Source organism: Acinetobacter sp. UBA6720, assembly GCF_002454215.1.
Lineage (GTDB): Bacteria > Pseudomonadota > Gammaproteobacteria > Pseudomonadales > Moraxellaceae > Acinetobacter.
In genome coordinates, this window is sequence record NZ_DKIK01000070.1 from 1 (window position 1) to 53,165 (window position 53,165).

General features: G+C 41.3%; 56 protein-coding genes and 2 tRNA genes. 31 read left to right on the forward strand and 27 right to left on the reverse strand.

All coding sequences use genetic code 11. The features are described from left to right. From hisB to hisA, 6 genes are all read left to right on the forward strand, one after another. The coding region (hisB, locus tag B4F08_RS05710) for an imidazoleglycerol-phosphate dehydratase HisB (protein ID WP_291373727.1) at positions 1-495 on the forward strand (495 nt) is incomplete at its 5' end. Beyond that, positions 495-1,112: an imidazole glycerol phosphate synthase subunit HisH gene (gene hisH / locus B4F08_RS05715; RefSeq protein ID WP_291373729.1), complete on the forward strand. Its 618-nt coding sequence runs from the start codon at positions 495-497 to the stop codon at positions 1,110-1,112. The genes hisB and hisH, both read left to right, overlap by 1 nt. 91 nt (positions 1,113-1,203) lie before the next feature. Continuing rightward, the gene (locus B4F08_RS05720) at positions 1,204-1,710 is read left to right on the forward strand and encodes a hypothetical protein (protein ID WP_119063251.1); all 507 of its coding nucleotides are present in this window, start codon (positions 1,204-1,206) and stop codon (positions 1,708-1,710) included. A gap of 157 nt (positions 1,711-1,867) precedes the next feature. Further along, positions 1,868-2,380, forward strand: coding sequence for a DUF805 domain-containing protein (locus tag B4F08_RS05725; protein WP_086209073.1), 513 nt, complete (start codon positions 1,868-1,870; stop codon positions 2,378-2,380). 112 nt (positions 2,381-2,492) lie between these two features. Continuing rightward, positions 2,493-3,161, forward strand: coding sequence for a 3'-5' exonuclease (locus tag B4F08_RS05730; protein ID WP_291373734.1), 669 nt, complete (start codon positions 2,493-2,495; stop codon positions 3,159-3,161). 79 nt (positions 3,162-3,240) lie between these two features. Continuing rightward, the gene (gene hisA, locus B4F08_RS05735) at positions 3,241-3,972 is read left to right on the forward strand and encodes a 1-(5-phosphoribosyl)-5-[(5-phosphoribosylamino)methylideneamino]imidazole-4-carboxamide isomerase (RefSeq protein WP_086209075.1); all 732 of its coding nucleotides are present in this window, start codon (positions 3,241-3,243) and stop codon (positions 3,970-3,972) included. A 71-nt stretch (positions 3,973-4,043) separates the two neighbouring features. Here hisA and B4F08_RS05740 read toward each other — a convergent pair whose 3' ends face one another. Continuing rightward, a complete protein-coding gene (locus tag B4F08_RS05740; protein ID WP_110974194.1) occupies positions 4,044-4,592 on the reverse strand; it encodes a helix-turn-helix domain-containing protein in 549 nt (182 codons plus the stop codon). Between the two features lie 92 nt (positions 4,593-4,684). Between B4F08_RS05740 and B4F08_RS05745 the strand changes: the two genes are divergently transcribed. Then, complete coding sequence (locus tag B4F08_RS05745) at positions 4,685-5,584, forward strand: DMT family transporter (protein ID WP_291373737.1); 900 nt, start codon at positions 4,685-4,687, stop codon at positions 5,582-5,584. A 71-nt stretch (positions 5,585-5,655) separates the two neighbouring features. On the opposite strand, the gene B4F08_RS05750 is transcribed toward B4F08_RS05745, so the two are convergent. Then, complete coding sequence (locus B4F08_RS05750; RefSeq protein ID WP_404814595.1) at positions 5,656-7,095, reverse strand: NAD(P)/FAD-dependent oxidoreductase; 1,440 nt, start codon at positions 7,093-7,095, stop codon at positions 5,656-5,658. 13 nt (positions 7,096-7,108) lie between these two features. Beyond that, positions 7,109-8,410: an APC family permease gene (locus B4F08_RS05755; RefSeq protein WP_414632452.1), complete on the reverse strand. Its 1,302-nt coding sequence runs from the start codon at positions 8,408-8,410 to the stop codon at positions 7,109-7,111. A 129-nt stretch (positions 8,411-8,539) separates the two neighbouring features. On the opposite strand from B4F08_RS05755, the gene B4F08_RS05760 reads away from it, so the two are divergent. Further along, positions 8,540-8,899 carry a hypothetical protein gene (locus tag B4F08_RS05760; protein ID WP_086209080.1) on the forward strand — a complete coding sequence of 120 codons (360 nt, stop codon included), beginning with the start codon at positions 8,540-8,542 and terminating at the stop codon, positions 8,897-8,899. 334 nt (positions 8,900-9,233) lie between these two features. On the opposite strand, the gene B4F08_RS05765 is transcribed toward B4F08_RS05760, so the two are convergent. Genes B4F08_RS05765 through B4F08_RS05775 form a run of 3 tightly spaced genes read right to left on the reverse strand, consistent with a single transcriptional unit; the run spans position 9,234 to position 11,249 of the window. Next, positions 9,234-9,626: a DUF4870 family protein gene (locus tag B4F08_RS05765; protein ID WP_086209081.1), complete on the reverse strand. Its 393-nt coding sequence runs from the start codon at positions 9,624-9,626 to the stop codon at positions 9,234-9,236. 29 nt (positions 9,627-9,655) lie between these two features. Beyond that, positions 9,656-10,285: a DUF1294 domain-containing protein gene (locus B4F08_RS05770; RefSeq protein WP_291373741.1), complete on the reverse strand. Its 630-nt coding sequence runs from the start codon at positions 10,283-10,285 to the stop codon at positions 9,656-9,658. Positions 10,286-10,298: 13 nt separating this feature from the next. After that, entirely contained in the window at positions 10,299-11,249 is a 951-nt protein-coding gene (locus B4F08_RS05775; protein ID WP_291373743.1) for a homoserine kinase, read from the reverse strand. Between the two features lie 110 nt (positions 11,250-11,359). On the opposite strand from B4F08_RS05775, the gene hisF reads away from it, so the two are divergent. Both hisF and B4F08_RS05785 read left to right on the forward strand, forming a co-directional pair. Then, positions 11,360-12,121: an imidazole glycerol phosphate synthase subunit HisF gene (hisF, locus tag B4F08_RS05780; protein WP_308463950.1), complete on the forward strand. Its 762-nt coding sequence runs from the start codon at positions 11,360-11,362 to the stop codon at positions 12,119-12,121. Positions 12,122-12,225: 104 nt separating this feature from the next. Beyond that, positions 12,226-12,687, forward strand: coding sequence for a hypothetical protein (locus B4F08_RS05785; protein ID WP_291373745.1), 462 nt, complete (start codon positions 12,226-12,228; stop codon positions 12,685-12,687). 325 nt (positions 12,688-13,012) lie between these two features. Here B4F08_RS05785 and B4F08_RS05790 read toward each other — a convergent pair whose 3' ends face one another. Further along, positions 13,013-13,651: a hypothetical protein gene (locus B4F08_RS05790; RefSeq protein ID WP_110974199.1), complete on the reverse strand. Its 639-nt coding sequence runs from the start codon at positions 13,649-13,651 to the stop codon at positions 13,013-13,015. A 110-nt stretch (positions 13,652-13,761) separates the two neighbouring features. Between B4F08_RS05790 and B4F08_RS05795 the strand changes: the two genes are divergently transcribed. Both B4F08_RS05795 and aqpZ read left to right on the forward strand, forming a co-directional pair. After that, the gene (locus B4F08_RS05795; protein WP_291373748.1) at positions 13,762-14,763 is read left to right on the forward strand and encodes an AraC family transcriptional regulator; all 1,002 of its coding nucleotides are present in this window, start codon (positions 13,762-13,764) and stop codon (positions 14,761-14,763) included. Between the two features lie 129 nt (positions 14,764-14,892). After that, positions 14,893-15,579: an aquaporin Z gene (aqpZ, locus tag B4F08_RS05800; protein WP_291373750.1), complete on the forward strand. Its 687-nt coding sequence runs from the start codon at positions 14,893-14,895 to the stop codon at positions 15,577-15,579. Between the two features lie 79 nt (positions 15,580-15,658). Here the strand turns inward: aqpZ and B4F08_RS05805 are convergent, their stop codons facing one another. Beyond that, a complete protein-coding gene (locus B4F08_RS05805; RefSeq protein WP_086209089.1) occupies positions 15,659-15,904 on the reverse strand; it encodes a hypothetical protein in 246 nt (81 codons plus the stop codon). 76 nt (positions 15,905-15,980) lie between these two features. Continuing rightward, positions 15,981-17,072 (reverse strand): DNA/RNA non-specific endonuclease, encoded by a 1,092-nt coding sequence (locus B4F08_RS05810; RefSeq protein WP_086209090.1) that lies wholly within the window; start codon positions 17,070-17,072, stop codon positions 15,981-15,983. Between the two features lie 255 nt (positions 17,073-17,327). On the opposite strand from B4F08_RS05810, the gene B4F08_RS05815 reads away from it, so the two are divergent. After that, positions 17,328-17,948 (forward strand): hypothetical protein, encoded by a 621-nt coding sequence (locus B4F08_RS05815; RefSeq protein ID WP_291373752.1) that lies wholly within the window; start codon positions 17,328-17,330, stop codon positions 17,946-17,948. A 57-nt stretch (positions 17,949-18,005) separates the two neighbouring features. Here the strand turns inward: B4F08_RS05815 and B4F08_RS05820 are convergent, their stop codons facing one another. Beyond that, positions 18,006-19,883 (reverse strand): potassium transporter Kup, encoded by a 1,878-nt coding sequence (locus B4F08_RS05820; RefSeq protein ID WP_086209092.1) that lies wholly within the window; start codon positions 19,881-19,883, stop codon positions 18,006-18,008. A 121-nt stretch (positions 19,884-20,004) separates the two neighbouring features. On the opposite strand from B4F08_RS05820, the gene B4F08_RS05825 reads away from it, so the two are divergent. After that, positions 20,005-20,095: transfer RNA gene (locus tag B4F08_RS05825), tRNA-Ser, on the forward strand. A gap of 410 nt (positions 20,096-20,505) precedes the next feature. On the opposite strand, the gene B4F08_RS05830 is transcribed toward B4F08_RS05825, so the two are convergent. Together B4F08_RS05830 and B4F08_RS05835 are read right to left on the reverse strand one after the other, a co-directional pair. Next, positions 20,506-21,282 carry a class II aldolase/adducin family protein gene (locus tag B4F08_RS05830; protein WP_291373754.1) on the reverse strand — a complete coding sequence of 259 codons (777 nt, stop codon included), beginning with the start codon at positions 21,280-21,282 and terminating at the stop codon, positions 20,506-20,508. Between the two features lie 155 nt (positions 21,283-21,437). After that, positions 21,438-22,289, reverse strand: coding sequence for a helix-turn-helix transcriptional regulator (locus B4F08_RS05835; protein WP_291373756.1), 852 nt, complete (start codon positions 22,287-22,289; stop codon positions 21,438-21,440). A gap of 67 nt (positions 22,290-22,356) precedes the next feature. Between B4F08_RS05835 and B4F08_RS05840 the strand changes: the two genes are divergently transcribed. Further along, entirely contained in the window at positions 22,357-22,770 is a 414-nt protein-coding gene (locus tag B4F08_RS05840) for a DUF962 domain-containing protein (protein ID WP_291373758.1), read from the forward strand. A 47-nt stretch (positions 22,771-22,817) separates the two neighbouring features. On the opposite strand, the gene B4F08_RS05845 is transcribed toward B4F08_RS05840, so the two are convergent. The 6 genes from B4F08_RS05845 to B4F08_RS05870 form a co-directional block, all read right to left on the reverse strand. Continuing rightward, positions 22,818-23,435: an ATP-binding cassette domain-containing protein gene (locus B4F08_RS05845; RefSeq protein ID WP_291373760.1), complete on the reverse strand. Its 618-nt coding sequence runs from the start codon at positions 23,433-23,435 to the stop codon at positions 22,818-22,820. A gap of 4 nt (positions 23,436-23,439) precedes the next feature. Next, on the reverse strand, positions 23,440-24,132 hold the full coding sequence (gene modB, locus B4F08_RS05850; RefSeq protein ID WP_119063279.1) for a molybdate ABC transporter permease subunit: 693 nt from the start codon (positions 24,130-24,132) through the stop codon (positions 23,440-23,442). Continuing rightward, positions 24,132-24,875: a molybdate ABC transporter substrate-binding protein gene (gene modA / locus B4F08_RS05855; protein WP_414632453.1), complete on the reverse strand. Its 744-nt coding sequence runs from the start codon at positions 24,873-24,875 to the stop codon at positions 24,132-24,134. The genes modB and modA overlap by 1 nt, the downstream gene beginning before the upstream one ends. Before the next feature lie 288 nt (positions 24,876-25,163). Next, entirely contained in the window at positions 25,164-25,514 is a 351-nt protein-coding gene (locus B4F08_RS05860; protein WP_291373763.1) for a winged helix-turn-helix domain-containing protein, read from the reverse strand. A 410-nt stretch (positions 25,515-25,924) separates the two neighbouring features. Further along, positions 25,925-26,725, reverse strand: a complete 801-nt coding sequence (gene fdhD / locus B4F08_RS05865; RefSeq protein ID WP_110974219.1) for a formate dehydrogenase accessory sulfurtransferase FdhD — start codon at positions 26,723-26,725, stop codon at positions 25,925-25,927. A gap of 90 nt (positions 26,726-26,815) precedes the next feature. Next, on the reverse strand, positions 26,816-29,227 hold the full coding sequence (locus tag B4F08_RS05870; protein WP_291373765.1) for an FdhF/YdeP family oxidoreductase: 2,412 nt from the start codon (positions 29,225-29,227) through the stop codon (positions 26,816-26,818). Positions 29,228-29,589: 362 nt separating this feature from the next. On the opposite strand from B4F08_RS05870, the gene moaA reads away from it, so the two are divergent. The 8 genes from moaA to B4F08_RS05910 all read left to right on the forward strand — a co-directional run bounded on the left by moaA (position 29,590) and on the right by B4F08_RS05910 (position 35,570). Beyond that, the gene (gene moaA, locus B4F08_RS05875) at positions 29,590-30,612 is read left to right on the forward strand and encodes a GTP 3',8-cyclase MoaA (RefSeq protein WP_291373767.1); all 1,023 of its coding nucleotides are present in this window, start codon (positions 29,590-29,592) and stop codon (positions 30,610-30,612) included. 139 nt (positions 30,613-30,751) lie between these two features. Next, a complete protein-coding gene (gene moaCB / locus B4F08_RS05880) occupies positions 30,752-31,675 on the forward strand; it encodes a bifunctional molybdenum cofactor biosynthesis protein MoaC/MoaB (protein ID WP_151707185.1) in 924 nt (307 codons plus the stop codon). Continuing rightward, a complete protein-coding gene (locus B4F08_RS05885) occupies positions 31,672-32,889 on the forward strand; it encodes a molybdopterin molybdotransferase MoeA (protein ID WP_291373770.1) in 1,218 nt (405 codons plus the stop codon). The genes moaCB and B4F08_RS05885 overlap by 4 nt, the downstream gene beginning before the upstream one ends. A 151-nt stretch (positions 32,890-33,040) precedes the next feature. Then, positions 33,041-33,646, forward strand: coding sequence for a molybdenum cofactor guanylyltransferase (gene mobA / locus B4F08_RS05890; RefSeq protein WP_291373772.1), 606 nt, complete (start codon positions 33,041-33,043; stop codon positions 33,644-33,646). A gap of 190 nt (positions 33,647-33,836) precedes the next feature. After that, entirely contained in the window at positions 33,837-34,088 is a 252-nt protein-coding gene (locus B4F08_RS05895) for a MoaD/ThiS family protein (protein ID WP_151707188.1), read from the forward strand. Between the two features lies 1 nt (position 34,089). Beyond that, on the forward strand, positions 34,090-34,569 hold the full coding sequence (locus B4F08_RS05900; RefSeq protein ID WP_291373774.1) for a molybdenum cofactor biosynthesis protein MoaE: 480 nt from the start codon (positions 34,090-34,092) through the stop codon (positions 34,567-34,569). Between the two features lie 519 nt (positions 34,570-35,088). Continuing rightward, entirely contained in the window at positions 35,089-35,316 is a 228-nt protein-coding gene (locus B4F08_RS05905) for a hypothetical protein (RefSeq protein ID WP_004691623.1), read from the forward strand. Positions 35,317-35,494: 178 nt separating this feature from the next. Then, positions 35,495-35,570: transfer RNA gene (locus tag B4F08_RS05910), tRNA-Thr, on the forward strand. A 66-nt stretch (positions 35,571-35,636) separates the two neighbouring features. Here B4F08_RS05910 and B4F08_RS05915 read toward each other — a convergent pair. From B4F08_RS05915 to B4F08_RS05925, 3 genes are all read right to left on the reverse strand, one after another. Beyond that, positions 35,637-36,467 (reverse strand): SAM-dependent methyltransferase, encoded by an 831-nt coding sequence (locus B4F08_RS05915; RefSeq protein WP_291373778.1) that lies wholly within the window; start codon positions 36,465-36,467, stop codon positions 35,637-35,639. Positions 36,468-36,470: 3 nt separating this feature from the next. After that, positions 36,471-37,769, reverse strand: a complete 1,299-nt coding sequence (locus B4F08_RS05920; RefSeq protein WP_213033324.1) for an FAD-dependent oxidoreductase — start codon at positions 37,767-37,769, stop codon at positions 36,471-36,473. A 425-nt stretch (positions 37,770-38,194) separates the two neighbouring features. Next, positions 38,195-39,076 carry a pirin family protein gene (locus B4F08_RS05925; protein ID WP_151707190.1) on the reverse strand — a complete coding sequence of 294 codons (882 nt, stop codon included), beginning with the start codon at positions 39,074-39,076 and terminating at the stop codon, positions 38,195-38,197. A 331-nt stretch (positions 39,077-39,407) separates the two neighbouring features. On the opposite strand from B4F08_RS05925, the gene ycaC reads away from it, so the two are divergent. Further along, a complete protein-coding gene (ycaC, locus tag B4F08_RS05930; protein WP_086209128.1) occupies positions 39,408-40,034 on the forward strand; it encodes an isochorismate family cysteine hydrolase YcaC in 627 nt (208 codons plus the stop codon). A gap of 386 nt (positions 40,035-40,420) precedes the next feature. Continuing rightward, complete coding sequence (locus tag B4F08_RS05935; RefSeq protein ID WP_291373782.1) at positions 40,421-41,344, forward strand: LysR substrate-binding domain-containing protein; 924 nt, start codon at positions 40,421-40,423, stop codon at positions 41,342-41,344. A gap of 105 nt (positions 41,345-41,449) precedes the next feature. Here B4F08_RS05935 and ahpC read toward each other — a convergent pair whose 3' ends face one another. Both ahpC and B4F08_RS05945 read right to left on the reverse strand, forming a co-directional pair. Beyond that, a complete protein-coding gene (ahpC, locus tag B4F08_RS05940; RefSeq protein WP_086209130.1) occupies positions 41,450-42,013 on the reverse strand; it encodes an alkyl hydroperoxide reductase subunit C in 564 nt (187 codons plus the stop codon). A gap of 162 nt (positions 42,014-42,175) precedes the next feature. Next, positions 42,176-42,799, reverse strand: coding sequence for a TetR/AcrR family transcriptional regulator (locus tag B4F08_RS05945; RefSeq protein ID WP_291373784.1), 624 nt, complete (start codon positions 42,797-42,799; stop codon positions 42,176-42,178). Positions 42,800-42,936: 137 nt separating this feature from the next. Here B4F08_RS05945 and B4F08_RS05950 point away from each other — a divergent pair, with 137 nt between their 5' ends. Continuing rightward, a complete protein-coding gene (locus B4F08_RS05950; RefSeq protein ID WP_086209131.1) occupies positions 42,937-43,401 on the forward strand; it encodes a hotdog fold domain-containing protein in 465 nt (154 codons plus the stop codon). A 162-nt stretch (positions 43,402-43,563) separates the two neighbouring features. Then, a complete protein-coding gene (locus tag B4F08_RS05955; protein ID WP_086209132.1) occupies positions 43,564-43,953 on the forward strand; it encodes a tautomerase family protein in 390 nt (129 codons plus the stop codon). A gap of 153 nt (positions 43,954-44,106) precedes the next feature. Here B4F08_RS05955 and B4F08_RS05960 read toward each other — a convergent pair whose 3' ends face one another. The 4 genes from B4F08_RS05960 to B4F08_RS05975 all read right to left on the reverse strand — a co-directional run bounded on the left by B4F08_RS05960 (position 44,107) and on the right by B4F08_RS05975 (position 47,788). After that, entirely contained in the window at positions 44,107-44,430 is a 324-nt protein-coding gene (locus tag B4F08_RS05960) for a hypothetical protein (RefSeq protein WP_291373787.1), read from the reverse strand. 130 nt (positions 44,431-44,560) lie between these two features. Further along, positions 44,561-45,133, reverse strand: coding sequence for a single-stranded DNA-binding protein (gene ssb / locus B4F08_RS05965; RefSeq protein ID WP_086209134.1), 573 nt, complete (start codon positions 45,131-45,133; stop codon positions 44,561-44,563). Between the two features lie 51 nt (positions 45,134-45,184). Next, on the reverse strand, positions 45,185-46,549 hold the full coding sequence (locus B4F08_RS05970; protein ID WP_086209135.1) for an MFS transporter: 1,365 nt from the start codon (positions 46,547-46,549) through the stop codon (positions 45,185-45,187). Positions 46,550-46,708: 159 nt separating this feature from the next. Continuing rightward, a complete protein-coding gene (locus B4F08_RS05975) occupies positions 46,709-47,788 on the reverse strand; it encodes a DUF475 domain-containing protein (RefSeq protein WP_086209136.1) in 1,080 nt (359 codons plus the stop codon). A gap of 211 nt (positions 47,789-47,999) precedes the next feature. Here B4F08_RS05975 and tenA point away from each other — a divergent pair, with 211 nt between their 5' ends. The 4 genes from tenA to B4F08_RS05995 all read left to right on the forward strand — a co-directional run bounded on the left by tenA (position 48,000) and on the right by B4F08_RS05995 (position 53,048). After that, positions 48,000-48,674, forward strand: a complete 675-nt coding sequence (tenA, locus tag B4F08_RS05980; protein WP_086209137.1) for a thiaminase II — start codon at positions 48,000-48,002, stop codon at positions 48,672-48,674. A 163-nt stretch (positions 48,675-48,837) separates the two neighbouring features. Continuing rightward, the gene (locus B4F08_RS05985) at positions 48,838-49,212 is read left to right on the forward strand and encodes a hypothetical protein (RefSeq protein WP_086209138.1); all 375 of its coding nucleotides are present in this window, start codon (positions 48,838-48,840) and stop codon (positions 49,210-49,212) included. 327 nt (positions 49,213-49,539) lie between these two features. After that, on the forward strand, positions 49,540-52,371 hold the full coding sequence (gene uvrA, locus B4F08_RS05990) for an excinuclease ABC subunit UvrA (RefSeq protein WP_291373790.1): 2,832 nt from the start codon (positions 49,540-49,542) through the stop codon (positions 52,369-52,371). Positions 52,372-52,556: 185 nt separating this feature from the next. Further along, positions 52,557-53,048, forward strand: coding sequence for a pyridoxamine 5'-phosphate oxidase family protein (locus tag B4F08_RS05995; protein WP_291373792.1), 492 nt, complete (start codon positions 52,557-52,559; stop codon positions 53,046-53,048). The last annotated feature ends 117 nt before the right edge of the window (positions 53,049-53,165 follow it).

Below are 53,165 nucleotides of genomic sequence, written 5' to 3' on the forward strand. Positions count from 1 at the left end.
GGTATTCCCTTTTTAGATCATATGATTGATCAAATCAAGCGACATGGCTTATTTGATATTGATATTGAATGTGATGGCGACTTGGAAATTGATGATCACCACACGGTTGAAGATTGTGGTATCACGCTTGGACAGGCTTTTGCCAAAGCTTTAGGTGACAAAAAAGGTTTACGCCGTTATGGTCATTTTTATGCACCGTTGGATGAGTCCTTGAGCCGTGCTGTGGTGGACTTATCGGGCCGTCCAGGTTTGTTTATGGATATTCCATTTACTCGCGCCATGATTGGTCGTTTTGATGTGGATTTATTCTCTGAGTTTTTCCAAGGCTTTGTGAACCATGCTTTAATGACAGTGCACATTGATAATCTCAAAGGGAAAAATAGCCACCACCAAATTGAAAGTGTGTTCAAGGCTTTTGCCCGTGCGCTTCGTATGGCATGTGAAATTGACCCACGTGCAACCAACACCATTGCTTCAACCAAAGGTAGCTTGTAATGACCCGTATTGCCCTTCTTGACTATGGTATGGGTAACCTACACTCAGCAGCAAAAGCGCTTGAACATGTCGGTGCAACAGTCGATGTGACCAATGATCCTAAACTGATTGCTCAGGCCGATAAAATTGTCTTCCCTGGCGTAGGCGCCATGCGTGACTGTATGCAAGGCATGCATGAAGCAGGGATTGATGAAGTCATTCGTCATGCGGCATTTAATAAACCAGTCTTGGCGATCTGTGTCGGCATGCAAGCACTGATGCAACGCTCTGAAGAAAACGGCGGTGTCGATGCTCTCGGTATTTTTGAAGGAACGGTAAGACGTTTTCCAGATGTAGATGGCTTAAAAGTGCCACACATGGGCTGGAACCAAGTTCATCAAGCTGACCCAAGCCACCCAATGTGGAAAGACATTGAACAAGATGCACGTTTTTACTTTGTTCACAGCTTCTATGTTGAACCGAAGAATAGCGACATTGTGGCTGCAACTTGTGACTATGGTTTAGAGTTCTGTACCGTGATTCATCAAGAAAATTTATTTGCAACACAGTTCCACCCTGAAAAAAGTCATACCGCAGGTTTGCAACTGCTAAAAAACTTTGTGGAATGGAAAATTTAATTCATTCCAGCCTCTGTTTGATTTTAAAAAGCTCAACTTCAGTTGAGCTTTTCTCTTATTATCTACAAATAACAGTTTAGAAATATACAAAATGCTCCAATTCCAATTCTTTCCTCGCTCTTGCCCCACACCACCAAAACTTTTAGAGGTTACTGAAGTCTTCAAGCAGCACATTACTGGTATAAGTTCACAAACACATCAACTTTCCAGCAATGAAGTTCTTCTTACTATTGCAACTGGGCTTGAAAAAATCGGGTTCAAAGTTGAAAAAAGTAAATCTTCCGAAGATAAAATCCTTGTTCCAGTCCTATTCGGTTATAACAACCAAGCTTCTAAAAGTTTCTTAGCCGATGCCATTCATTTCGAGCAAAAAATCGTTATTGAAGTCGAAGCTGGACGCGCAGTCGCCAATAACCAGTTTTTAAAAGATGTATTTCAAGCCAGTATGATGGTTAATATCGACTATCTAGTTTTAGCTGTGCGAAATACTTACCGCCAATCAGATGATTTTCAAAAGGTATATCAATTTTTAGATACGCTTTACACGTCACAGCGTATTATTCTTCCATTAAAAGGAATTCTAGTAATCGGGTACTAATTTAATATTGATAGAAAGTTTTTGTTTTACAGCACACTACTACACACCAAATAATTACAATGCCTTTCCATTGTCACCAAATTTGATTATGATTTGCCTGCTTTTTAGACATTTTTATTTATAAAAAATTTAATTTACAACGATAAGGTAAGTCACTATGACTCAATATGTACAAGAATCTGCGCTGAACGCCGCAGGTCGCTTCGGACGTTTTTCATATCTCGCATGGAACTGCCTCCTTGCCATCGTCGCTGTGATTATCATTGGTATTTTTGCCGTGATTTTTCCAACGACTTTCATCAACATGGAAACAGGCAACTTTGGTGGTGGCATGATTTTTCTTGCTGTGATTTATATAGCAATTTTCTATTTCACCTTCGTATTTACCATTCGTCGCCTACATGACCGCAACCATACGGGCTGGTTATCGCTGTTAATGCTGGTACCTCTTGCTAACGTGATCTTAATGCTTTACCTGATTTTTGCACCAGGTGATGATCGTAGCAATAGCTATGGTTCGCCACGCCCAACCGCAGGTTGGGAAACAATTCTAGCGTGGATTTATATCCTGCTATTTGTCGTTGGTATTTTAGCAGCAATTGCTTTGCCTTCTTATCAAAGCTATATACTGCGTGCCAATCAATCACAGATCGAAATGCAACAGCAATAAAAATGCATTCTGTTATCTTGGATTGTACTTAAAACCTGCTTCTTGCAGGTTTTATTTTGCCTTTAAAATCAAAAACCACTAGTCTGAGATAAAAGCATGCCTCAGATATAACATGAATAATTCCCTACCCAGTCTCCCTATCCCCAACAAAGAACACATTCAAATTTTGCCTCGTTTTCAAAATTTGCCAATGCAAGCGATTCATGTCATTCAGAACATAGAACAGTGTGAAGCCATTCGCACTGAACTGGAACAGATTGCCATCTTCGGTTTTGATAGCGAGTCCAAACCGACCTTTCAAGTGGGAGAAGTCTCTACTGGGCCACATCTCATTCAACTGGCCAGCGTCGAGCGTGCTTATTTGTTTCAAATGAGCCCTCCCATTTGGAGCTTCCTTGCGCCATTTTTGGCGAATCCAGACCAGCTCAAAGTGGGTTTTGGTTTAAAAAATGATGCTCATCTGTTCCGTAAAAAAGGCTTTGAGTTAAATGGTATCGTTGAGCTGTCAAAATGCTTTGCAAGCTTTGGGTTGAGCAACCCTGTTGGCATTAAAAATGCCATCGCCCTGCTGTTTCAACTCAACTTCCCGAAAAGCAAAAAAGTCAGCACGTCAAATTGGGCAAGGAAAGTCCTTACGCCTGAACAAATTAACTATGCTGCCGCCGATGCCTACGCCGCCCTGTTGGTTTTTGAAGAATTGCGGCATTTGGAACAACTACCGAAAGAGATTTTGCAAAAACTGGAAAATATCATAAAACCTCCTCGTCATGAAAAGCTGTAACAGGTGCTTAGAAAATTGCCAATACTTTGCTAAGATGACTGACATTGATTTTATTTAAGATTTGGCTAGGAGCGAAAGCATGCTGATCATCCCTGCAATTGACCTGAAAGATGGCAAATGTGTTCGTTTAAAACAAGGTCGTATGGAAGACGATACGGTTTTTTCTGATGATCCTGTTGCAACTGCACAGCACTGGGTAAATGAAGGCGCGCGTCGCTTACATTTGGTCGATTTAAATGGTGCTTTCGCGGGTACGCCAATTCATAAACCTGTGGTTGAAGCGATTGCTCGCGCACAACCTGAACTGCCCATTCAAATCGGCGGCGGTATTCGCTCACTAGAAACCATCGAACACTACCTAGAAGCGGGTGTATCTTTTGTCATTATTGGCACCAAAGCAGTTCAAGAACCTGAGTTTGTTGAAGAAGCTTGTAAGAAATTTGCAGGTCATATCATTGTCGGGATTGATGCCATGAATGGCATGGTGGCCACCGATGGTTGGGCCAATGTGACCGATGTGAAGGCAACTGATTTGGCCAAACGTTTTGCCGATGCAGGCGTATCAAGCATTGTCTATACCGACATTGCACGTGACGGCATGATGCAAGGGGTCAATGTTGAACAAACTGTTCAACTGGCACAATACTCTGGCCTACCTGTGATTGCATCAGGTGGTGTGACCAACCTTGATGACGTACGTAACCTCAAAGGTCAACCTGGTATTTTAGGTGCAATTACTGGTCGTGCGATTTACGAAGGCAGTTTAAACCTACGTGAAGCACAATTGCTATTAGATGAACAATCGCTCTAACTGTAGAATTTAAAAAAGAGGTCTATTGACCTCTTTTTTATGCATTAAATATCAGTTTGAAGATCTGCTTCTTAATAAATTGCATTACGAATAAACTTTAACGATACATTGCCACGGTTGATATATTGGTATTCAATGGCACTCGAAAAAACGATCGACTCTCCTACACCCAAGACTTTCATGTCGCCTGCCAAATCCAAAGTTAGTTCACCCTCCATCACATAGAGCATCTCACGCCAGCCTTCTGGGTCAGGTTCAGCACTATAGTGTTCATTCGGTGCCAGTACCCATGTCCATAGCTCTACTTTTTGTGTCGCTGCCGCTGAAGCCATTAATTTTGCTTCACTGTGTGCTTGTGTGCCCTGCCAAGCCAAAACGTTCACCACCGCTTGCCCTTGCTGTTCAGGCGCAGCAATAATTTGTACAAAATCGACCTCAAGCACATCGGCTATCAAGCTGAGCTTTGCCAGACTAATATTGTCCTGCCCAGATTCAACCCCAGCTACCATACGACGGCTTAACCCAGCTAAATCAGCGAGTTGCTGCTGACTCAGGCCTTTTAAACTTCGATAATGACGCACATTTTGGCTGACGTGTTGTAGCACCGCAGGAGAGTTCATACAGATAAATCAAAAAAAATATTGAGCAATATATTGCACACAAAAACAAAGCATGACAAGCTATGTGCAATATATTGCACACCAGTCTTTTTATGTTGAATACTCAGCTCGGTTCTAAAGCGCCTGTGATTGCGCTGATTCTCATTACTTTTATTTGGGGCGGCACCTTCTTGGCCGTGAAATATGCCTTAAATTTTAGCTCCCCCATGTTCTTTGTCGGTTGTCGTTTCGCCTGTGCCGCGACCATTATTGGCTTATTTTCCTATCAACATTTAAAACACATCACCCGGCAGGACCTGTGGGCAGGTGCACTCATTGGCTGTATGGTCACGATTGGCTATGGCACACAAACGGTCGGACTACAAACAGTCAGTAGCAGTGAATCTGCCTTTTTAACGGCACTGTATGTCCCCCTAGTCCCCCTACTATTGTGGTTGATCTTTCGTAAAGTGCCCCATTTTATGATTTGGATTGGTGCACTCTGTGCGTTTATAGGCTTAGTCCTGCTCACAGGCAATAGTCTGAACTCAATCTCATTGAATTTTGGCCAGACCTTAACCCTGTTCGGTGCAATTGCTATAGCAATGGAAATTATTCTGATTGGTTATTTTGCCCCAAAAGTTGATATTGGTCGGGTGACGGTCATTCAACTGGCGGTTGCCTCTGTGCTCGCTTTTGCATCCATGCCACTGGCTGGTGAGCAACAACTACCTGCTTTTTCATGGCCATTATTAGGCATTGCATTTGGATTGGGGCTTGCCAGTGCTGTGATTCAATATGTCATGAATTGGGCACAGCGCTCAGTCAACCCATCACAAGCAGCGATTATTTACGCAGGAGAGCCTGTGTGGGCAGCGCTATTTGGGCGCCTTGCAGGAGAACGTTTAGCACCACTGGCTTTGTTGGGCGGTCTCTTGGTGGTGTTTGGCATTATGATGAGTGAATGGAAACCCAAACTGTTGAAATCAAAAAAAGAAGCTGAACAGCACTAATTTAACGTTCAAATGCGGTGTCTGCTGAGTCTAAACATAAATTGTATAGATTCAGCAGCACAAGTTCATGTTTAGAACGATACCATCTTACCCGGATTAATCATTGCTCCTAAACCATACATACTTTTGGCAATTGGAATCACTAACGGTGCCAATGCCCGACCAAAAGGAATGTTCTGATGTTGAATTCGGGTCAACATATTAAAATCATCACATTGACCACAGAAATCATCGGCAATGGCTTTACCAATACGCACCGTTTGCGCAACACCATGCCCACTCCAGCCCTGTACGGCATAAATGGGATATTGATGACCAAATTTCCGACTGTCCGCCGCACCATTAACGGTTAAATCTGTCGTTCCACTCCACACAAAGTCAAGTGCCACCTGCTCTAGCTGAGGAAATACATGCTGAATACGTCCCAGCAAATAGTCATGGGTTTGTTCAGGACTCCAACACGAGCCAGTGCCTTCGCCCCCAAATAACAATCGGTTTTTTGAAACGCCACGGTAGTAATCAATTTGAAATTGCGTATCGTATACAGGCAGATCCGTCGGCAATAGCTCTTTCAAATCTAATGCTAAAGGTGCTGTGGTACAGACGTAAGTATAAAAAGGAATCGTAGTTTGATTACGTTCTTCTAATAGTTTAAATGAAGCATGATGTACAGCCATCACCACGCTTTTACGCGCTTTAATCACCCCTTGCGCTGTGGTCACATAAATACCATCGGCACGTTCCTGAATCGACTGAACTTCTGTTTGCTCATAGATGCTACCGCCCTTTTGGCAAAAGCCATACGCCAGACCACGTGTCAACGCTAAAGGATGAATATGTCCACCTAAATGATCCAATAAACCACCAAAATAGTTATCCGATTGCACATGCTCTCGTAATTCCTCTTGGGTCAGCATTGAGGTATTTTTTTCATCTAAGTACTGACGTGCTTGCATGCCTTCACGCAAGGCATCTAAATGCCCTGGGTGTACTGCGGCCGTTAGATGTCCACGTTTACGTTGTAAATCTAAATCATATTTTTCAGTAATGTCATCAATCAAAGTCATGGCTTCAGTTGAGGTAAAGTGCCATAACTTTTTTGCCTCTTCAAAGCTGAAGTGCTCGATCATGGTTTCGGCTTCCCAACGTGCCAATCCCGGTGTGAGTTGCCCACCATTGCGCCCTGAGGCAGCACTGCCCACTCGGTTCTTTTCAACCAAGACCGTATCTACACCCTGCTCCGACAAATGCAGTGCTGCCGAGGTTCCCAATAAGCCACCACCTATCACTACGACATCACATTCGATATCTGCATTTAAAGCATCAAACTCATGCCATACATGCATTGAACTTTCATAATAATTGGCAGGATGATCAAACGCACCATGTTGCGGGTTTAACCAATTCCACTCTTTGCCGCTTTGTACAGCAAAACTGGCTTTGTATTCAACGTCATCTACAAATGTCGGTTTATTCATATTCATTTCATTTACACTCAATATTACTTTCATTTTCATGCAGGGCTTAGTATGCATTTCCAATTACAATGTTTTGCTTTTTCAATTTCTTATAAATAAATAGCCCAATACCAATTGCTAGCCAAGAGCACCCAAAAATCAGGGCATTTCGTTCTAAGTTGACCCACAGGCAAAGCATCACCAATACGGATAACAGAGGCAGGATCAAATTGAGACATTTGTTTTTGACGCCTTGAGTTTGTTTTTCCAACAGATAAAACTTCACAAAAACCGAGAAGTTCACCGCCGTAAAGGCAATCAATGCACCAAAGCTAATCATACTGACCACAGTCGCAAGATCTAAGAAAATGGCAGACAATGAGATCAAGCCAATGCTCAATACCGCGTACAAGGGGGTACCCAGTCTTGCATGTAATTGCCCAAAGGTTGCTTTGGGGAAAATGCCATCTTTCGCCATAATATGAATTAGGCGTGAAGCACTCGCATGGGTCGCCAGACCTGAAGCAAAGGTATTCATGATTTGAGCACACAGAAATACAGCTTGGAACAATGCCCCTCCGACATAGAGAACAATCTCAGGTAAAGCTTCATCAGGTTTGTTAAAACGAACATTCGTTGGGAAGTACAACTGAATAAACCATGATGCTGTGATAAAGATGGCCCCCCCAGCCAATGTGGTAAGTAAAACCGCGCGCGGAATGTTCTTTTGCGGATCTTTGGTCTCATGCGACATGGTCGTAACTGCATCAAAACCCAAAAATGAAAAACATAAAATGGAGGCGCCCGCAATCAAAGGTAAAACAGAGCTGTCCCCATTAAACAATGGCGCTAAAGTCAGTACATGATCATAACCTTGCTCTGACCCCACCCCTTGAATGACCAAATAAATAAACAGAACCATCAACAGTAAGGGCAAAAGCACAAACACCAAACTCAAGTTCGCTAAAATATTGATTCTGAAGCAGTTGATTAGGGTGACTAAACCTGTAAATAAAACCACCCAGACCCAATAGGGCACGCTCGGAATGACCGCTTCCAAATAAATACCCGCCAGTAAAGCATTAACTAAAGGCAGTAAAATATAATCGAGCAGTGAACACCAACCAACAAAAAAGCCCGCTTTAGCTCCACAGGACTGTGCGGTGTAGTTATAAGCAGAGCCTGAGTCACCGCTGACCCGACTAAAACGTGCATAACTAAATGCCGTTAATAGCATTGCAAACAACGCCAGAATATACGCCAATGGCACACGACCATCGGTGATCCCAGACACGATACCAAAAGTATCGAACACCACCATTGGGGTCATGTAGGCCACACCAATAATGACCACTTGCCATAGTGACATTTTCTTTAAAGAAAAATCTGCATTTTTCACCGAAATCACCATCTTTCATTTTTCAATCTAGTGATTTTGGTTTTTGCAACAACTATGCCATATAATAGCATCTTCTGTATTTTAAGAATATTGAATAAAATGCCTAAATACGATTTAGAAACTCGAAAAGCAGCAATTCAACGCTATAAACTCACTGATTATAAGGTTGCTGTTTGCAAAGAATTCAACATCTCACGTGTGACCCTCGATGCATGGATTAAGCTAGAGGAAGAAACTGGAGATTTATCTCCAAAAGCAGCTAGTAATCGTGGAGCACCTAGCCACATTAAAGACTGGAATGAATTCCAAGTATTTGTTAAAAATACAAAATTTCAAAATATTAGCGATTTAGTTCCACTTTTTGAACAGCACTTTGGCTATTCGGTTTCTTATGCCGTACTGGTTCGTGCCATTCATGTTTTAGGCTTGCGTCGTCGTCGTGGAAGATTCTATGCCTAGCCAGAATCATGCTATTTTTTATAATCAATATCGAACATATTTTTATATAAATAACTGTACATTAATGTATAGTTATTTTATTAAAAAAGTAAATTTAAATTATTAAATATGTAAAATATATTAAATAAAAATGTAAATTATAAATATTAAAAATGTAAGATTTATTGAACAAAAATGTAAAACATAAAATTTAATTTGGTACAGTGCTTTTTTAAAGCCTGCGCAAAAATAGTGAAACTGCTGCATTATATGGTTTCATCTCAGTGCATAAATCCCATCTCAAAAGATACAGACCTAAAAAAAGGGCAAACTGCCCTTTTAAAGTCATCTGGTCTTATTGATACATCGGCTCATTATCATTTAAACGAATGATGCCTTTAATCGCACGATATACAATCCACACCCATGACAGTACAATCACGGCGACGCAGAAGGTTGAAGCGCCTAGTGCTACACCTGCAAATGCCGTGGCATTTTCACCTGTAAAGAATAAGAAAAGAAACGGCACAAAGGCAATCACGTTCCAAATTAAATACCACCAAAACGTGCGAATCTGCCATGTAAAATGGCTCTCAAAAATAGAACCACGGACTGCATCGCGCTTGATGTAATTAATGACTAAAGCGATCACTGCTAAAATTCCTGCAGAAAAAATCGCAACAATATACAAAATATAAAGAATAAAGGTCAGGCTACGATTCGGATCTTGATCGACTGAATAATTCATATTGTCCCTCATAAAGTGGGCTTTTGACTTTAAATAGGCAAACTATTGAAAGGAGAAATAAGCCATAAAATTAAAAGAATATTGAAAAAGATTGTACAAAAGTAAATCTTTCTAAAGGGTTGTTTTTGTGTTTTATGACGTAGCTTTTGTTGTGCCAGCCATGCGGCAGGCCATCCGCCTAAAAATGAAAGCAGATGCAACGTATTTTCAGGTACGCGGCGCTGCCCATTTTGCGCCGCTTCTTTGTCTTGTGCATAGAACCAATAACTGGCTGCATTCATTAAACTAATAAAGAGCAACACCAACCCACTTAAACGCCCCAGCAGCACCAACAACGCTAAAACAACAATGTACGCCACCGAAGCGATTTGCATTGGACGCAAATTTTGGCCTTGTACGGTCTTTTTCAGGGGCTTCTTTTGAGTCCGATTATTTTGGGTTTGTGATGCTTTTAAATAGCTGACTTGCTGTGCACGATAACGCCCTTGCGCATCTAAAATCGCATTATATTCCAATGCACATCCTACTATGGGGCGAGGACCTTGCCGCGCAAAGTCCTTGATATGTAAAAACACGCGATCTTTGCTGTCATCGTTAGGCTGAATAAAGCCGTAGCCCTTATCATCAAACCATTCAATGAGTCGTCCTTGGTCACGCATTTTTCTTTCCTATTTAAGTAGTTACAAACTTTAAGCGGTCAATCACCATATTACGCATTTCGACAGGATTTTTCTGCAAAATATCCTCCCCAGTACGGCCTTGTTCTGCATTTTTTTGTGCCACTTGTAAACGCATCATCCAAAAACGTGCAGCAGCCATTGCGAGATACAACTCTAGGCAAGATTTTTCATCAGCAGTTAAAGGACGAATGCTTTCATAGGCGTTTAAAAATGCGATGGCCTTGGCTTCATTTAAATGTACACTTGGGTATTCGGTGCAGAAGTCATTCAGCGTAATCGCAATATCGAACAAGAACTCATCTTTATTCAGTTCATAAAAGTCTAAAATGCCCTTGAGCTGATTGCCCTCAAACAAAGTATTGTCTCGAAATAAGTCCGAATGAATAAAACCTTTTGGACGATTCGGATAAACTGCCGACAATGCATCGTATAGACCCAATAATTTGCTCAATAATACTTGATCCGCTTCAGTTAAAGTCGGTTTCATGTCTAATGCCACCGCCAGCCAGTAATCATGGTCACGGTATTCTGCACGTTCCAGTGGAAAATCTTGCAGTGCTACATGCATTTTCGCTTGTGCAACGGCAATTGCCTCAGTTTGCTCAAGGGTCGCAGGCATAGGGTGTTTGCCCATCATCCGTGGGGCAATTTGTGCGGGCTTCTCTTTTAAGCTATGAATGGCTTTACCTGAATGACTTAATGGCACGGGTACCGTTAAACCTGCTTGGCCCAAATGCTCAAGTACAGGAACCAACTCGCCTGCGCCTTGTTCATCCATCTCTTCAAATACAGTTAACACGTACTGCACAGCATTTTCACACACAATAAAATAGTTCGTATTTTGAATACCGCCTTGAATCGGGATCAGATCCATCACCTCTAGTCCATAAGGTGCTGCAAACGCCTGAACTTCCTGTAAAGTCAAAGTGGTATAAACCGACATATAAAACCTGCGAAAAAACTTACATAAGTTTGATAGAATACCTGCTCCGACTATTAAGGTGTAGCATCTAAGTCGCGAAGTTTCATAATCGGCTGTTATTTTTGGAAAAAATTATGCTAGCTAAACGTATTATTCCTTGCCTCGACGTAGACAACGGTCGTGTAGTGAAAGGTGTTCAATTCCTTGATATTCGTGATGCAGGTGACCCAGTAGAAGTAGCACGCCGATATAACGAGCAAGGTGCTGATGAAATTACCTTCTTAGATATTACAGCAACCTCAAATGGCCGCGACACAACCTACCGTACCGTTGAACGTATGGCTGAAACGGTTTTTGTTCCCTTAACTGTCGGTGGTGGGGTACGTAAAGTTGAAGACATTCGTCTCTTACTCAATGCTGGTGCAGACAAAGTGAGCATTAACTCAGCAGCTGTGTTTAATCCTGAATTTGTCCAAGAAGCATCGCAACGCTTTGGCGCACAGTGTATTGTGGTTGCTATTGATGCAAAAAAAACGGGTGAAAATAAATGGGAAATTTTCACTCATGGTGGCCGTAAACCAACAGGCATTGATGCCATTGAGTGGTCAGTGAAAATGGCTAACTTTGGCGCAGGTGAACTATTGATTACCTCGATGGATGCCGATGGCACCAAAGCAGGATATGACCTCGAGCTGATGCGCCAAATCAATGACCGTGTCACTATTCCAACCATTGCTTCGGGTGGTGTTGGCAACTTACAACACTTGGCCGATGGTATTTTAAAAGGTGGAGCCGACGCCGTACTGGCTGCTTCAATTTTCCACTTTGGGCAACACACCATTCCTGAAGCGAAGAAATACCTTGCGGAACAAGGCATTGAAATGCGTTTATAATTGACAGCATCATTCTGAAATGATTAAAAGAGTATCGAAAGATGCTCTTTTTTTATGACTTCAGTTTTTTATAACTATTTAGAACAACAATTAGAGATCAAACAGTGCAAGACTTACAGGTTATTTTTCTTATCTTTGGCATCGCTTTCTTATTTCTATTACTGTACCTATTAAGAAAATACACAGATCATCCTTTTACCATGTTCGCCATTATTCCCTTCTTAGGCTTGTGCATGTTTAGTTATGTAATGTTCTCAGAATACCAACTCACACAGTATTATAAAAAAGCCTTTGCCGCCCCTGAGCAAATTCGTTATTGCGGAACTTTTCATCAATGGGTAGAAATCAGACAGCAAAACCGACACAACGTCAGCATTGAAAAAGCCTTTTATTTTCAAAATGATCGACAAGGGTTCATATTTACCAACAGTCTACAAGCCAGACAACGCTTTTCAGTGCTGAACACATTAAAAGTGAATGACCCCATTTGCTTCCAGTTTTCTCCACAGTATAAGGACGAAATGGATCGCTATATTTTAACGGGCTTTAAAAAACAGATGAATTAAAAAGCTCAATTCCACTGTACTCATTCACAGCTAGTGCCATTGCCTCAATTATGCAACAGATGTTAAAGCTTAGAATGCTCTCTAGATCTTGTTCGAACCTACACTCTCAATTTTTGAGATAAAAAAAGGGAGTCTTGCGACTCCCTATAAACCTAGAATAACGACTATATTGCTCTGTTAAACTGGAAAATGAAAAATGACGTACTAAGCTCATGAAGTGAAATCACCTCATCAACAGCTTTACTATAAGATGTTCAAATGATGAAATATTGACAATACATACCAATTTTATTGACAAATCACGACAACTCTCACATTAACCCTATTATCCAGCGATAGTTTCTGTCATCTGCCTAGGCTTACTCTCAACAGCTTCTGGTGCCTTAACCCATTTTGCAGGAAAGACCTGATTTACCCATTGAGTTAAACGCTCAGACACGCTTTGAGGCAAGGTAATGCCCAATGGATTTTGTTCTTGCAAGTCCAATGATGAAATCACGCGAGTCCCTAAAATATAGTCAAACCACGGCTTAGTCACACACCAGTTGGCATCCTGATTAGAGTTCATGTGGTGGTCATAGTGCCACGGAATTTTACGCATTGCCCAGTCAGGTTCTAAGTGCGCACGGCGGTGAATATAATAATAGTTTCCAGCAGAATACAGCACAGATAAAGTCATCCCTTTGGACACTGGATAAAATAATGTTCCAAATACACCCGCGACTACAGCCAGTGAAATGATCTCATTTTTAGTACGCCAGTTACTCCAGCCTTCAACATACCCGTGGTCGTGAAACGCCGTTTTACGTACTTCTCGGTGATGCTCCCAATGTGACTTCATGCTGTCAGGCACAGGGCTGTAGCGTGGCTTACCCGCACGGTGTGTACCATGCAAAATATATTTATGTGCCACCCACTCAAAGGCATTGGCCACCACCAATCCCGCGACAAAACCCTTCCACATGTCAAATCCCTCCTGTTTTCAGATTGAATATAATGTGGAAACTATGCTAAATATTGACCCTAGCATTCCAATTCATTGACAAATCACGACAAGAACAATAGAGCGAATAAATGCAACATTTCAAAGACTACACAGGTTCAGTCTACGGCGGGCTAGGTCATTTACTTTATGCCTATTGCCAAGCGGTGGGCTATCCAATTTCTGAAAAACTTGAGAAAGTTCAGAATTTAGAACGTTTTGATTATGCTCTGTGGTTAGCGTTGTTGAATGATCTCGACAGCCATCTACAAACGCCGGCTCTCGGACTCGACATTGCTCAATATGTACAACCTAAGCATTTAGGTATCTTGGCCTATATTGCGCTATCCTGTGAGACGCTTGGTGAAGCACTGACCCGTTACCATGACTTTCATCGGCTGATTTATGATGGTAGCTCATTATATGTTGCCGTTGAAGGTGAAAACCTATGTTTTGGTTGGGTGGAAATGCCGATTGAACTCACCACACAACTGAGTAATGAAGTGGCAATGGCACTGATGATTCAATTTATGAAACACTTTGTCGCCCATGAAGATATTCAGCTTTATGAAGTGCACTTCACGCATCCTACCCCTAAAAATACCCTACAGTATGAACAGTATTTTAATTGTCGCGTTCGCTTTTCCCAAAGTCGACCGATGATGATGATTCCACTGCGTGAATTATCTATGCCTTTTCAACAAGGCGATCAAACCTTACAAAAACTACTGTTACAGCAAGCCGAAGCCCTACTTGAAAAATTGCCCAATTCCACTCACATTGACCAACGGCTACAACATGCTATTTTGACAGGACTCCAAAAAAACCAATATCAAATTGAGCATATTGCGAAGCAATTGAGCTTTTCAGTACGACAACTACAGCGCCACTTACAACAACAAGGCACGACTTATCAACACAGAATGCAACAAGTAAGACGTGTCTTGGCAGAACAATATTTAAAAGATCCACACTTGAGCTTACAGGAAATTGCCCTCTTGCTCAGTTATTCTGAACAAAGTGCTTTTCAGCGTGCCTTTAAACAATGGACTGAGCTCACCCCGCAACAATGGCGACTACAACACGTTGACTAACAATCCTCAAATTTTCTAAGGTCATCAAGATGTCACGCTTTTTTGTTAAAATTGATTGAAAAACGATCGTTTTCTCGTTAAATATACGTTGTAAACAAATAAAACATCAATAACTACAAAAGGCGCATTATGAATAAATATCTTGCTGAATTCATCGGAACATTTTGGTTGGTCTTCGGAGGTTGTGGCAGTGCTATTTTTGCTGTAGCTTTCCCTGAATTGGGCATCGGCTTTCTAGGCGTTGCTCTTGCCTTTGGTTTAACCGTTTTAACGGGTGCTTTTGCACTCGGACACATCTCGGGTGGACACTTTAACCCTGCCGTCAGTATCGGTTTATGGGTCGGTGGTCGCTTTGAGAGCAAAGATCTGATTCCCTATATTATTTCTCAAGTTATTGGTGCAATTTTAGCAGCTTGGGTTTTGTATTTGATTGTACAAGGGCAAGCCGGGTTTGTTGGCACAGGAGGATTTGCCAGCAATGGTTATGCCGAGCTCTCTCCTGGTCAGTATTCTTTAATCTCAGCTTTAATTATTGAAATTGTCCTAACAGCAATGTTTTTAATTATCATTATGGGTGCGACCGATAAACTTGCACCTTCTGGTTTTGCCCCAATCGCGATTGGTCTGGCTCTCACACTTATTCACTTGATTAGTATTCCTGTCACCAACACTTCGGTCAATCCAGCCCGTAGTACAGGTGTTGCCCTCTTTGCCGAAACCGCTGCGTTAAGCCAACTTTGGTTATTTTGGGTGGCACCTATTATTGGCGCAATTATCGGTGCCATCATTTATAAAATTTTGGAAAGAAAGGCTTAGACGCTGTTCCCATTCCCTACCAGCATAACGCCCACGAATGTGGGTTTTTTAAATGTTCCACATGGAACATGCTTAGAACTTATAAAAAAGGGTTATCAATTTCCCCTGTCTCTGAACGCTGAATTTTTTCAGGAAGTTGAACCTCGCTTTCTAGCTGTTGCACGATGGCATTGATATAGCTCTGTAATGCTTTGGCTGCGGCTAAACCCACTTGGTCTTTGGTGAGTTGTAAATTGCCATAAATACTGACACAGTCCACGTCATTATCAAGAGTCAAGTCATGAATGGCATGTGACTCCGCTCCCTGTATAAAAGGTTTAAACATATTATTTTTACTCTTATTTATGCTTCAGTCATCGAATAAAGCAGCTGAACCTATACACATCCAGCTGCTTAGAACGTTAACGTAACAGCTGCAAAATATATTGCAACAATACGTCAATCAATTGCTTCACAATAGCATCCTGTGTAGCCGAATCAATGCCTGTACTGTTGGTCTGATCTGTGCTTTTTGCACTCGACTGACTCGACCCCGACTTAAAGTCTTTTTGTAACGCTTTGAGCTGCTCTGATGAAACATCTTCCGCACACTGGCTTTCTGCATCCCAATGCGAATATTGAATGGCATGTTGAGCTTTGACAGCATTTGCTGTCAGCGGGAGTTTGTAGGTATTGCGCTTTTGTTCTTCTGTCAGTTGCGGAAACAGATTCATTCCCAACTGCTCTTCCAAATAGCAAACACTAACAACTTTTACCTGCTGTGAATTATCATTCGGTGCATAATACGCCCCAATCGCCCCTGTTTTTGGCATATACACAGCCTTATAAACCGCACTCGGAACAATCACTCCCTGTCCAATGGTTTTAAGCTTCTTGCCCTGAAATACAGGTCCTGTCACTACAAAAACATCAAGCTTTTGTTTGGTCACAATTGCACGCGTCGCCTCTTCTAGTTCACGCCAGACCTGCTGATTATTTTTAGGGGCTTGCGGTACCATATTGGCCAAAGAAAAACTGTCAAATTGTGCATCTTTATTCGGCATATCGGCATTAGGCGCCATGTGTCCACGGTCATAGCCTGAGCCTCGATAGTCGGATAATGTCGCGCGATGGGTTACCGCAACATTTGATTCCTCATGGAAATTATCCTCGCGCGGGATTTTCTGACTCAGACGTTGTGGCGTCAACGCTTCTGCTACCCACAGTGGTGTTTTTGAAACACCCGAATACATGACATTAAAACCATTAAAGCACAGTGCATAACTGTGTTTGCTCAAACTATCTTTCAACAAATAGGGCGGAGTTTCTCGATAAAACTGCTCTAAACAGGCTGCATTGGAACTTGGACTTAAAGAAACGTATTGCTGAATTTTTTCCTGACCAAAGGCAATTGCAAAACTTCCTGTTGCCACTAATCCCAAGATGAATTTCAGCCCATTTTGATTAAACATTTTAGATACAGACTGACCTGAACCGCTTTTCTTCTTCGCCATCACAACTACATAAACATCTATTTTTCACGAGCTTAACAATCAGCGTATACGAAGTATATCGCTCTAAAGCTATTCGCATAACAATTAAACAAAACTGCAAATTTAGATGATTTTGCATGTAACAAAATGTCTTTTTTGTAGAGTTTTTCTACGGCAACGTGATGCGATTGCGTATCTTTCATTGCTGTCACTTCAAATTATATGCCAAGGTAAAAAGGAATCGAACAAATAATACATGCCTTTTACGGAGTTCTTATGCATTCTAAAACTTTAATGTCAATTGGTTTAATCGGTACAGTGGTCAGTGCTTCTGCTTTTGCTGAACCACCTATTCAACCCGGCGATACGTTGGAAAGCCTATCTCAAGCCAAAATAACCACAACAGTGAACGGTCAACCAGGCTCAATTCAAGAACTCGTAAATTCAGGGCAAATTAAATTACTTGAACCGAATGTTGCAAATGTTCCCGCTCCTGTGAATCAAGCTACTCAGGGTACGCCAAATGACCAAGCTATGATGCCAACCACAACTCAGACTGAGGCGCCCGTGCAACAAGTGATGCCTGATGCATCAGCTCCACAAGAAATCGCCGCCACGCCTACTGAACAACACCCTCTAGCACCGAATGCCGAACTCTCAGCACAACAAGCTGAAGTAGCACTTAATGATGCTGTCGCACCAGTGGCAAATGTAGATATGAACACTGCACCAGTGGCTACACCTCAGCTCGATTCTTCGGCTGAAACACCTGTAAATGCAGTTGAATCTGACTCATTGCCATCACCTGATGCACCCGCTCAAGCTTTGCCAGATGCTTCAATGGAACAACCCATGCAAGCGATGCCTGAAGCACCAGTCAATGATCCAATGAACTAAGATCACAATTCATTTATCCTCCAAAAAAACCAGCGTAAACGCTGGTTTTTTTAAAGTTTAAATCTCGATTTGACTACCTAACTCAACCACACGGTTCGGCGGGATTTGGTAGAAGTCACTCACCGGACTGGTATTTCTTTGCATCGAAATAAATAATTTCTCACGCCACGGCATCATGCCCTCACCCACCGTACTGATGATCCGCTCACGTGAAACGAAGAAACTGATTTGCATCAGGTTATATTCAAGCTCAATCGCTTGATAAACGGCTTCAAGTGCATAAGGAATGTTCATTTCGTCTTTAAAACCATAATACAATTCAACGCGATAGAAATGTGGATTCATGGTTTCAACATGGAAACGATTTTGTTCCTCTACATACGGCACATCCTGAATTTTGACTGTCAAAATGATGTTCTTTTGATGTAACACTTTATTGTGCTTCATATTGTGTAGCATCGCATGCGGTACAACAGTCGGTGTTCCAGTTAGGAAAACAGCCTCACCTTCAACCCAGTTGGCCTGTTCGCCAATACTTTGTACAAATAAATCCAGCGGTAGAGTATCTTGCTGAAGCTTAGCAAAAGTTAATTCTCGACCTTGCTTCCACGTCATTAATAATAAGAAAGCAATACCACCAATCAGCAAAGGAACCCAACCACCTGAAAGCACTTTAAGTGAAGTTGCACTGACCAAGACCAAATCTAAAGTTAAGAATGGAATAATCAGCAGTACCAATTTTGGCATGCTCCATTTCCATGTATAACGAATAAATACAGCAATCAGCAAAGTGTCACACAACATAGTCATCGTCACAGCTAAGCCATAGGCATGAGAAAGCTGCGAGCTGGTTTGGAAAATCAGAATCAGAATAATAATTGACGCTAACAAGACCCAATTCAGCAAAGGAACATAAATCTGCCCCTGCTCTAAATCTGACGTATGTTTAATATTCAAACGTGGCAAATAACCCAATTGAATCGCTTGACGAGCCAAAGAGAATACCCCTGAAATCACCGCCTGAGAAGCAATGACCGCAGCCATAGTAGCCAAGAAAATCATTGGGTACAAAGCCCACTCTGGCACTAAAAGATAGAACGGGTTTTCAATGGCTGTTGGATCGCGAAGTAATAAAGCCCCTTGCCCTGCATAATTGAGCAATAAACAAGGTAAAACCACAATAAACCATGCCAAGCGAATCGGTACTGGTCCAAAATGACCCATATCCGCATACAGTGCTTCACCACCCGTCACTGTCAGTACCACGGCTCCCATAATAAAAAACGTCATTAAAGGATGGGTCACAATAAATTGAATGGCCCAATGCGGACTGAGCATGCCTAAAACCAAAGGCGTTTGAATAATGCTCGAAATTCCAAGTATGCCGAGGGAAAAAAACCATAATAAAGTGATAGGTCCAAAGAATTTACCGACAAAAGCGGTTCCATATTTTTGCATCACAAACAAAGCTGTGACCACACTAATTGCAATCGGCACAATATAAGGATCTAGAGCATCTGTTGCGATGGATAAGCCTTCTACAGCAGATAAGACTGAAATAGCTGGGGTGATAATACCATCCCCAAAGAATAGTGAAGCCCCAATAAAACCAATCGAAATTAAAAGCAATTTTCTACGATCACTAAAATTCGTATTGCGTAAATTGAGTGCAAGCAATGCCATGATGCCACCCTCACCATTGTTGTCTGCTCGCATCACAATCGCAGCATATTTAATGGTAATGACCATCGTCATAGTCCAAAAAATAATCGACAGAATACCCAAAACATTCTCTGGGTTAATTCCTAGACCATGTGCAGCATGAAATGATTCTTTCAATGCATAGAGTGGGCTGGTTCCAATATCCCCAAACACAACCCCTAAAGCTGCCAAGGTAATCGCAGGCAGTGCGGCTTTTTTTGCAGTACTTTGCATAATCTTGTCTTCAATTATCGACACTATTTTTGCGAATCATATCATTGAGCTAAAACTTTTGCTCGAATTCAATTGTTTCACCTTGTCGATAGCCCTGTTTTTCGATATTATCCTCCGCCATGGTGAAGTGTCCGAGTGGCTGAAGGAGCACGCCTGGAAAGTGTGTAAACGTTTATAGCGTTTCGAGGGTTCGAATCCCTCTTTCACCGCCAAATTAGCTTCCCGTAGCATCCGACGGGGTACTGAAAGGCTTAAACTGTAAAGGTTTAAGCCTTTTTTATGTCTAATCATATCTACCAAGATCTATTGAAATCCTGTAGCTATTGAGGAATATGAATAAGAAAACCCAATTTAAACTAAAATACAAAATATCTTTTTATGACAAGAAATAGCGAATAAGACAATAACTCAATGAAGTATAAGAACAACTATTTTCAAATACAGACTGTTAGAATAAAAACAGCTTTAAGCCGTATATCACCCATCGCTAAAAATAGCTGATCAATTGAACAAAAACATCCTAAAGCAATGAATTTATGATAATTATCTCATCACATCCAAAGTACAAATAAATCAAATCAAATCAAATCAAATCAAATCATGCATTAGAGTCAAAACCGACTTATACGCAATACTCATCTCGCTGATGTTCAATCAGCGACAGAGCTGCATTCCATGCTTTCAGCATCACCATTTCAATCATTTCACTTTCAAACTGTTGGGCCGTGTGCTGACACACGGTTTCAGAAGGAAGATGCAGTTCCACACCACCCACCATCGCCTTAATCTGAGCTTGGCAAGCACGTTCAAGAAAGTAAATTTCATGGAAAGCACGTTGAACCGAATCACCAGTCGATAACAAACCATGATTTCTTAAAATCATGACTCGATTTTGCCCTAAGTCTTTAACCAGACGTTCACGCTCTTCGGTTAATAACGCCACACCTTCATATTCGTGATAGCTTACTTTTTTATAAAACTTTAACGCATGCTGTGATAGAGGCAATAAACCCTGCTTTTGTGCAGACACAGCTATACCATCTGCAGTATGAGTATGAATCACACAGTGCACATCTTGTCGCGCATCATGAATAGCAGAGTGAATTACAAAGCCTGCCGTATTGACTAATTTTCCCTGATCATAATCAGCAACAGTATGGCCTGCATAATCAATTTTCACCAAATGTGAAGCTGTCATTTTCTCAAAAGGAATACCATATTGATTAATCAGAAAATGCCCGTCTGCATCGGGTACGCGTAAACTAATATGAGTATCAATTAAATCGGTCATACGAAAATGTGCAATTAAGCGGTACAGCGCTGCAAGCTGACAACGCGCATCCCACTCTTTTTCAGATACAACATCTTTTATACTTTTTATCGCATTTAAATTTGTCATTTTTATATCTCTATGTTGATCTATCTATGATGTTGGTATGACGCTCTCAAAGAAAAGTTTAGCCGTAACAAACTGTTAATCCCTCCAGACCATCAACGCCAAACAAAAGCATTGTTTCTAATACACACTTATAAGTCTTGAATGATTCTGCTATTTCAAGGGGTGATAAAATGCTTGCTCAAGTTTGTTTTTCCCTCATTTGAAATTGTATCACTCACAAGAATGGTCTTTGCTTTTAGCATAGACGGGGCAAAATCGACCATGCTACGCAGGGTTCGCGTATAATGCGCCTGATCGGAAAAACCCGCTCCCAATGCAATCTCAATTAAGCTCTTTCCTGCCGCCCAAAGCTTTATGGCATAGCGAATACGTAGCCATAGAATGTAGCGTCGCATCGAAATTCCCAACTGCTGGCTAAATAAATGCATCAACCTCGATTCAGATAACCCTACATGAGCAGCGACTTCAGCCACTGTGGGGTGCTGCTGTGGAACACATTGTTGAATATAGCGGCAGCTCTGTAACACTCGAATATCCCAAGGCAAACTCGGTAACGTGTTTGGATTTAAGCAAGACAATATATCCAAAACCAACTGTTTGGCCTGATCGAAACTGAACTGACCTGCGATGAGTTGCTGAAACTGAGGATGGAAAGACGCAAGACTTGATGCAGGCAAAGAGCGAAAAGATTCCCCATTTAACAAGGGATGTAAGTAACGATACAACGCATGATCTGGGTCAATCAGAAGAGCAAGATAAGGCTGGTTTTCTGAGTCGGTGCTGTGATTTACATTCGGCGCCATAACGACAATATCGTGATAACTTCTAACGTGTTGACCCAAAGTAATCGCAAACGGTGTGCCTAGACCAATTTGCAATAACGCAGGAAAATGGGCATGGGCATTATTTAAGTGTTCGCGGGTCACATACAAAATACACCCGTCCCAGGCATAAACTTGGCTTTGGTTTTGCGACACTACACTCGACTCCTTCCTTGGAAATAGCATATTCGTTCAAGACCATGCGCACTATGCTATTTAAAAATACATCTTGTAAATACTAAAGGAAGAGCAAATGTTACAGAATACCCAAACCCAAGTTAAAAATAATACACAAGATCTCGTGAACAGCGCCGAGCTTTCTGCAACTCGGGTTCAGAACCCTACTGTACAAATGATTGGAAGTGATGGGCGTTATAAAACCCTCAAAGAATTCTATCCTTTCTACCTTTCACAGCATGCAGATTCCACTTGCCGACGTTTACACTTTGTTGGAACAACGTGCGTGATTGGAGTTGCTGCCATCGCAACGATGACTAAAAATCCAAAAGTCCTGTGGGCTCTGCCTGTTGTCGGCTATGGTTTTGCGTGGATCGGTCATTTCTTTTTTGAACATAATAAACCAGCCACGTTTAAACAACCATTCTTTAGCTTAGTCTGTGACTTTAAAATGTATAAAGACATATTACTCAAACGCGTAGATTGGTAAGTCAAATCGCAACGGTCCCCTATCTTAATCAGGCCGTTGCATCAATGCTACAACAGCCAAACTTGTTGGGTAAGTTGTTTAATTTCGCCCATGTCATGGCTAACATACAGCATTGGAATTGCAGTTTCCTGCTGAGCTTTCTGAAAAAAAGGAATAATTTCTTGTTTATGGGCTGCATCCAGTGCAGATAAAGGCTCATCTAATAACAATAAATTAGGTGAATATAATAGTGCTCGACCTAAGGCTACCCGTTGCTTTTCGCCCCCCGATAACTTGGTTGGCATACGACTCAGCAAATGATTGAGTTTAAGTAATTCAACAATATAATCTGGGTCAAAGCGTCGACTGTCAGGCTGTATACGTTTATAACCAAACAATAAATTCTGCATGACGTTCATATGCGGAAATAATTGCGCATCCTGAAACACCAAACCGACACGGCGTTGCTGTGGCTTCAAGTTGATCTTACGTTCTGCATCAAACCATGTCTGATTTTTGATTTTAATCCAACCACTTACTGGTGTATTTAAACCTGCAATTGCATGCAAAATACTGGTTTTGCCTGAACCCGAAGCTCCAAATAAACCCACTACATTCTGTTCGGACTTAAAGCTTTGCTCGAGTTCAAATTTGCCTAAATTGAGCCGAATATGACAATCAATCATGGCCTTAATGCCCTCGCTTATTTTTCTGATAACGATGAAACCATTGGGCAAACCACAAAGCAAAAAAAGCCACCGTTAATGACAATATAATCAGCCGCCACACCGCAGGTTCGGTATCAGGTTGTTGCATTAAACTATACATGGCTAAAGGTAAAGTTCGCGTTTCTCCAGCAATATTGCCCACAAAGGTAATGGTTGCACCAAACTCGCCCAGACTGCGACAAAAACACAAAATAGCCCCCACCAATATCCCACTACTGGCCAGAGGCAACGTAACATAAAAGAATGTGCCGAAGGATGAAGCGCCTAACGTTTTGGCCGCCATTTCCAAACGTTGATCCACCAGTTCAATGGCCAAACGAATCGACTGAACCAAGAGTGGAAAGCCCATCACGGCTGAAGCCAAAACTGCGCCTTTCCAGTTAAATGCAAAATTCAATCCAAACGGTTCCAGATACCTCCCCAAAATACCATTACTTCCAAAGACTTGTAGAAGTAAATAGCCTGGAACAACAGGTGGTAAAACCAGTGGCAAAAAAATCAAGGTTTCAAATAAAGATTTACCAAAAAAGTCTTTACGTGCCAACACCCAACCCACCGCTAATGCAGGGATCAGGCTAAAGGCCAGACAGGTGGCAGCAACCTGACAGGAAAGTTTGAGTACTTCAATTTCTTCAGTGGATAAGGCAAGCATCATCACTTCGCTGGCGATAAAACAGTAAAGCCATACTTTTTAAACACTACATTTGCCTGCTTCGTTTGTAAGAATTGATAAAAAGCTACAGCGTTTGGGTTGTTTTTGACTAAGCCTAAAGGATAGATAATTGGAGTATGGGTATTGATCGGAAATACGCCAACGACCGTCACATCTTTACTGATCGCGGCATCTGTCGCATAAACAATCCCAAGCTGACATTCACCCCGTGCCACAAAGTTAAGTGCGGCTCTGACATCTTCAGTTTCAACCAAACGAGGTTCCAGTTTCGACCACCAGCCCAGCGATGTCAGTGCTTGTTTGCCATATTTTCCCACAGGGACGCTTTTGGTATCGCCTGTACAGAGTTTGCCTTGAAATGCGGTAGATGGATCAAAACTTTTATCCATTTTAATTTTTACAGGTTTCGATTTAGGTGAAATCAAAACCAGTCGATTACCCAGTAAATTCACTCGTTTATTTGGCTCAATGAGCTTTTTATTTTGTAAATAATTCATCCATTGTTCATCAGCAGAAACAAATACATCTGCTGGTGCACCCGCCTCAATTTGTTTTGCTAAAGTCGACGATCCTGCATAAGAAGTTTTGACTTGGATGTTCTTCTGTTTTTCAAATAATGCATCTAAATCTGTCATTGCATTGGTTAAGCTGGCTGCAGCATAAACAGTAATGGCTTGCTCTGCGTGTGCTTGCACACCAACAATAAGCCCACAACATAATAGCATTTGAATACTTTTCTTCTTAAAGTTTAGCAGCACCATCTTCCCCTTTTACATTACAAAATGACCGATATGTTTTTAAAAATATATGGATATATATGCAACGTCAATTCCAGACAACGATTATTTATCATTCAAACGAGATGGTTAGGGTTCTAATCACGTGATAAGTATTGCGCTTATAAGCTGACAGATCAGACAAAGGTCTTGTATTCAATCTGACCCTCATAATCTTTAGACGGCTGCATGTTAAAAACATTCAGCTGTCTCAAGATTATTGTTGGATGTTATCCACTATTGTTTAAGAAATTGGGCAATCGCTTGAAAGTCATGCTCAATAACATGACGTGCGTTTTGTTCCATCTGTCGGTATTGGCTTAAAATAGCTTCACCAAAATTGGTAACATGAGCTCCACCACCATGTGTTCCTCCTTTTTGAGTTTCCACTAAGGCTTGTTGAAAACTATGATTCATGGTTTCAACCAACTGCCATGCACGGCGATAGCTCATATTCATACTTTTTGCGGCTTGTGAAATTGAACCTGTACGTTGAATTGCTTCTAAAAGTTGAGCCTTGCCTGGGCCTATGGCAATTTCTTCATCCCATAAAATTCTAAGCTGTAATTTTAATTTGGCATCATGCATCACTGTCACTCAAATAAAAATAAGTCATTGAAACAAATAGCTATGATTTAAAAAATAAATCTAACTTAAAGACAAACCATTTTATTTTCTATAAAAGTTAACTTTACAACATAAAGTTAAGGTCTGTTCGAAATAAATCTTGATATAAGGCTAACTTACGTCATCTTGCCCTGGGTTTGAAATAGATTTCAATCACGTTTCAATTCGACCTGTGTGATTTTTAGCACACGAGGCTTTCGGGATAAGTTAGAGATCATCCAAGCGCAAAAATACTGAGCAACCACCAACTCGACAAATACCAATAAGCCTTTAATATTATTTAAAAAAATATATACAATATGATTCAACCTCAAACAGTGTAGCGAATGCCTCCGCATAGCCTCTGTAAGGTATTTTCTCTCAGATTCAGCTTAAGTATATAAAACAAAACCATCCCCACGACAAAAACTTGCCAACTGCAACCCAGATCTTTTAGCCATTTCTATGGCCATTGAGGTCGGTGCTGAAATACACGCCAATAAACCAATATTGAGTTGAGCACATTTACGAATGAGTTCATAACTTGCCCGACTGGTCATGACCACAAAACCCTGACGCACGTCATGATGATTTTGCGCCATATATCCCAGTAACTTATCTAAAGCATTGTGCCGTCCGACATCCTCAAATAGCGCCACAATTTCCCCCGCCTCAACCCATGCCGCCGCATGTGCCCCACCCGTCATTTGGGTAATTTTTTGGCGAATATTCAGTTGTGAAATTGCATAAGGGATTTGCGTCAGCCATACATCTGAAACGACAGTGGTAATTTTTGGCAGATTCAAATGTAGCTGTTGCAAACTTTCAATACCGCAGAGTCCACAGCCTGTTCGCCCCACCATCATGCGTCGATGTTGTTTCAGCATCATAAAGGCGCGAGTAGAAATATCCATCTCGACCTGAATCCCAAACTGGGTATCTTGAACATCCAGTGTATATAATTCTTTTAAACTACTCAAAATACCTTCTGACAAACTAAATCCTTTCGCAAACACTTCAACATCTGCTGGTGTTGCCATCATCACCGCATGAGAAATACCGTTATAAACCAATGCAATAGGATACTCTTGCACCACAAAATCCGACTGTTCTACTGCTTTATTTTCATTTAAACGCTGGATCTCAACGGTTTCATACCCTTGTGAATTCAACATTTTTGTCTCAATATCCATGCTGTTTTTTATCTTCCATATTACAAAGCACTTCATTTAAAAGATTGAAATGACAGCATATAAAATAAGTGCCATTCCATTGGCTATGGTCTAACCCACTCGATTCATAATTTCATTAGCGTGCTCAGGATCAACCTCTTGTGCCAAATTAAAATGCTCAGGTGCATAGCCAGCATGTAAAATCACAGGCACACTTTTCGAGGCAGGAATCTTGGCGTACTTATCATGGCTACTGAGTGCCACCAGTGGGTTTGTTTCTGGGTAATAGGCCGCCAAACTGCCTCGTGGAATGTTATATGGCACGATGCGAAAGCTCTGTACCACACGTTTAATCCCATCGGAGTAGATACTTTCAATATCTACCCATTGGTCGGCCATAAAACCTGCTTCTGCAATATCATCAGTATTCATAAACAATACACGACGCTGACCAAATACCCCACGATAACGGTCATCGAGTCCATACAAGGTGGTGTTGTATTGGTCATGAGAACGCGTGGTCATCAAGGTATAGACTTTAGCTCCTGTATATTGTTCAGCGTATTTATTCTCTTTATCGGCATACACTTCAGCCAGTGGCGTAATTAAAAACTGTGCCTTACCAACAGGCGTATTCCACACATGCTGATTGGCAGGATGCTCTAAGTGAAAACCACCCGGCTGATAGACCCGAGCATTAAAATCGTGGAATTCATCAAAGACATCTTCAATCGAATCTCGAATACGGTCATAACTTTCTACATACCATTGCCACTTGATATCACTCTCTGGCAAGACGGCTGCTGCCATACGCGCCACAATGTCAGGCTCTGAAAGAAGATTCTCGGACGCAGGTTCATTACGCCCTGCAGATAGATGCACATTACTCATTGAATCTTCCACACTCACGGCCTGCGCGCCATGCAGTTGCATATCAATTTCGGTACGACCCAGACAAGGTAGAAGTAATGCCTCTTTACCACAGACCAAATGACTACGATTGAGCTTGGTAGCAATCTGTACCGTTAAATTACAACGGCGCAAACCTGCTTCGGTATAGGGTGTATCTGGTGTTGCAACAGCAAAATTTCCCCCTAAACCAATAAAGACTTTGACCGCCCCTTCATACATGGCCTTAATCGTATCCACCACACCAAAACCATGATGACGAGGCGATTTAATCCCAAAAACACGATCAATATTGTCGAGTAATTTTGTGCTGGGTAATTCATTAATCCCCATAGTTCGGTCACCTTGCACATTACTGTGACCACGAATCGGTGCTAGACCTGCGCCAGATCGACCAATATGCCCTCTTGCTAACATTAGGTTTGCAAGCATGTGAACATTCGCAGTCCCGTGTCGATGTTGGGTAATCCCCATACCCCAACAGAAAATGGCCGTTTTCGCATCCAAATACATTTTAGCTAAAGATTCTAAGTGCTCAGGGCTAAGTCCCGTATGAGCATGAATATCAGACCATGGCGTTCGATCTACTTCTGCCATCATGGCATCAAAACCAACCGTATTCATTTCGATAAAAGAACGATCAAAAACGCTCTTTTTCCCAGCTGCCAGTGCTTGAATGTCCCACTCACGTAAATGTTTCAACATGCCGAACATGAGCGCATAATCACCTCCCACTTTAGGTTGGAAATAATAACGACTAATGGGTGTACTGCCATTGGTCATCATTTCAACAGGCGCTTGAGGGTCTTGGAAACGTTCTAAACCGCGTTCTTTTAAGGGGTTAATGGCCACAATATTGCCACCACGTCGCGACACTTCACGTAAAGTCCCGAGCATACGCGGATGGTTGGTGCCCGGATTATGTCCAAAGCTAAAAATCGCATCGGCGATATCAAAGTCTTCCAATGTGACAGTGCCCTTACCGAGTCCGATCGAGTGCAATAAGCCAACACTGGTGGTTTCATGGCACATGTTCGAACAGTCAGGGAAATTATTGGTGCCATAAGCACGAACAAAGAGCTGATACAGGAACGCGGCTTCATTACTGGCACGACCCGAAGTATAAAACGCTGCTTGATCTGGGTTGTCTAAAGCATGTAGATGTTTTGCAATCAAGGCAAAAGCTTCATCCCAAGAAATTGGAATATATTTGTCAGAAACAGGGTCATAACGCATTGGGTCAGTTAGACGACCTGAATCTTCAAGGAAAAAATCACTTTGTTCTGAAAGCCAACTGACCGTATGTGTGGCAAAAAAATCAGGCGTAACACGCTTGGATGTGGCTTCAAAAGCAACCGCCTTCGCCCCATTTTCACAAAAGTTAAAGGCATGTGCATCTTTCTTTTCAGGCCATGCACAGCCAGGACAGTCAAAGCCTGCCGGTTGGTTAATATTGAGAAGTGTAATGGCGCCTTTTTTGAAGACCTCTTGTCGTTTTAAATTTCGGGCTACACTTAATAGTGCTCCCCAGCCACCCGCAGGATTGTTATACGGCTCTATTCGTGCATAATTCGTCTGCTCATCGTCATGCTTTTTGTTTTCAACATTTTCCATCTGACCGTCCTCTATCCATTTTCTAAACTATAAAAATGACTTGCTCATATCATTTGCGAATTGCTTGGACGTGTTATCTATTGATGCCGTTTTCCTGCACTTTTAAAAACTCTTTGACTTGTGTGGCACAACCCTGAACAACACTTTTGATAAAAAATATCCCCCTTTTAGGATTAAATTTCAACACTCTATTTATTACAAACACCCTCTCTCACATGTAGCTCCATTTAGAGGAAACCACTCAAGTTATTGAAAATAGGATAAAATTTAATTCACTCTATCGTTTGTTTGATATTTAAAATAAAACATTTCATACTCTTCTGATCACAACCCAAAGGTGTGTTTATACCCGTGGAGTAACTATGGATGGTTCGACTACAACAACAGTAACACCCGCTCTTGGCATGAGCAGACTGTCACAGTTGGTCGATCAGTTCGGCCGTCATAAACATAAACTCAGAATTTCACTGACCGATCGTTGTAATTTTCGTTGTAGTTATTGCATGCCAGACACCCCAGAGTGGTTGGCTAAAAAAGATATCTTGAATTTTGAAGAGCTTTTACAATTTTGTGCGGTTATGGTGCGTCTGGGTATTCGACACATTCGCCTTACAGGTGGCGAACCGTTAATGCGCCAAGGTATTGTCAATTTTATTCATGATTTAAATCACCTCAAAGCCCATGGTCTACAACGTATTTCTATGACCACCAATGCTTTTTATCTTCAAAAATATGCTCAAGGGCTAAAGCAAGCTGGTTTAGATGATCTCAATATCAGCCTCGACAGCATCCATCCAGATACGTTTAAAGACATGACCCAGCGCCCACTTGAGCCTGTGTTAAGGGGAATTACTGCGGCACAACAAGCAGGTATCCCAATCAAACTCAACTGTGTCTTGGTGGCAGGAAAGAATGATCATGAGATTGTCGAACTCACCCAATGGGCCTACCAACAAAAATTTGAATTACGTTTTATTGAATATATGCCTTTAGACCAACCCGATCACTGGCGTGCAGAAAAGGTGATTACTGAAGATGAAATTATTCAAAAACTTAAATCTCATTTTCAAGTTGAAATACAAGCCAGACAACATGACCCTGCAACGCTTTATTTACTCAATGGGCATTATAAACTAGGCATCATTTCCACCATCAGCAAACCTTTTTGTCAGAGTTGTGATCGTTTGAGATTGACTGCGACAGGCGAACTTTTTAGCTGTTTATTTGCCAATACAGGCACTCCGCTACGGCATTTACTTCAACAACCAGATCTTTCTTTATTGCAAACTCATATTTTGAATGCGGTATGGCATAAAAAAGCCGGCTTTATTGAACATCAACAGGCTCCAACACGCAAAATCAGTATGCATGCCATAGGTGGTTAATAAGTTGATTAATTTTGAGTTCGACAGTCATTCGACTATATCCGCATTTATTTTTGTGTTATCTAAATACGTCATAAACGTTGTCTACTGATCAAACTGCTGAACTGCCTGTCGGTTCCTTAATGTTTCGGAATATTTTATGAAAAATGTTGGCATGAAGCCAGAAAGCTACCGAGTGGCAACAGCAAGTGCTGAGTTACTTGCTCCAGCACATTGTTTACAACTTCTTGCCGATGGCAATACTGAAAAAGGCGATGCGCTGAAAACTGCACGCATTGCAGGCATTTTAGCGGCAAAACGCACCGATGAACTGATTCCACTATGTCATCCCCTACCCATTTACCGTGCTGATGTCGACTTTGAGCTTTTGGCCGATCGTGTCGTGATTCGAGCAACAGTTGAAACCATTGGACCCACAGGTGTAGAAATGGAAGCACTCACTGCTGCCAGTCTTGCTGGATTGACCATTTATGACATGCTTAAACCGCATTGTGAACCACATGAGTTGATTATCCAACAGTGCAAATTAGACCTGAAAAAAGGTGGAAAATCACACTTCAAACGCCATTTACGCCAGCCAGTCTCGGCAGCAGTTTTGGTACTATCAGATACAGTTGCAGCAGGCCGTAAACCTGATACAGCAGGTCGTTCAGTCGTAGATACATTAACCGAAGCAGGTTTCGATCCTATTCATTATCAAGTTTTACCTGACGAAGCAGCTCAGCTAAAAGATTTGGTCTTAGAGCTGACCCAATCCTATGCCTGCGTGATTACTGTAGGTGGAACTGGAATTGGCAAAAGAGATATTACGGTCGATACCTTACAACCTTTGCTAGAACGTGAGCTCAATGGACTCATGGAAGCTGCACGGGCTTTTGGTCAAAAACGCACTCCTTATGCAGCAATGTCTCGAGGTGTTGCAGGTTTTATTGACCGCTCATTGGTCATCACATTGCCGGGAAGTCGTGGTGGTGCCAGTGAATCCATGGCTGCGATTCTACCTGCATTGGTTCATATTTTTGATGTTTGCCGTGATCTACCTCATCCGGGAGGTTATGAATGAGTTGTTCAGGTGTCGGTTTAATTACCCTTGATCAAGCCCTTGCGCATTATCGTTCAGTCAAAACACTACCTTGCGTGACTTTACCTTTAGTACAGGCGCATCGGCATGTTTTAGCCGCAGATGTAGAATCAACGGTTGCCCTGCCACTCTTTACCCAAAGCGCAGTCGATGGTTACGCTCTTCGCTCTGAGGACTTGCTTGCAGGGAGCACAAGTTTTGAGGTCATTGGAGAAATTCGAGCAGGTGTTGCAGAGCACATTGAAATACAATCAGGACAAACTGTTCGTATTTTTACTGGAGGCAAACTCCCCCATTCAGCAGATACCGTAGCACGACAAGAAATTATCACCCGTAGCCATAATCTCGCTGTTTTAAATCAAGCTTTAGAAAAAGGTGCAGATATTCGTTACCAAGGCGAAGAACTGAGTATTGGAACTCAGCTTGCACAAAAAGGGCAACGCTTAGGCAATGGCCTAATTGCTGCACTCAGTATGGCGGGTGTTCAGGATGTACAGGTTTACTGCCAACCCAAAATTGCCGTTCTGATTACAGGGGATGAAGTCAGTAGCCAATTGGATAATGAATCTAAAGTTTTTGATGCCAATGCCCCAATGATGTTGGCATGGCTTAACGAACAAGGTTTAACAGATGTGCATTTAGAACATGTGATTGATGATGAGAGTCTACTCTCTCAATCGCTTTCCAATGCAATGAATGGTTATGATCTGGTTATTACCACAGGTGGCGTTTCTGTTGGAGATTATGACCTGATTCGTCCTGTTTCTATGGCCTTAGGGGCAAAAGAAATCTTTTGGCAGGTGGCACAAAAACCAGGAAAACCATTATATTTTGCTGAATATCAAGCAGATAACCATATCTCTTACTTAATTGGTTTACCAGGCAATCCTGCGGCGGTACTGACCTGCCTTGCCGTACATGTTTCTACAGTATTGGCGGCACTGCAAGGGATCGACTCCCCTGCTCCTGTATGGAAAAAAGCACGTTTCACTGATAGCGTAAAACAAGACAGTCGCGAGCAGTTGTTACGTATGGTGTTAAATGTGAACGAACATGGACAATTGACGGTTGCCAAACTCGGAAAGCAACAATCACACATGTTGAGCAATTTGAATCAGGCCAATGTGATTGTTCGAATTCCTGCCCGAGCCGATGCTCCCGTTTCAATGGACTATGTTGATTTTATTTCGATATGAGGTCGATTGATGGTCTTTATCTCTAACCAACAATAACAATGCTGCCGATGCATAATGACAATCAAAGCTTTAACTTTGATTGCACATCATCGCAGCACAAAAGATTTCAAAATGAGAGAGACTCTCTCATTTTGAAAATCAGGTACATGCAATGCAACCTTACCCAGCGACAGCTTTGATCATCTTAGCTGGTGGACAAGCCACACGTATGAATGGCGTCAACAAGCTCCTGCAATGCTTTGATCACGACATTCAACTGTTAAAAATATATAAAGCTTTTCAGGACAAAGTTCAGGAAGTTTGGATCAATAGCCATTGTGACTATGCCAGCTATCTGGCGTTAATTCCTGATATTCGCTATTTCAAAGATGATACAGATGGTTTCTTAGGCCCCTTAGTCGGCATGAAAAGTGCATGGTCATATGTTCAATCTGATTATATTTTATGTGTTCCATGCGACATTACCGAAATTCCACAAGACATCCTGCTTCAGCTGCATCAAGCACTCAAACACCATCCTTTATCTTCCGTTGCTTACGTCGCGTTCAATGGGCAAGCACTTTATCCTTTTTGTTTATTGAAACGCAGCAGTCTCGATACATTCAATCAGCATTTAGAGCGCCAACAGCTTAGCTTAAAACAATGTTTTGCAAATCTATGCCCTCAAAGAGTGAATATTCAAAATCAGCATTCAACTTTTCATAGCTTAAATTCGTTTGAAGAAGTGCAGGCCTACCAGAAAAGTGGCATAAAATGACGCTGAGTGACTCAATTCAGGCGGTCATTCTGAAATAGCAAATTTGAAGCAAAAAGTCGAATATGAATCCATCTGAAGACAATGACCTTTGAGATTTTGAGGAGCGAATTGAATAGTGCTAAAGTGCATCCAGACCTATTGAAAACGACTGAATCACAAATTGTTTTGAACCCATTAAACGGAACTCATCATGCAGGACATTCATATTAAAATCGAAGCTTACGGTGCCATCGAAAAACACCTGCCTGCTGATCTAAACTTGAACTGTGCATCAAACAGTTTAGTTACGGATATATTAAACCAAATTAAAACACACTATCCATCTGCGGCTGACATGATAGAACGCTGTGCCTGTGCTATAGGTGAAGACATTATTCCTCGTCAAACAGTCTTGACTCAAGACTGTACTTTGGTTTTACTTTCGCCAGTCGCAGGAGGCTAATATGTTTGTGTTTCCACGTATTCAAGACACAGCTCTTGATTTAAATCATTTTGATACAATTCAGGCTTTTCCTGAATGTGGTGGAACTGGGATTTTTATCGGAACCGTCCGCAATCATCATGAAGGGCGAGCGGTTCAGGCTTTAAAATATACCGCCTATGCTCCTGTTGCAGAGAAGATGATTCGAGCCATTGAACAGGAAATACAAGAAAAATATGGTCTGTACTATGTTCGCGTTGTGCACCGTATTGGCAAGTTAGATATTGGAGATAAAGCAATTATTGCGGTTGCTTATGCTCCACATCGCAGAGAAGCATTTCAAGCCTGTGAAGAAGCTGTTGAACGTGTTAAGCACGAAGTGCCCGTGTGGAAAGAAGAATTCTATACAGATGGAAGCAGCCAATATGTTGCAGGCTGCTGTATACGACAAGATTATGATGAGCATGAACATAAGCACGGACACCATCATCACCATCATTAATCCTGCATAGGATGAACGCGACACTGAGTATCACATCATAAAACACTGAGCACTACATAACATTCAAAAAATGGTGCTCAGCCTCTATCCATAGAGATTTAAAACCCTAATCCACATGTAAAGAATAAACTGAATTCCAACTCATCCCTTTCAATCTATACATTCCTTTTGCATTTCTGCTCATTTCACCCCTCGTCTTTTAGCACAAGTGTGACGCTCTTCATTCAGGTTAAGGCTCTTTTTATGCAGATATAAGTTGCACATTCAACTTGGCATAAAGTCTGCTTTATGAAACACAAGCTTTAGCCATTAGGAGAAATTTCACCACAAAAATAAAGATTCATTAAAGAATAAATGCTTGAACCTAACTGAAAGTTGGGCTAAAACAAATAAGCAGGGAGGTTAAAAATAAATCATCACTTATCATCTAGATGCAATGTTCATCAAGCACAATGAATTTGCGGTATAAAACTAGCGAAACACGAAATTGACCAATAAAACTGCTATTCGGGAGTCGGAATGAATAACAGCACCAATTATGTCAAACAAATTAAAAACGCTAAACGAGGCGGTTATACCCCAACCCTTGCAAAGGATGTCAACAAACACAAAATTCAAAAAGCAATTCGTCTGATTGAACAATGGAGAACGCTGGCCAATGAACTCAAACCTCAAATGCAACTCGATATGGCTTTTACGTTGGAAGAATGTGCCCAAGACCTCGATCAAATTTTAAGGAGCAAATAAGTTCCATGTACTCACTTAACGCTTTTTAAAAAAACAGTTTCATTCTAGCTTACTGCTTTATTCTGAACATTCACCCACCCGATGGTGGGTGAAGTTTGTACAAAAGATGATGTGTATTTCAATCGCTCACTTTTTGGCTTGCGTTTTCAACAAAATCCGCTATTATTCTTTCCACGTTGCCGGCATAGCTCAGTTGGTAGAGCAACTGACTTGTAATCAGTAGGTCCACAGTTCGAATCCGTGTGCCGGCACCATTTTATACTTAGCCTCGCTTTTTAGTGAGGCTTTGTTGTTTATAGCCTTTAGGTTTTTATTTCGTTTTAAATATCTTTAATTGCTGTAATTTGAGCATAGCGCACGATGCCCTGTTCAAATAATTTTTGACAAAGTTTAGCTGTCATTTGAATTTTCAAATCATCCAAGTTTTTAACTACATTTTGCGCCAAGTGCTCATGATAATAATTTGAAAAACCTGAGAATACTGCATCAGATATATCCTCAATTTCAATCTGCTGATAACCCTGTGCTTGAATGCTGTGCATCAAGTCTGCTTCTAATTGAAGATGACCTAAATGAACGTCCGCAGCTTTTAACAGCATTTTCAGTTGAAGCCTCTCAAAACGATTTAAATTCAAAAATGCATCGCTTAGCATCAGATAATGAAATCCAATCCGACCGTTTGAATTTAAAATAGAATGGGTGGATCGCAGGAATAAATTTAAATCACAGTGATAAGCAGCATCCAGACACAGCACCACATCAAAAGGTCTAGAGAATGTCTTTGAATTTAAATTTAAAAAAGAATTTTGGATGATCTGTATATTTGAATTTAAAGTGTGTCGTATGCGCTGCACACATTCGACTTGTAATTCAACCGCGCAAAGTTGCTGAACATGGTAATGCTGTCGCCACAGCAATAGGCTCGCACCCTGCCCACAGCCCAAATCCAAAACCCGATCATTGGCATCTAGCTGTAACCGATCTGCAAGGCGCATGGCCAAAGCTTGGCCAGCCTCAGGGTAAGATGATTGACCATCCTCCCAATAGCCGAGATTGCTCCAAGCCAGTACAGCGTGATCTCCCAATTGTTTGGCATCAATTGCATACTTATGCTTCGGAAAATATTGCTGTAAAGTTTGGAGCCATTTCATGCTTTAGTAGCCGAGTTGTGGGGCAACCTCAACTTTAGGTTTTAATCCTACAAACGGCAATGGTGCACCAAAAATTTCTGCAATATGCATTGCAGAGGTCACTGCTGATTCTAAAATCGGTAAACCATCACACGACCATGAACCACAGAAAAAGACTTTTCGGTTTGCCATTTTATGACGCTGTTGTAATTCTTTATTCAGCGCGACGGTTTTTGAATCCACCACGGCGCGAGTTAAGGTTACGGTTGAAATCACTTTTTTCGGATCAATCTCCGTCACGGGCTGCCACGTTTGGAACACCGCATTTTTACCGACCAGACTTGGTTCTACTGAGTTAAGCCAGACTGTGAACTGTTGACGAGTAAACTTACGATCCATCATATAACTGAGCACTGACCAATCTTTACGCTTTGGTGGCATCACAGAAGAATCGGTATGAATGACCAGTTGACCTTGCTCAAAACGGAATTGTCTTAACAATGCAATATCATCGACAAATTGTGCAGAATCTAAAAATTCTTCAATTTTGGTCGTTGGGGTTGCAACCACCACACGATCAAATAATTGCTGTTCGCCCTTGTTATTTTCTACCAAAACCTTTTCAGCTTGCTCTGTAACTTTGGTAATGGCCGAGCCACTTTGAATATTGATATTTTCAATCAACTTATCCACCAAAGCTGGGGTTCCGCCTTGTAGACGTAGTAAAGCATCGCCATCGGTCAATTGACGTAAAAAGATCAACAATGGTTTGGCAGGCCATTCACCAATGGTTTTTGGATTGCAGGTACAAATGGTATAAAGCACTGGCATAACTGCACCATGCCAAAATACTTCTTCAATCTCATGCTGATTAATAAACTCAGCCAAAGTCATGTCTTGATCTTTAGATTTGAAGAACTTAGCAATCGCAGTTTTAAGTTGCAACATGCCTTTAACCAAACGCCATCCATACTGTTGGAGACCTTTGCGATTATTAATAATTGGAAAATTGCCGATGCGACTTCGCGTCGTGGTTAACCACGTTTCAGTACGATCTTCAAACAGCCAACTACATGCCATATAGGTACGCACAGGATAGGTTTTAATGCCCAAATAAGTCGCAAGACTCAAGGTATTTTTCCATAAGTGCGGGTTCATGACACGTAAGGGGGCATCAATCAAACCACCTTCAAATTCTGTACTGTGGCTATCCATACCACGCCCAGTCAGCGCTTCGAAAATAGTAATATTATGCCCTGCATCCTTCAGAATTCTTGCGGTAGCAAGACCAGCCATGCCGCTACCAATAACTGCAATATCCAAAATTATGATCCGTCAATCTGACTTATATTGACTGAAATTATGACCCAATGTCGAAAAAATAGGGCTATTAAAAAATACCAGAATCACATCTTTTCATGCACCTTGTCTAAAATACACAATCAGCTGAAATTACATTTCATTACACTAAAAAGATGCATGTAAACAAATTTATGCTTTTCTGAATCTTGTTCCAAATTAAAATTTAAGTTGTTTAAAAACAATAGATATAAATTAACTATTTTTAAAATAGATGTTTTACAACATCCGCAAAAGACGCTAAGATACGCCCCACATAAAAATGATAACTACATCACATAATATTGCCTAGGTAACTATGCAAAACGAGCTAAAACTAGAAAGATACAGCGCATAAAAAATCCCTACTCTTGACCGAGTAGGGATTTCTTCTTTTAGACAGTCAGTGCTTAGTCCACCACAGCAACTGGAATTTCACCAAACTTTCCACGATTAAAATCATCAAAAGCCTGCACTATTTCCTCTTTGCTATTCATCACAAACGGACCATAACCTTGGATAGGCTCGTTGAGTGGCTCACCCGTCAACACCAAAAATTTAGTGTCTGTGAGTGCTTGAAACTGGATTGCAGCTTCGCCATCTTGAGCGAACATCACAATTGAATTATCCACCACTTTTTGTGTGCCATTAATCAGCACTTCACCACTGAGCACAACCACAATGGTGTTATGAGTCACAGGAACATGCACAAAAGTTTCGTAGTCTGCTTTGAGTTCTCCATCCCATACATTGACTGGGCTGAAAGTTTGCGCTGGACCATGATGACCGCCAAATTCACCTGCAATAACACGGATATGTCCTGCATTATCATCCATTTCAATCCGTGGAATTTCCGCAACAGTCAAAGCTTGGTAACGTGGCGTAGTCATTTTATCTTTGGCTGGCAAATTCACCCAAAGTTGCACCATTTCAAACAGACCACCATGTTCAGCAAAGGCAGGTGAATGAAACTCTTCATGCACCACACCTGCACCTGCGGTCATCCACTGTACATCACCTGTGTTAATCGTACCGCCACCACCACTCGAGTCTTTATGTGTGACTTCGCCACTATATGCAATAGTAACGGTTTCAAAACCACGGTGTGGATGTGAACCCACACCACGTTGAGTCGTAGTCGGATCAAATTTGTATGGTGCAGCATAGTCCAACAGTAAGAACGGACTAATGGCTTGGCCTAAACGGTCGTATGAAAACAGGTTTTTAACTGGAAAACCGTCACCGACCCAATGCATGTTTTGATTGCGATATACACCTATTACTTTTTTCATCTTGGAACTCCTATATGGATAGGATGAATAGCAATCTATACTACCCCTTTCCTCAGTTCACTTATAGCTCTGTGCCAATACACACAATCACACCAGTAGGACAATATCATTAGAACCATCCTGCTTTTATAAAAACCATTTGAAAAACAAAGCCATCTTTTATTGTGATGGCATATTTTTGCTCAAATTTTCCTATTTTTAAGATTAAGCATCTCGTTTGGCTTATTTTATTGTCCCATTTTCATCACTAGGATGGTGCTAAATCGAGAAGCGAAAATAAACAGATCTTTGGCTTTTCGGTTTTATAGATAACCACACAGAGGATAGAAAAATGACTCAGCCATATATTCGTTTAGACAAAGATAATGCAGCCGTGCTGTTAGTTGACCATCAAGCAGGTTTGCTGTCATTGGTCCGTGATATTGACCCTGATAAATTTAAAAACAATGTGCTTGCCCTTGCCGCAGCAGCAAAATATTTTAATCTTCCCACCATTTTAACCACCAGCTTTGAAGATGGTCCAAACGGACCTTTAGTCCCAGAATTGGTCGATATGTTTCCAGATGCTCCTTATATTGCACGTCCAGGACAAATCAACGCATGGGACAATGAAGACTTTGTCAAAGCAGTCAAAGCAACAGGTAAAAAACAGTTAATCATTGCAGGTGTGGTGACAGAGGTTTGTGTGGCATTCCCTGCACTTTCAGCACTTGAAGAAGAATTTGAAGTATTTATCATCACTGATGCTTCAGGAACATTTAACCCCATCACGCGTGATGCCGCATGGGATCGTATGTCACAAGCTGGTGCTCAACTAATGTCTTGGTTTGGTGCAGCTTGTGAATTACACCGTGACTGGCGTAATGATATTGAAGGCTTAGGCGCTCTTTTTGCAGCACACATCCCAGACTATAAAAACCTGATTCAAAGTTATAGTAAAAATACAGCGAGCAAATAATCTGCTGAGCGAAGAAGCGATCTTTGGATTAATGCCAATCAGTTCAGAAATTGATTGGCATTTTATTTTTAAATTCATCATGTTATTTGATAGGTAGAACTTTTATCTGGCACGATTCAAGGCAAAAACAGTTTAAACAAGTCAGCGTCCTGCGATCTATTTCCGCATCAAAGGAATCTGGCAAGTTCTGCAGTGAAACACGCTATGTTGCAAGATACTTTTTTACGGACTCAAAAATTAAGGGGCTCATGACAAGAAAACTGAACAGGCCAGCATTAGATCTTCAGATCACTTTTTCGTCGTGCTTACCCATCCGCAATGATACAGTGTAAGACATTCATAACAGACTGCGATATGTCGTAAATCTATACAGGCTTAAACACATCATGCATTCATTTGACGACTATTATTATTTCTATCTTGTGGTCAAACACGGGGGGTTTAGTGCCGCAAGTGAGGCCTCAAATATCACCAAATCGAAGCTCAGTCGCCGCATTTTAGACCTTGAAGCTAAATATAATGTGAATCTCATTCAACGCTCAACCCGTCACTTTAAAGTGACACCTTTGGGTCAGGAATTATTTGATGAATGCCAACAAATTATTCAGCAAGTTGAAACTGCCAACAACGTTTTACTGAAACAGAAAAGCGAACCTCAGGGTTTAATCAAACTGAGTTGCCCTTCGGTCATGATGCGCTATCAAATTCGCAGTTTGCTCAATCAGTTTCTAAAACAATATCCCAAAGTTCAAGTTGAAATGGAGCTCACCAGTCGTCGTGTGGATGTCCTACATGATGATATTGATCTGGCGATTCGTACCAATTTCACAGCCAATGAAGACTCCAGCATTGTGGTACGTGATGTCGTAAGAACTACACATTGCCTAGTTGCCAGCCCTGAACTTCTACAAGGACGCAACATTCAATTTGCGACAGAATTGAATGATTTCCCAACCCTCGCGCTTGGGGTACAAAAGAACCAATATCAGTGGCTATTACATCATATTGAGACCCAAGAACAAATCGTCATTCCTTTGACACCACGGATAAAAAGTAATGACGTAGCAGGCATTTATTATTCAGCCTTAGATGGTTTAGGCATTGCCAATCTGCCCTACTTAACCGTAGAAGATGACATTACAACTGGTCGCTTGGTTCATATTTTACCTGACTGGTGTTCCAATATTGGCACCGTACAACTGGTCTATGCTTCACGCAAAGGACAGCGCTTGGTCATGGAAAAACTGATTGAACATTTGATTCAAGGCCTACGCGACTTTGCCACCAACAGTAAAGGCTATCACCTTTAAAAAATAACCGTACTCACTATAAAAAAATCAGCCACTGGGCTGATTTTTTATGTGCATCGTTCCAATAGATTGGAACGATGCACGACCTTGTATCATTCGATCTACTTAGATTTTACCGACCAAATCAATTGAAGGAGCCAACGTCGCTTCACCTTCTTTCCATTTTGCAGGACATACTTCACCTGGATGCGCATGTACATATTGCGCAGCTTTCACTTTGCGTAACAATTCAGAAGCATCGCGGCCAATACCGCCTGCATTAATTTCAATAATTTGGATTTTTCCTTCGGGATCAATCACAAATGTACCACGATCAGCCAAACCATCAGATTCAATCAGTACTTGAAAGTTTTTAGACAATGTCCAAGTCGGATCCCCAATCAATGGATATTGGATTTTACCAATCACATCTGAAGTGTCATGCCATGCTTTATGGGTAAAATGAGTATCTGTAGATACACCATAAATTTCCACACCCAATTTTTGGAATTCAGCATAATGATCGGCTAAATCGCCTAATTCGGTTGGACAAACAAAGGTAAAGTCAGCAGGATAGAAAAATACAACAGACCATTTACCTTTAAGGTTTTGTTCAGACAACTCAATAAATTCACCATTTTGGTACGCTGTTGCATTAAACGCTTTAACTTCAGTATTGATTAAACTCATGTATTTTTCCTCAAAAATGAATGGATGTGCTTAAGTAATGAAGCTAGAATACGTGCAAATTAAAAATTGGTGAAACAGTAAGTTTTTATGAAATTTATCGGTTTTTTAGATTAGAAAACCCTCGTTAAGTTTTACCCTTGTCACAGTTGTCACTATCAAGTTTTACATCTGAAATGCGTTTAAAGACTGCCATGCTGCTTGAGCTAAAACGTTTGCATAATCTGTAGGTAAAGGGCTTACTCGACCAGATAACCAAGCACGGCAGTAGCTTTCTGTTGGTCCAATCATCAGAGAAAGGCGAAGTTCAACTGGCACAGCAATCATGTACTCGGCATCAGGCTGAAGAGCCAGCCACTGACCTAATTGCAAATTACGCTGTAAGTTTTCCTGCTTTAACGTTTCGGCATGTATCCCTTGCTGCACACTGTAACTGGCTGCATATAAAAATCGTGCAAAATCAGGATACTGCTCTACCCAGTCCAGATAACTATGAATAACGGCATACAGTCCATGTTTAAGGTTTTGACTCTGTTGCAAAGCTTGCATACGTTGAGTCGCTTGATCCTTTAAAGCCGAAATATATAAAGCCGAAACGATGCCTTCTTTATGTTTAAAATGATGATAAATCGCCCCAACACTGGTCTCAGCAGCATCTCGAATCATCTCTATGGTCGTGCTTTCGATACCCTGCTGAATAAACTGTTGTAAAGCACAATTTAAAATCTGACGTTTAAGCTCCGCACGTCGACCAGGATAAATTCGTTCAAGTAAGGCTATGTTTTGCATCATCATTCCTTTTTTACTGTGCTCATCATAAATCAAGACTCGCTCTTTTGTGTAGAAGAGTCGTCAAATCAGCCAAATACAGAATAATATTCTGTATGAGAATATTATTCTTCAAATAATGCATGAAGGACATCACCATGAGTCAAGCCTTAAAAATATGGAAAACCCTAGAAGCCAAACCTGCTGGGAAATGGACATTTTCAAAACTGCTGTGTTTAAAGGCGCCTTATTTCAGCAGTATCTCCCCATTATTCGAACAACTGCGCCCAGACTACTGCGAAGTGAGCATAAAAAAACACCGTGCTGTGTTGAATCATATTGGTACTGTGCATGCCATTGCGATGTGTAATATGGCAGAACTCGCCGGAGGCACCATGACCGATGTGACCGTACCCAATACGCACCGCTGGATTCCAAAAGGCATGCAAGTCGAATATATACAGAAAGCATCGACTGATTTAGTCGCAGTGGCAACACCAGCACAGTCCAATTTTGTTTGGAATGAAGGCAGTGATTATGTGGTCAATGTTGAAGTTAAAAACACTGCTCAAGAACTGGTTTTTCGTGCCACAATTACAATGTGGGTTTCACTGAAAAAATAAAATTTGCGACCAAAACCCACTATTCGATGGTGGGTTTTCAATCCGTTCATCTTAAATGCGTACAAACTAACAATGATCTTTTTCAAATGAATTTGCATACACTCTGTTAAGATGAATGATGATCTATCCCCATTAATTTCATTTTAAAATATAGAGAAAGTCATGGCCCAAATTAAAATCTATGCTTTAAATAAAACCATAAAAAGACATCGAGATCATCTAAGTATTGCCATTCACCAAGCGTTAACCAAAACACTGAAATATCCCATAGAAAAAAAATTTCAACGTTTCATTTCATTAGAATCAGAACATTTTATTTACCCATCAGACCGTACAGAATCTTACATCATTATCGAAATCTCTATGTTTGAGGGCAGGACAAAAGAAGCAAAAAAAGCCCTCATTAACACACTATTTCAAAACATTAATGATTTATGTGGAATTGATTTCAATGATATTGAAATCACAATATTTGAAACCCCAAAAGAAAACTGGGGAATTAGAGGTAAAAATGCTGATGAATTACAATTAAATTATCAGATCAATATTTAGAAAATAAAATACAGTATAAAAAACCACTATTTAACTGTGAGTTTCCAATGAAGACACTTTAATGCAGGCACAGCCACAACAGAAAAGCCCTTGAAAATGCGCCTGTATAAATTCATTGATACAAGATCTACGATATTAAATGATCACTTTAACTTATTTAATTATCAGAATAAAAAACATCGCAGGGAATATGACACCTAATAAAAAAAATACAAATGGGGCAACATACCTATCCACCCATACGGGGCTATTTCCATGCCCATCTGTAAATAGACGCTTTTTCCCTATAGATAACGTAACTAAGAGAAAGGCCAAAAAATACAGTATATTTTGATTAAATAAAGCAAGATTTTCAGAATAATGGATGCCATGTGTTCTTTCTGAGAGCAAAAAGAATATAAAAACGGTATAGCCGATAAAGCCTGTTCCACAACACATCCATCCAGAGGCTTCGCTTTTTGATTGTCTTAATTTCAATTTTTAAGCCCTTTAAAATAAACAAAGTGCCTTATCCAAAATATCTGAGTTTCTCTGCACATAAAAAAAGAACTTGATATCAATCAAGTTCTTTTTGATCACTTTGTACAAGGTTTATACCTGATACCAGTTAGAACGGAAGGTCATCATCCATATCCGCTGGTGCTGTTGCAGGCGCAGACTGAGGTGCTGCTTTTGGTGCAAAACCACTTGGGTTATTGTTCGCATAACCACCTTGTTGGTTGTTACCACCTTGATTGCCACCATAACCGCCTTGGTTGTTATTGTTATAACCTCCACCTTGGTTATTGTTGAAACGTGGTTGTGCATAACCATCATTTCCGCCTTGCATTTGCTCACCTTGCTGACGGTTGTTGTCTAGCATCTGCATTTGCTCACCACGGATTTCTGTGGTGTAACGCTCTTGACCATTTTGGTCTGTCCACTGACGCGTGCGCAATGAACCTTCAATATACACTTTTGAGCCTTTGCGCAGGTATTGTTGCGCAATTTCACCTAGACGGTTGTGTAACACAATACGGTGCCATTCAGTTTGCTCTTTACGCTCACCTGTACTTTTATCTGTCCAAGAGTCGCTGGTTGCAATTGAAAACTGAGTCAACGAACCACCATTTGGAAAAGTTTTCGTCTCTGGATCTCGGCCTAATGTGCCCACTAAAATAACTTTATTTACACCGCGCATCTGATGTTTACTTCCTATCTATTTCTATTATTTACTTTATAAGAGTTATGCTTAAATGGCTACCTCTTTCCCTAACAACTGCGTTAAATCTTGTCGCGTCGCATCATCTATTTGCTGCTTATCGACCTTGACATACGCCACTTGCTGATCAGACATCACCACGACCTCTTCAATACCACGAATCGCTAAAAGTTGGGAAGTCCATTCATCTGTTTGTTTATGTTCAGGTAAACGTAGCACCATCGAAGATAAATAGCGTGGCTGCGCCAAACCAAAACTAATCAATAACCAAATAATGGCAAGTCCAGTCAGAATACTCCAGCCCAAAGCAGTATTGTTTAATAACAATAATTGTCCACCTGTAACGCCACCAAAAAAAGCGCCTAAAAACTGGCTGCTGGCATTTACGCCCATCGCGGTGGCTTTAGACTGAATTGGTGCGGCTTTCGATAACCATGAGGGCAACAACGCCTCCATAACATTAAAAGCAATAAAGAATAAGCCCAAACCCGTGAGCAAAATATACTTTGACTCAAAACCAAAAATTAGAATGCCTAGGCCTAAAATAATACCGCCAATCGCAGTTAAAAAGATGCCGCGCATCTTGCGGTATTTTTCAGCCAATACAATACTTGGGAAAGCAAAAAACAGGCTAATCACCAACAATGGCAAGTACACCCAACCATGCGAATTGAGTGGAATTTTGGCAAAATCAATCAACTGTGATGGGACATAAATAAACATTGCTGTCAGCAATAAATGTAAGCTAAACACTGATACATGCAGACGGTTCAGATCACCCATTTTTAAAACTTGTTTGAGCTGAGCCAAATAACCTTGATCAAAATTTCGATGGTGGCGGGTAACTTTTGGAACCAACAGCAACATTGAAATGGCGGCCAGGCCCATGATCGTCGTTACCCAAAACAAACCTGAAATACCCACTAAACCGGTAAGCCACGGCCCCAAACTAAAGGCTACAGCAAAAGAAACCCCGATACTCATCCCCATGGTTGCCATGGCTTTCATGCGGTTTTCTTCACGGGTCACATCGGCGAGGAGCGCCATCACCACAGCAGAAACAGCACCACCACCGGCAATAGCACGACCAATAATCACCCCATAAATAGTGTCTGACATTGCCGCAATTGCACCGCCCAATGCAAACAGAAGCAGCCCAAAAACCACCAAAGGCTTCCGACTATAACGGTCAGCAATCAGACTAAATGGAATCTGTAGAATAGCTTGGGTTAAACCATAAATCCCCACAGCTAAACCGAGCAGTGCAGGTGTTGCATATTCATAAGTCTGCCCTGCTACAGAAAAGACAGGGATGATCATGAACAAACCCAACATGCGTAAGGCAAAAATACTGCTTAAGGCAAAAGTTGAACGACGTTCTAAAGCATTCATCATAAACGAAGACAGACTGTATTGAATTAATCTTGGATCAAGATTATAGGCTATTCAATCCGACTAGCGACATGAATTTTATATTTAATAAAAGCGTTCCTGATCTGAAAAACAAAAAGCGCAGCCTGAGCTGCGCTTTTCTTCGGTTCAAAACAAGCTGCTTTAAACGGCTTGATGTTTTTGATATTGGATAGACGCAATCACGGCCCAAACAATAAAGGCTACACCAATTAAACCTGTAACAATTTCAGGAACATGAAGACCTGTACCACTTGCCAGCATAATAAATGCCAAAGCACCAATTGCATAGTGCGCACCATGTTCAAGGAAGACATAAGCATCCAAGGTGCCTTTTTCGACCAAGTAAATGGTCATCGAACGCACAAAGATCGCACCAATGGCAAGGCCCAACATGATAATCACGACATCGGAAGTAATGGCAAAGGCACCAATCACACCATCGAAACTGAACGATGCGTCGAGAACTTCGAGGTATAAGAAACCACCGATACCCGCTTTAACGACACCTGTCGTTGCGCCATTGGCATCATGCACAATTGCATTACCATCTTCATCAATTTCAGGCTCGCCACCGAGTAAATGGCTCAGTACCTGTACACCAATATAAACCACGATGCCCCAGATTCCTGCCATAGTCACGACTAGACGTTTGGCTTCATCAACATTCGCCGCCATCACCAAGAGTGCAATCAAGGCCAAGAATACAGACATTGCAGGGACATTGGCCAAGTTTGCCAAACGACGCTCCAACCAACGGAACCAGTGCGTATCTTTACCTTCATCCAAAAAGAAGTTAAGAAACACTAACAATAAGAACGCGCCACCAAATGCAGCAATTTCAGGATGATGATCCATCAAACGTTGTGAATAAGTCTTCGGATCATTTAAAGCCAATTGAACGACTTCAACGAAGCCCATATCTGCAGTTACCGCCACAATTGCGACAGGGAAGATTAAGCGCATACCAAATACAGCGACTAAAATACCCACGGTAAGGAATAACATTTTCCAAAAATGATCCCAACCACGTAACACGGACGCATTGACCACAGCATTATCAAAAGATAAAGAGACTTCCATCACCGCTAAAATGGCAGTAATAGTCAGTGCAGTAAACATGGTCTTTAAGCCCGCTTCTGGTCCATGGGTAAAACCCCAGTACGCAGACAACGCAAGACACACGATCGTAAAAATGATAGAGAAACCAAAATGTTTCATCATGACAGATCGACCTTTAAAAAATTTGGAAATTAACTAAAACTTAAAAATCAGGTTGAGTTTTATGGTCGCAATTATGACCGTTTTTGTAGATGAAACCAAAACATCTTCGTTAATTTTTACTTATTTCCTCACCACACAGTGTTGGATTGTTCTTCCGAGTCAACAGTTGTTATAGTCTTGCCCATATTTCGGCTTTTCTCAGGATAAATTAATGGCTTTTTCTCAAGATGTTTGGCAACGTAATGTCGACTTATATCAAAAAACATTGGCTTTGCCTTTTAACCAAGAATTGGCTTCAGGTAGCTTGAATAAAGAAGCGTTTTGTCATTATGTCATCCAAGATGCACATTACTTGGTGGCTTATGGTCGCGCGCTCGCCGTATGTGGCGCCAAAGCTTATGATGCTGATGACATTATTCAGTTTAGCCAAGGGGCCAAAGAAGCAATTGTAGTCGAACGCAGCTTGCACGATGGTTTTATGAAAAACTTTGGGATTTCAAAACAACAATTTGAAGAAACTCCTTTGACTTTAGCTTGTCATCATTACACTTCTTTTTTAACCGCAACAGCATGGTCTGAAAGCTATCCTGTGGTGTTAGCGGCACTCTTACCTTGTTTTTGGATTTATGCTGAAGTCGGTAAAGACATTGTGGGCAACTCTATCGCTAACAACCCATACCAAGCCTGGATTGATACTTATGCAGGAGAAGAATTCAATCAAGCTGTGCGCAATGTGATTGCAACCATTGATAAAGTAGCTGCACGTTGTGATGCTGACACCATTGAGAAAATGCATAAAGCCTACCGTAAAGGGGCTGAACTGGAATGGTTATTCTGGGACAGCGCTTATAAACAACAGCAATGGCTCGGTTTAGACCACGCTTAAAAGCTCAAATGATCCCAAAAGCCCTGAACCCTTCAGGGCTTTTTTATTGCCCAAACATCGTATTTTTTCAGATGACGCGATTGCTATTTTAAGGATTTAAAACTAAACTTCACCAATGATAATAATTATCATTTGNNATAATTAACTTTCGAGGGCCATTCCCATGCATCCTGATACTCTAGGTACTGAAGCCATTCGTGCATTTTTTACCGTACAATGCTGCTGGCTAAATAACGAAGAAATTTATCTTGAAAAAGGCTGTTTACACTGCGGTTCTGCCGCGACCTATCTGATTTATTATACCAATCCACACATTCAAAAACTGATGTTAGCTTTTATTAAAAAATATCATTGTCTTTTAAGTCGGCAACAAGATTTACTCGACTTACCTGACTTTGAAGATGACTACGACACTTTCTTGCAAACCCTTGAGCATGAGGTTAATTTTTATGCGCGAATTCATCATGACATCGCGCGTCCTTTTGCTTTTGAAACAGTCGATTCAATCTTTGAACGTAGCTATGCCATCGCATGTTAGTCGCAGCATAAGAGCATAACTATTACGATCTCATTCAGGCGTATGACAAACGATACAAATGACAACAGCATTTTAGCTTTGCCATACACCTGACATTTTTAATGTTTCTTCTATTCCTATATTTATATCAAATTTTTCATCTCCAACTCTCAGTCTGTCACTCTACTTTGAGACTTGTCTCGACCATCAAATCTAGCTACAGTCTATCAGCAGCATTTTTTCTTCTAGCCGACATAATTTGTCGCTATAAAATCATCTGTAACACTTGAACAAAGCATAAGTCGTTATCATATACCTCCTTTATCTGCACAATTTCGAGATAGTTTTATGAGCCAAAGTCATATCCGTATTCGAGGCGCACGTACCCATAACTTAAAAAATGTGAACCTTGATATTCCCCGCGACAAATTCGTGGTGATCACGGGACTTTCTGGTTCAGGTAAGTCGTCGCTTGCATTTGATACACTGTACGCCGAAGGTCAGCGTCGTTATGTCGAATCGCTCTCGGCCTATGCGCGCCAGTTTCTATCACAAATGGAAAAACCTGAAGTTGACTCAATTGAAGGCTTAAGCCCTGCAATTGCGATTGAACAAAAGTCGACCAGCCACAACCCACGCTCTACGGTGGGCACCATTACCGAAATTTATGACTATTTACGTCTACTCTACGCACGTGTCGGCACACCGTTTTGCCCAGAACATGATTTGCCGATGGTGGCTCAGACTGTGTCGGAAATGGTCGATGCAGTAAAAGGATTAGATGAAGGGACCGCCCTGATGCTGCTTGCGCCTGTAGTGCGGGAACGTAAAGGTGAATATTCAAACCTGTTCGAACAACTACAAAGTCAAGGTTTTGTGCGTGCCCGTGTCGATGGTGAAATTGTAGATCTCGATCCGATCCCAGAACTCGATAAAAAGAAAAAGCACACCATTGAAGTGGTGGTGGATCGTTTCAAAGTCCGTGATGACCTCGGCAACCGCATTGCAGAATCTTTTGAAACTGCTCTACGTCTCGGTGGTGATATTGCCATTCTCTCGTGGATGAATGGTGAACATCCCGATCGGGTCTTTTCAGCTAAACACTCGTGTCCTGAATGTGACCGTGCCGTTGCAGAACTGGAACCACGTTTATTTTCATTTAACAACCCCTTTGGTGCTTGTCCAACCTGCGATGGTTTAGGGACCCGTAGTCATTTTAGTGCTGAAAAACTCATTCCAAGCCCTGATGTTTCGATTAGCCAAGGCGCGATTCGTGGTTGGGATAGACAACGCCCGTACTACTACAGCATGATTGAAAAAGTGGCGGCGCATTTTGGTTTTTCTTTGGATACGCCTTGGAATGAACTGGATGCCGATACCAAAAAGAAATTCCTCTATGGTACAGGCAAAGAAAAAGTTGATCTCAGTTACATAGATGAACGTGGTCGTAAACATAACCGCGTACAAGCCTTTGAAGGAATTTTGCCACACTTAGAACGTCGTTACCGCGAAACTGAAAGTAACTATGTTCGTGATGATTTGGCACAGTATTTATCCAATGCGGCCTGTGATGCCTGCGGTGGCTCACGTCTGAACGAAATTTCACGTCATGTTCGTGTCAAAGACAAAACCATTGCCCAAATTACCAAAATGTCGATTGGCGATGCTGAAAGCTATTATCAGGACTTAAATCTTGATGGGGCTAAAGGTGAAATTGCCGATAAGATTTTTAAAGAAATTCGTGAGCGTCTACATTTCTTGGTCTCTGTGGGTCTAAACTATTTAAGCCTATCGCGTTCAGCAGAAACCTTGTCTGGTGGTGAAGCGCAACGTATTCGTCTAGCTTCACAAATTGGCGCAGGTTTAATGGGCGTGATGTATGTCCTCGATGAGCCATCCATTGGTCTGCATCAGCGTGATAATGACCGTTTGCTAGAAACTTTGGTTCGCTTACGCGACTTAGGCAACACAGTGTTAGTGGTTGAGCATGATGAAGATGCGATTCGGGCAGCAGACCATATTATTGATATTGGTCCAGGTGCAGGGATTCATGGTGGTCATGTGATTGCTGAAGGGACGTATGATGAAATTCTCGCGAATACAGACTCGCTCACAGGTCAGTATTTATCAGGTAAACTGAAAATTGAAGTTCCGAAAAAACGTACTGAACCACCAAAGCCTGATGAACAAATTAAATTGATGGGTGCTGCCGGACATAACCTACAAAATGTAGATTTAACCATTCCTTTAGGCGTGATGACCTGTGTCACAGGCGTGTCTGGTTCGGGTAAATCAACCTTGATTAACCGTACATTATTGCCTTTGGCAGCGACTCAACTGAATGGTGCAACCACTTTAACTGCAGAAAAGTTTGACTCGATAGATGGTCTGCAATTCCTTGATAAAGTGGTTGATATCGACCAAAGCCCGATCGGTCGTACACCTCGCTCCAACCCTGCAACCTATACCGGTTTATTCACCCCAATTCGTGAACTCTTTGCACAGACCCAAGAAGCCAAAGCACGTGGCTATGCCGCAGGGCGTTTCTCATTTAACGTGAAAGGTGGTCGCTGTGAAGCCTGTGAGGGTGACGGCATGATCAAAGTCGCAATGCACTTTCTACCTGATATGTATGTGCCTTGTGATAACTGTCATGGTAAACGCTATAACCGTGAAACCTTAGAAGTCGGTTATAAAGGCAAGAATATTTCGGATGTGTTGGAAATGACGGTGGAAGATGCCATGCATTTCTTCGACGCGATTCCTGTCATTCACCGTCGTTTGGAAACCTTAAATCAAGTCGGTTTAGGCTATATTCGCTTAGGCCAGTCTGCAACTACACTATCAGGTGGTGAAGCACAGCGTGTGAAGCTGGCTCGAGAACTAGCGAAACGTGATACGGGTAAAACGCTGTATATCTTGGATGAACCAACTACAGGTCTACATTTCCACGATATTGCTAAGCTTTTAGATATCCTGCATGAGCTACGGAATAAGGGCAATACCATTGTGGTGATTGAACATAATTTGGATGTGATTAAAACCGCAGACTGGATTGTGGACTTAGGTCCAGAAGGAGGTTCAGGTGGCGGGATGATTATCGCGGAAGGAACGCCTGAACAGGTTGCGAAGAATAAAATTTCGCATACAGCGAAGTTTTTGAAGCCGATGTTGAAGTAGTAAATCCTCCCCAACCCTCCTTTTAAAAAGGAGGGAGTTCCCATTACTAATCAAATGGTGTTCCCCTCTTTATCAAAGAGGGGTTAGGGGAGATTCAATAACTGTCGCCTAAAAAAATTACAATTAATGATTTATTCAATTTCATTTTAAAAATATCTACAAATATAGAATAAGGAAAAATAAGAATGGTTATAGATACAAATAACTGGAATACAATTAAAAATGTTTTTTCTAAAGCACAGCAAGCAAATATGCATGCGAATATTGCTAGTGTTTCTCGCGATGGGATACCAAATATTACTCCAATTGGAACTGTCTTTTTGAATGATGATGGAACAGGATTTCTATTTGATGCATTCTCTCAACAATTAGCAGAAAACTTAAAGCAAAATAAAAATGTTTGTATCAGTGCTGTAAATTCAAGCAAATTATTTTGGCTATCATCTTTTATTAAAGGACAATTTAGCTCCTATCCTGGGGTAAGAATCTATGCAGAACTAGGAGAATTAAGGCCCGCGACAGAAGACGAGAAATTACGAGTGAACGCTCGCATCCAGTCTCTAAAATGGACCAAAGGAAGTAAATTAATTTGGTCTGATTTCACCCATGTTAGAGAGTTTAATGTTAATGCTTACCGATGGATAAAGTACCCGCATATGATGGATCATTTAAAATAATGTTACACTAAAGCAGAATTCACTTTTAAATAATATTTATCGACTTATTATTATGCAATGACACCCAAAATAGTAAAACTTTAAATTACATTTAAAATAGACCTCTTCCATAAATAA

Coding starts and splice junctions, on each gene's coding strand:
- B4F08_RS05790 (WP_110974199.1), bottom strand. CDS start 13,651: ATGTGGAAGGGTTTTGTCGCGGGATTGGTGGTGGCCAATGCCTTTGAG.
- B4F08_RS05835 (WP_291373756.1), bottom strand. CDS start 22,289: ATGCTATTTCCAAGGAAGGAGTCGAGTGTAGTGTCGCAAAACCAAAGC.
- B4F08_RS05870 (WP_291373765.1), bottom strand. CDS start 29,227: ATGGAAAATGTTGAAAACAAAAAGCATGACGATGAGCAGACGAATTAT.
- B4F08_RS05895 (WP_151707188.1), top strand. CDS start 33,837: ATGCAGGACATTCATATTAAAATCGAAGCTTACGGTGCCATCGAAAAA.
- B4F08_RS05955 (WP_086209132.1), top strand. CDS start 43,564: ATGGCCCAAATTAAAATCTATGCTTTAAATAAAACCATAAAAAGACAT.
- B4F08_RS05820 (WP_086209092.1), bottom strand. CDS start 19,883: ATGCAAAGTACTGCAAAAAAAGCCGCACTGCCTGCGATTACCTTGGCA.
- modB (WP_119063279.1), bottom strand. CDS start 24,132: ATGATGCTTGCCTTATCCACTGAAGAAATTGAAGTACTCAAACTTTCC.
- B4F08_RS05845 (WP_291373760.1), bottom strand. CDS start 23,435: ATGATTGATTGTCATATTCGGCTCAATTTAGGCAAATTTGAACTCGAG.
- moaCB (WP_151707185.1), top strand. CDS start 30,752: ATGAAAAATGTTGGCATGAAGCCAGAAAGCTACCGAGTGGCAACAGCA.
- ahpC (WP_086209130.1), bottom strand. CDS start 42,013: ATGAGTTTAATCAATACTGAAGTTAAAGCGTTTAATGCAACAGCGTAC.
- B4F08_RS05945 (WP_291373784.1), bottom strand. CDS start 42,799: ATGCAAAACATAGCCTTACTTGAACGAATTTATCCTGGTCGACGTGCG.
- B4F08_RS05745 (WP_291373737.1), top strand. CDS start 4,685: ATGTTGAATACTCAGCTCGGTTCTAAAGCGCCTGTGATTGCGCTGATT.
- mobA (WP_291373772.1), top strand. CDS start 33,041: ATGCAACCTTACCCAGCGACAGCTTTGATCATCTTAGCTGGTGGACAA.
- B4F08_RS05810 (WP_086209090.1), bottom strand. CDS start 17,072: ATGGCGAAGAAGAAAAGCGGTTCAGGTCAGTCTGTATCTAAAATGTTT.
- B4F08_RS05740 (WP_110974194.1), bottom strand. CDS start 4,592: ATGAACTCTCCTGCGGTGCTACAACACGTCAGCCAAAATGTGCGTCAT.
- B4F08_RS05900 (WP_291373774.1), top strand. CDS start 34,090: ATGTTTGTGTTTCCACGTATTCAAGACACAGCTCTTGATTTAAATCAT.
- ssb (WP_086209134.1), bottom strand. CDS start 45,133: ATGCGCGGTGTAAATAAAGTTATTTTAGTGGGCACATTAGGCCGAGAT.
- ycaC (WP_086209128.1), top strand. CDS start 39,408: ATGACTCAGCCATATATTCGTTTAGACAAAGATAATGCAGCCGTGCTG.
- B4F08_RS05720 (WP_119063251.1), top strand. CDS start 1,204: ATGCTCCAATTCCAATTCTTTCCTCGCTCTTGCCCCACACCACCAAAA.
- B4F08_RS05770 (WP_291373741.1), bottom strand. CDS start 10,285: ATGCGTGACCAAGGACGACTCATTGAATGGTTTGATGATAAGGGCTAC.
- B4F08_RS05985 (WP_086209138.1), top strand. CDS start 48,838: ATGCATCCTGATACTCTAGGTACTGAAGCCATTCGTGCATTTTTTACC.
- B4F08_RS05905 (WP_004691623.1), top strand. CDS start 35,089: ATGAATAACAGCACCAATTATGTCAAACAAATTAAAAACGCTAAACGA.
- B4F08_RS05730 (WP_291373734.1), top strand. CDS start 2,493: ATGAATAATTCCCTACCCAGTCTCCCTATCCCCAACAAAGAACACATT.
- modA (WP_414632453.1), bottom strand. CDS start 24,875: ATGCTATTATGTTGTGGGCTTATTGTTGGTGTGCAAGCACACGCAGAG.
- B4F08_RS05725 (WP_086209073.1), top strand. CDS start 1,868: ATGACTCAATATGTACAAGAATCTGCGCTGAACGCCGCAGGTCGCTTC.
- B4F08_RS05860 (WP_291373763.1), bottom strand. CDS start 25,514: ATGCATGATGCCAAATTAAAATTACAGCTTAGAATTTTATGGGATGAA.
- B4F08_RS05925 (WP_151707190.1), bottom strand. CDS start 39,076: ATGAAAAAAGTAATAGGTGTATATCGCAATCAAAACATGCATTGGGTC.
- B4F08_RS05995 (WP_291373792.1), top strand. CDS start 52,557: ATGGTTATAGATACAAATAACTGGAATACAATTAAAAATGTTTTTTCT.
- B4F08_RS05795 (WP_291373748.1), top strand. CDS start 13,762: ATGCAACATTTCAAAGACTACACAGGTTCAGTCTACGGCGGGCTAGGT.
- tenA (WP_086209137.1), top strand. CDS start 48,000: ATGGCTTTTTCTCAAGATGTTTGGCAACGTAATGTCGACTTATATCAA.
- B4F08_RS05885 (WP_291373770.1), top strand. CDS start 31,672: ATGAGTTGTTCAGGTGTCGGTTTAATTACCCTTGATCAAGCCCTTGCG.
- moaA (WP_291373767.1), top strand. CDS start 29,590: ATGGATGGTTCGACTACAACAACAGTAACACCCGCTCTTGGCATGAGC.
- uvrA (WP_291373790.1), top strand. CDS start 49,540: ATGAGCCAAAGTCATATCCGTATTCGAGGCGCACGTACCCATAACTTA.
- aqpZ (WP_291373750.1), top strand. CDS start 14,893: ATGAATAAATATCTTGCTGAATTCATCGGAACATTTTGGTTGGTCTTC.
- B4F08_RS05975 (WP_086209136.1), bottom strand. CDS start 47,788: ATGATGAAACATTTTGGTTTCTCTATCATTTTTACGATCGTGTGTCTT.
- hisA (WP_086209075.1), top strand. CDS start 3,241: ATGCTGATCATCCCTGCAATTGACCTGAAAGATGGCAAATGTGTTCGT.
- B4F08_RS05775 (WP_291373743.1), bottom strand. CDS start 11,249: ATGTCGGTTTATACCACTTTGACTTTACAGGAAGTTCAGGCGTTTGCA.
- B4F08_RS05970 (WP_086209135.1), bottom strand. CDS start 46,549: ATGATGAATGCTTTAGAACGTCGTTCAACTTTTGCCTTAAGCAGTATT.
- B4F08_RS05805 (WP_086209089.1), bottom strand. CDS start 15,904: ATGTTTAAACCTTTTATACAGGGAGCGGAGTCACATGCCATTCATGAC.
- B4F08_RS05815 (WP_291373752.1), top strand. CDS start 17,328: ATGCATTCTAAAACTTTAATGTCAATTGGTTTAATCGGTACAGTGGTC.
- B4F08_RS05840 (WP_291373758.1), top strand. CDS start 22,357: ATGTTACAGAATACCCAAACCCAAGTTAAAAATAATACACAAGATCTC.
- B4F08_RS05830 (WP_291373754.1), bottom strand. CDS start 21,282: ATGACAAATTTAAATGCGATAAAAAGTATAAAAGATGTTGTATCTGAA.
- fdhD (WP_110974219.1), bottom strand. CDS start 26,725: ATGGATATTGAGACAAAAATGTTGAATTCACAAGGGTATGAAACCGTT.
- B4F08_RS05750 (WP_404814595.1), bottom strand. CDS start 7,095: ATGAAAGTAATATTGAGTGTAAATGAAATGAATATGAATAAACCGACA.
- B4F08_RS05950 (WP_086209131.1), top strand. CDS start 42,937: ATGAGTCAAGCCTTAAAAATATGGAAAACCCTAGAAGCCAAACCTGCT.
- B4F08_RS05755 (WP_414632452.1), bottom strand. CDS start 8,410: ATGTCACTATGGCAAGTGGTCATTATTGGTGTGGCCTACATGACCCCA.
- B4F08_RS05935 (WP_291373782.1), top strand. CDS start 40,421: ATGCATTCATTTGACGACTATTATTATTTCTATCTTGTGGTCAAACAC.
- B4F08_RS05760 (WP_086209080.1), top strand. CDS start 8,540: ATGCCTAAATACGATTTAGAAACTCGAAAAGCAGCAATTCAACGCTAT.
- hisH (WP_291373729.1), top strand. CDS start 495: ATGACCCGTATTGCCCTTCTTGACTATGGTATGGGTAACCTACACTCA.
- B4F08_RS05765 (WP_086209081.1), bottom strand. CDS start 9,626: ATGAATTATTCAGTCGATCAAGATCCGAATCGTAGCCTGACCTTTATT.
- B4F08_RS05915 (WP_291373778.1), bottom strand. CDS start 36,467: ATGAAATGGCTCCAAACTTTACAGCAATATTTTCCGAAGCATAAGTAT.